Genomic DNA, 55,819 nt, shown 5'->3' with positions numbered 1-55,819 from the left:
GCCTGGACGACTACATCGCCTACATCGAGCAGTTCATCCGCCACATCGGCGCCGGGAAGCTGCACGTGATCAGCGTCTGCCAGCCGACCGTGCCGGTGCTGGCCGCGGTGTCGCTGATGGCCGCGCGCGGCGAAGCGACGCCGCGTTCGCTGGTGATGATGGGCGGGCCGATCGACGCGCGCAGCAGCCCGACCGCGGTCAACGGCCTGGCCACGCGCAACTCGCTGGCATGGTTCGAAAGCAACGTCATCCACACCGTGCCCGCACCCTACCCGGGCGAAGGCCGCCGGGTCTATCCGGGCTTCCTGCAGCACGCCGGGTTCATCGCGATGAACCCCAGCCGCCACGTCATGTCGCACTGGGATTACTACTCCGACCTGGTCAAGGGCGACCTGCAGGACGCCGAGGCGCACCGCCGGTTCTACGACGAATACAACGCCGTGCTGGACATGCCGGCGAAGTACTACCTGGACACCATCCGCACGGTGTTCCAGGAGTTCCTGCTGCCGCGCGGCAAGTGGAAGGTGAAGGGCGAGCCGGTGGCTCCGGCTGCGATAAAGAAGACCGCGCTGATGAGCATCGAGGGCGAGCTGGACGACATCTCCGGCCCCGGCCAGACCGCCGCCGCGCACGGACTGTGCACCGGCATCCCGAAGGCGAGGCACGCACACCTGACCGTGCAGGGTGCCGGCCACTACGGCATCTTCAGCGGCCGCCGCTGGCGCGAAGTGGTCTACCCGCAGGTGCGGGATTTCATCGCCAAATACGCCTGACCGGGTGCCGCAGGGGGCGCGCCGCGCCCCTGCAGCAGATGCATCACACCACCGGGTCGCGCACCAGCAGGTGCTTGGCCAGCCAGGCATGGAAGTGGCCGACCGCGCGCGCCAGGTGCAGCGTGGCGAACAGCATCAGCACGCCGATGGCGGAAACCAGCGGCAGCAGCCAGGGCCCGGCCGTCGAGACCGTCCAGTGCGCGATGGTCACGTCGAACACGCCCGGGATCATCACGCTCAGCGGTGCCGCCGCCAGCATCACGGCCGTGCTCAGCAGGGTCACGAAGATCGAAAAGTACGCGGTGCCCAGCGGCATCATCAGCAGGAAGTACAGCATCGCCGTCCACGTGCGCAGGTCGGTGAACAACTCCTTGATCCGTTCCAGCCACGGCTTGTCGCGCTGCGTGTACAGCGGCCGCCGCGGCATGCGCTCGCCGAGCAGGGCCTCGACGATGCGGCCCTCGACCAGCGACAGCAGCCGCACCGACATCAGGAACAGCAACAGCAGCGGCACGCCGATGACCAGCACCAGCAGGCCCGCCGACAGGCTGGCGCCGGTGACCACCCAGGTGAAGTAGAAGATGCCGGTGGCCAGCGCCAGGAACATGTAGAACAGCGCGCCGTAGGTGCGCGGGTCGGCGGCGACGCCGAAGAACTTGCCGAGCGGCGACTCGCGCTTCTTCGGCGGCGGCGGGCGCAGCGCGCGGGTCACGGTGACCTCGGTGTCGCGGTAGATCCCGGCGACCTCCTCCGGCGCGCCGTAGCTGCCGGCGACCGAGGCGATCACTTCGGCCTCGGATTTCCCGGACTGCTCGGCGAGCTCGGAACGCAGGTATTCCTCGGCGTCGTACAGCGCGTCCTGGACCATTGCCGGGTCGGCGCCCTTCAGCGCCGCGCGCAGCTGTTCCAAGTATTCGGGAATCGTAGTCGGCAAACCTTCGGCGTTCATTGTTCTATTCCCCTCAGGACGGTATCGACGGAGTCGCGGGTCGCGCACCAGGCGGCGGCCCATTCGCGCAGGGCGGCGCGCCCCGCATCGGTAATGCGGTAGTAGCGGCGCGGCGGGCCGGACATCGACGGCTCGACGAAGCTGTCCAGCAACCCGGCCCCCTCCAGATTGCGCAGCACCGGGTACAGCGCGCTCTGCTTGCCGCTGAGCACGCCGTCCAGCCCTTCCATGCGCTTGGCGATCAGATAGCCGTACAGCGGCTCCTCGGCCTGCGCCAGCACCGCGAGCAGCACCAGCGACACGGTGCCGGCGCTCAGTTCCTTCTGAAACTTCTTCAACTGGATGTCGGCTTCGGTCATCGCCCCGCCTTGCGGCCGGTCCGCTAGTCCGAGGGGGATACTACTACTTAGTTCGATATAGCGAATATGCCATTAGTCACCGGACGGCCTCGCGGCGTCCGTTCGGCATGATCTGTGCGGGCGATGGCCTCGAACAGGCCTGCCCGGCGTGCTGCCGTCAGGGATTTGAGGCCGCAGCGGCGATTCCCCCCCAGCGCGGGGGAACAGCGCCTTGTCTAGGAAACGGACGAACGGTGGCCGGAGCAGACCCGCCATGCGATGTAGCCGAGCGTCACGGCCACCGACGCGCCAACCACGACCAGAGAGCCGACCAGCGCCACGTCGCGCGACGCGAACGCCCACAACCCCGCATAGGCGAGGCCCGCCAGCGTCATCGCCCAGCCGCCTACGCGCTGCACGGCCTGCCTCGTCGCGGCGAGGCCGGGCGACGGGGGCGGCGGCCCCTCCAGCGATTTCGGCATCCGGTTGCCATAGGCGGCAAGGCCGAGGCCGATCAGCACCATGACGCCACGCGTCGTGGTCTCTCCGTCGATCACTCCCTGCTTCCGCAGGAAGGTCAGCAGCAAGGCACCGCCGATCTGCACGCCGGCGATGACGAGGGCGGCGCGGATGTTTTTCCAGGCATCGCGGGAGACGGGATTGGCGTTCATTTGACGGCTCCTTCCTGAATCTGTCTGGGTTCGGTGTTTTCGGCGGCATCCGCCGGCGCCTTCGTTTCGGCGCGGACGCCGAACAACTGGGCAAAGCCCAGCAGCGCGTCTTCCAGCACCGACAACCGGAGTTGGTAGGTGATCGTCGTGCCGATCTTGCAGGCCTCGATCAGGTCCGCTTCGCGCAGTACGGCGAAATGCGCCGACATGGTCGGTCGCGACACCGGGAAATGGTCGGCCAGTTCCCCGGCCGTCATCGGCCGCTGGCGCAGCAATTCCAGCACCTTGCGGCGGGTCGGATCGGCCAGGGCCTTGAAGACGGCGTTCATGATGTCGGTATTTAGCTAAACATCTAAATAAAAGTCAAGTCCCGTTCCATTGGACGTCCGATCAGGCTGGGCAAATGGCCTGAGATCGCGTACTTGCGCAGGTTCGACCGCCCCATCGCAGTGGACCGGTCGCTGGCCCCGGCGCACTTGGTCGGGGAGAATTGGGATCTTCCTTCACCGAGGCTCATCCATGACCCTGCGCCTGCTGCCCGTCGCCTGCCTGCTCGCCCTTGGCTTCCCGGCATCCGCCGACGAACCCGCCAGGACCCAATACCGCAGCGCCAAGGAAATCGTCGACGCGGCCCCGGACAGCGACTGGCGCACCCCGGACCCGGCCAACCTGCTGTACATGGACCTGGAGGCCGGCCGGGTGGTCATCGAACTGGCCCCGGACTTCGCCCCCGAGCACGCCGGCAACATCCGCACGCTGGCGAAGGAACACTTCTGGGACGGCACCAGCATCTACCGTTCGCAGGACAACTTCGTCGTGCAGTTCGGCGACGTCGACGGCGAGGATCCGGCCAAGGCCAAGTCGCTGGGCAGCGCCAGGACGCCCCTGCCGGCCGAATTCCATCGCGCCGCCAACGGGTTGAAGTTCGACCGCCTGCCGGACAGCGACGGCTGGGCGCCGGAAGTCGGCTTCGTCGGCGGTTTCCCGGTCGGCCGCGACCCGGAGAAGGGCACCGCCTGGCTGGCGCACTGCTACGGCACGCTCGGCGCCGGGCGCAACAACGCCGACGACAGCAGCATCGGCGCCGAACTGTACGTGACCATCGGCCAGTCGCCGCGGCAACTCGACGACAACATCACCGTGGTCGGCCGCGTGCTGCAGGGCATGGAATTGCTGAGCACGATCCGCCGCGGCCCGCCGCCGATGGGCTTCTACGAAAACGCCGCCGAGCGCACGCCGATCAAGTCGATCCGGCTGGCGAGCGACGTGCCGGAAGCGGAGCGCACGCCGATCCAGGTGCTGCGCACCGACAGCAGGACCTTCGCCGACGCGACCGAGGCGCGGCGCAACCGCGTCGACGATTTCTACAAGCGCCCGGCCGGGCACATCGACCTGTGCAACGTGCCGGTGCCGGTGCGCGAGCCGAAGCACTGAACCCACCCCGCACCGGGAAGACCCCATGAACCGCCGCCTGCCCGCCCTTGCCCTGACCGCCGCCCTCGCCGCCTGCCAGCCGATGCCGGCACCCGATACCGCGCAAACCGCGGCCGCCACGCCCGATGCCGCCGCCGACGCGGCCTTCGCCGAACTGTCGAAGCGCACGCTCGACGGCTGGCTGGCGCTGTCGCCGGTCGGCGCCACGCAGATCGGCGAACACCGTTACGACGACCAGATCGACGACCTCAGCGCCGCGGGCCGACAGAAGTCACTCGACTTCGCGAAGAACGCGCTGGTCGAACTCGGCAAGCTGGACACCGCGAAGCTGTCGCGCGACAACCAGGTCGACGCCGCGCTCCTGCGCAACCAGCTGGAATCGATGGTGTGGAATACCGAAACCCTGCAGGACTGGGCTTGGGACCCGCAGGTCTACAACGGCCTGGCCGGCGGCGCGCTGTACAACGTGATGGCGCGCGAATTCGCCCCGCTGCCGCAGCGCCTGCAGTCGGCGATCGCGCGCATGGAAAAGATCCCGGCATTGCTGGCGCAGGCACGCGAGAACCTTGATCCGGCACGCGTGCCGAAAATCCATGCCGAAACCGTGGCCAAGCAGAACCCCGGCATCCTCAGCATCGTTGAGCAGTTCATCACGCCGCATGCGAAGGAACTGTCCGACGCCGACCAGACGCGCCTGGCGATGGCGACCGCCACGCTGAAGGAAGCGGTGCAGGAACACCAGCAGTGGCTGGACAAGACCCTGGTGCCGACCGCGCATGGCGACTTCCGCCTTGGCGCCGACAAGTACGACCGGAAACTCAAGTTCAACCTGCTTTCGTCGCTGTCGCGCGCCGAGATCAAGCAGCGCGCCGAAGCCGAACTCGTCCGCGTTCGCGAAGAGATGTACGAAATTGCCCGTGCAGAGTTATTACACGATTACGCTCATCAGATCACGAAGAACCCACTCGAACTTCCAAACGATCCCACGCCGGAACAGCAACAGGCCGCGATCGAGGCCGCGCTGGAGCTGGCCTATGCGGAGAAGCCCGCGCGCGACAAGGTGGTCGAGGAAGCCACCGCATCGCTGAAATCGGCCACCGACTTCGTCAGGCAGAAGGACCTGGTCACCCTGCCCGACGCGCCGGTGAAGATCATCCTGATGCCGGAATTCCAGCGCGGCGTCGCCGTCGCCTACTGCGATTCGCCCGGCCCGCTGGACAAGGGGCTGGAAACCTTCTACGCGATCTCGCCGATTCCCGATGACTGGAGCGCACAGCAGACGGATTCGTTCCTGCGCGAATACAACGACCGCATGATCCACCTGCTCAGCATCCACGAAGGCACGCCGGGCCATTACCTGGAAGGCTGGCATTCGGCCAAGTACCCGTCGGTGCTGCGCGGGGTGCTGCGCTCGGGCCTGTTCGCCGAAGGCTGGGCGGTCTACACCGAGCGGATGATGCAGCAGCAGGGCTACCTGGACGGCGATCCGCTGTTCCACCTGGTGCAGCTGAAGTTCTACCTGCGCACGATCGCGAACGCCATCCTCGACCAGGGCGTGCACGTCGACGGCTGGAGCCGCGAACAGGCGATGGACCTGATGGTGCGGCAGGCCTTCCAGCAGGAACGCGAGGCCGCCGGCAAGTGGGTGCGCGCGCAGCTGACCTCGGCGCAACTGCCGACCTACTTCGTCGGCGCGCAGGAGCACTTCGACCTGCGCGAGGCGGTGCAGGAGAAGGAAGGCGAAAAGTTCGACCTCAAGGCCTACCACGACCGCGTGCTGTCCTACGGCGCGCCGCCGGTGCGCTTCGTCCGCGAGCTGATGCTGGACCAGCCGATCGGGTAGCGATTCCGCTGCGGCCGCCCCGCCCGTCGGGCGGCCGGAGGTTCACTGCGGGTTTCCGTGTGCCGGCACGGCGCCGGCGCCGTGCGGCTTCCCCGGCTGTCTGCATCAACGCAGCCAGGTTGCCGGGGCACGACCTTGGGCGAATGTCGGCCGTCGTCTCCACGGCCTAGCATTGGCATCCGAGAGGAGGAGCCGTTCCCGATGCGCATCGCCCTGCTGGCCGACCTGCACGCCAACCGCGAGGCGACCGAAGCCTGCCTGTCGGCGTTGCGCGGACTCGGCTGCACGCGCTTCGTGTTCCTCGGCGACCTGGTCGGCTACGGCGCCGATCCGGCGTGGGTGGTCGACACGGTGCGCGGCTTCGTCGCCGAAGGCGGTGCCTGCGTGCTCGGCAACCACGACCAGGCGGTGGCCGCGGCGCCGTCGGAGCGCATGGCGCCGCATGCCCGGGCGGCGATCCACTGGACCCGCGGGCAGCTCGACGACGCGCAACTCGATTTCCTGGGGAACCTGCCGCTGCAGGTCGAGGACGACTGGCGCCTGTACGTGCACGCCAACGCCTGGAACCCGGCGGGCTGGGCCTACGTGACCGGCCGTTCCACCGCCACCATGAGCCTGGAAGCCACGCGGCAGCGGCTGACCTGCTGCGGCCACGTGCACGAACCCGCGCTGTACTTCAGCCAGCACGGTTACCCGCAGCCCGGGCAGGCCGGGCATTTCGCGCCGGTGCCGGGCACGCCGGTGTCGCTGTCGCCGGGGCGGCGCTGGCTGGCGTCCCCGGGTTCGTGCGGGCAGCCGCGCGACGGCAACCCCGCCGCCGCCTGCGCGATGCTGGATACCGACGACGCAACGATCCCCTTCCTGCGCGTGCCCTACGACCACGAACGCGCCGCGGCGAAGATCCGCGCCGCCGGCCTGCCCGAATCGTTCGCCGAACGCCTTTCGACGGGAACCTGAAGGATGGCGCCGAAACCGCAACCCGGAATGCGCATCGGCGGCTACGAGCTGCTGGCGCCGCTGCACGAAGGCGGCATGGCGACGCTGTGGCGGGGTGCGCATCCGCAGCAGCAGTTCCCGTTGCTGATGAAGCTGCCGCACCTCGGCTACGGCGAAACCGTGACCCAGGTGGTCGGCTTCGAGGTCGAGCGCATGCTGATGCCGGCGCTCTCCGGCCCGCACGTGCCGCGCTTCGTCGCCAGCGGCGGCGACGACGACCAGCCGTGGCTGGTGATGGCGCACGTGCCCGGCAAGACCCTGCGCCCGCTGCTCGAGCATGCGCCGCTGCCGGCCGAACGCGTGGCGAAGCTCGGCGCCCGGGCCGCGACCGCGCTCGACGACCTGCACCGCCAGCACGTCGTGCACCTCGACATCAAGCCCAGCAACCTGCTGCTGCAGGCGGATGCGGATGGCGGCGAGGAGCGCATCGTGCTGATCGACTTCGGCCTGTCGCACCATGCGCAGTTGCCGGACCTGCTGAGCGAGCAGTTCGACGTGCCGATCGGCACCGCGCCGTACATTTCCCCGGAACAGGTGCTCGGCATCCGCGACGACCCGCGCAGCGACCTGTTCGCGCTCGGCGTGACCCTGTACCACCTCGCCACCGGCGAACGCCCGTTCGGCTTCCCGACCAGCAGGCGCGGCCTGCGCCGCCGCCTGTACCGCGACCCGCAACCGCCGCGCGCGCTGCGCCCGGAGATCCCGCGCTGGTTCCAGGAAATCGTGCTGCGCTGCCTGGAGGTGGACCCGGACGCGCGCTATCCGACCGCCGCGCAACTGGCCTTCGACCTGCAGCACCCCGAACATGTGCCGCTGACCGAACGCGCCGAACGCTCGCAGCGCGACGGCCGCCTAGCGGTGACCCGGCGCTGGCTGCGCTCGCTGGGCCGCGAAGCGGAACCCGCGGCGACCACGCCGGCGACCGCGCCGCTGGTGATGGTCGCGATCGACACCAGGCAGCAGGACCAGGGCCTGGACGCAGCCCTCAACGACGTGGTGCAGCGGTTGATGCAGACCCTGCCGGGCGCGCGCCTGGCCTGCGTCACGGTGATGCGCACCGCGCGGATCGGGCTGGACAGCAACATCGACGACGAGGGCCGCAACCGCCACGTCAAGCGGCTACTGGCGATGCGCCACTGGGCGCGCTCGCTGCAGTTGCCCGACCATCGCATCACCTTCCATGTGCTCGAATCCAGCGACATCGCCGAGGCGCTGGTCGAATTCGCCCGCGACAACGGCATCGACCACCTGGTCATGGGCGCGCGCGGCGTGACCGGGATGAACCGCCTGCTCGGCAGCGTGTCGGCGCGGGTCGTCGCCGAGGCCGGCTGCACCGCGACCGTGGTGCGCTCGCATTCGTCCGCGCGGCGCTGACGGACCGGCCGATCCGCGCCGACCGCGCCGACCGCGCCGGGGCAAGCGTCGCCTACAGCGAACGGCTGATGGTGAAGCTGCCGAACACCGGCGGTTCCTTCTGCCCGTCGAACTCGCGGCTGCTCTGGTAGCGCGCCAGCGCGAACTTCCAGCGCCCCTTCATCGCCGCCAGGCCGAAACCGACGTAGCCGACCAGCGGCTTCTTGTCGACGCCGTGGCTGTCCTTCCAGGTGTTGCCGTCGAGGGTGATGTCGCGCAGCACCCAGCGCGCGTCGGCGGTCAGGAACAGGTGGAAGCGGAAGATCGATCCGGCCGCGGTCTCGACCCGGGGTGCGGTATTTTCGCCGGCCGGGCGCAGCGGCGTGCTGCCGAAGTCGTTGGGCAGGTAGCGGCCGAAACGCAGCTCGCCGCCGACATTGGCGAACGTGGCGAAGTTGCCGACCGCGCCGCCGTAGTGGCTGATCGCGTCCCAGTTCCACTCGCCGTAGTCGTAGGCGCCGGCGAAACGGTTCATGCGCTCGTGCTGCAGCATGAACACCGGTTCGTCGCCGATCTGGTTGTCCCAGCCTTCGAACGGATCGCTGCCGGTGAGCTTGTGCACGGCGTTCTGCACCTGCTCGCCCCGCGCCGCCGGGCCGACGATGCCCAGCTTCAGCTGGGTGGTGACCAGCCGGTCGCCGGTGCGCGCGTTGTAGCCGAAACCGACCAGGAAGGCGCCGGCGTAGGGGCGGTCGTCCTCGATCAGGTCGCTGCGACTGAAATCGGTGGGCGTGAAGATGGCGTGGGTGAAGCTGACCACCATGTTCTGCTGTTCGTAACCCTGCGGCGCCAGCCAGTCGAGGTAGCCGTTGAGCCAGCGCGCCAGCCGCGGCAGGCACGGGTCGTCGGTGTAGTCTTTCAGGTTCGGCGACACCAGGGTCAGCTGCGCGCCGTTGCTGTAACCCTGGTCCTGGCCGCCGAACAGGTCGTTGTCAACGCGGAAGTTCACCGTCGGCGGCAGTTCGGTGCGGATCGGGCACGCGGCGTCGGTGGCGGCGTACGCGCCGCCGCTGAACGCCAGCGCGGCGAGCAGCCATGCTGTCCTGATCGACATGGGGAAGGGTCCTTGCCCGTGATTTCGCGAAAATTTTAAACCGCCCGGTTCTGGAATCATCCCGCCCAGTGCAACGCTTCATGCCAGCGCTGGCACCAGCCGGCCGCGGCATCGGCGACAATGCGCGGATGCCGACCCACCCGCACCGCACCGCCCTGCTGCAAATCCACTTCTGCGTATTGCTGTGGGGCTTCACCGCCATCTTCGGCAAGTTGATTTCGCTGCCGGCGCTGCCGCTGGTGTGGTGGCGCATGCTGATCGTCGTCGTCGCGCTGGCGCTGCTGCCGCGCGCGTGGCGCGGGTTGCGCGCGCTGCCGGTGCGCAGCGTGCTGGCCTACGCCGGCATCGGCGTGCTGGTGGCGCTGCATTGGCTGACCTTCTACGGCTCGATCAAGCTGGCCAACGCCTCGGTCGGCGCCACCTGCATGGCGCTGGCGCCGGTGTTCATCGCCGTGGTCGAACCTTGGCTGGCGCGGCGGCCGTTCTCGTGGCGCGAACTGGCCCTCGGCGTGGCGATGCTGCCCGGCGTGGCCCTGGTGGTCGGCGGCGTGCCGCACGGCATGCGCGCCGGCGTCGCGGTCGGCGCGCTGTCGGCGCTGCTGGTGTCGTTCTTCGCCTCGCTGAACAAGCGCCTGGCCGGGCACGGCGACCCGCTGACCGTCACCGGCATCGAACTCGGCGCCGGCACCCTGCTGCTGACCGCGCTGGCGCCGCTGATGCCGCACGTGTTCCCCGCCTTCGCCGGCGATGTCTTCGCCATGCCCGCGCCACGCGACGCGCTGTATCTGCTGGCGCTGGCGCTGCTGTGCACGCTGCTGCCGTTCGCGCTGTCGCTTGTCGCGTTGCGCCAGCTGAGCGCCTACACGGTGCAACTGGCGATCAACCTGGAGCCGGTCTACGCGATCCTGCTGGCGATCCCGCTGCTCGGCGAGCAGCGCGAACTCGCCCCGCTGTTCTACCTCGGCGTGGCGATCCTGCTCGGCGCGGTGTTCCTGCACCCGCTGCTGCAGAAGCCCGGCAAGATCGAGCACGCGGAAACGCTGTGCGCCTCCGAATCGAAGATGGTCGACCCGTAGGGGCACGGCGCGCCGTGCCCCTGCGTCACCATTCGGTCTGCTCGGGAAGCAGGCCGCGCAATTCGGCGTCGGTCAGGTTGCGCCAGCGTCCCGGCTTCAACTCGCCGAGCTTGAGGTTGTCGATGCGTATGCGGCGCAGCTGCTTCACGCGGTAGCCGAATTGCGCCGCCATCAGGCGGATCTGCCGGTTCAGGCCCTGCGTGAGGACGATGCGGAAGCCGTACGGGCCATGCTTGTACGCGCGGCACGGCAAGGTCTGCTGGCCGTGGATCCACATCCCGCCCCTGGCCATGCCGCGCAGGAATTCCTCGGTGACCGGCTTGTTCACCGCGACCAGGTATTCCTTCTCGTGCCTGTTTTCCTTGCGCAGGACCTGGTTGACGATGTCGCCGTTGCTGGTCAGCAGGATCAGGCCTTCCGAATCCTTGTCGAGGCGGCCGATCGGGAAGATGCGCTGTTCGTGGCCGACGAAATCGACGATGTTGCCCTTGACCGATTCCTCGGTGGTGCAGGTGATGCCGACCGGCTTGTTCAGCGCGATGTAGACGTGCCGGCGCTTGCCCGGCTTGACCTTGCGCACGCGCAGCACGTCGCCGTCGATCCGGACCTCGTCGCCCTCTTCGACCTGCGTGCCGATGCCGGCGACTTCGCCGTTGACGGTGACGCGGCGTTCCGCGACCAGGCGATCAGCTTCGCGGCGCGAGCAGAAACCGGTCTCGGCGATGTACTTGTTCAGCCGCTTCGCCGGCGGCGCGTCGATCAGCGAATCCGGATCAGCCACGTTCCCCGCCCTGCCCCTTGCGGTGCGGCTTCTTCGGGCCGCCCGGCTTGAAGCCCGGGCGCGCGTCCTTCGGCCGGAACGCGCGCTTGCGCGGCGGCGCATCGCCGCCGTCGTGCGCGTCCTCGCCGACCTTGCGGATGCGCAACTGCTGGCCCGCGACCCAGACCTTCTTCAGGTGCATCAGGGTTTCGCGCGGCATGCCTTCGGGCAAGTCCAGCACGCTGTGGTCGTCGTGGATGTCGATGCGGCCGATGTAGCGGCTCTCCAGCCCCGCCTCGTTGGCGATGGCGCCGACGATGTTGGCCGGCTTCACGCCGTGCGCGTGGCCGACCTCGATCCGGTAGGTTTCCATGCCGACTTCCGGCTCGCCGCGCGGCTGCTTCTCGCGCCTCGGCTTCTCGACGAAGTTCGATTCGAACGGGCCGGTCTCGTCGAAATCGCGCGACCTGGCCACGCGCGGGCCGCGCTCGAATTTCTTTTCGCCACGTTGCGGACGCTCCCGACTCCGATCATCCTGAGCGTAGGCGCGTAGCGCCGGAGTCGAAGGACCCTTCGCCTTCGCTTCGCTACGCTCAGGGCGAACGGTTCTTTGTTTTTCCGGCGGCAGCAGCAGCGGCTCGTCGCCCTGCAGCAGCCGCGCCAGTGCTGCGGCGATCTCGATCGCCGGGACGTCGTGCTCGCGCTCGTAGTTCTCGATCAGCGGGCGGAATTCCTCGGCGCCGCCGGCCTCCAGCGCGCCGCCGATCTTCTGCAGGAAGCGCGCCACGCGCTTGTCGTTCACCGCCTCGACGCTGGGCAGCTGCATCTCCTCGATCGGCTGCCGCGTGGCGCGCTCGATCGCGCGCAGCATGCCCTTCTCGCGCGGGGTGACGAACAGGATCGCCTCGCCCTTGCGCCCGGCGCGGCCGGTGCGGCCGATGCGGTGCACGTAGCTTTCGGTGTCGTAGGGGATGTCGTAGTTCAGCACGTGGGTGATGCGGTCCACGTCCAGGCCGCGCGCGGCCACGTCGGTGGCGACCAGCACGTCGAGCTTGCCGTCCTTCAGCTGCTGGATGGTCTTCTCGCGCTGCGCCTGCTGGATGTCGCCGTTGATCGCGGCGGCGGCCAGGCCGCGCGCCTGCAGCTTCTCGGCCAATTCGTCGGTGCCGGCCTTGGTGCGGGCGAAGACGATCATCGCGTCGAACGGCTCGGCCTCGATGATCCGGGTCAGCGCGTCGAGCTTGTGCATGCCGCTGACGAACCAGTAGCGCTGGTGGATGTTCGCCGCAGTGGTGGTCTTCGCCGCGATCTGCACCTCGACCGGATCGTTGAGGTAGGTCTGGGCGATGCGCTTGATCTGCGCCGGCATGGTCGCCGAGAACAGCGCGACCTGGCGCGATTCCGGGGTCTTCTTCAGCACCGTCTCGACGTCGTCGATGAAGCCCATGCGCAGCATTTCGTCGGCTTCGTCCAGCACCAGCGTGGTCAGCCCCGACAGGTCGAGCGAGCCGCGCTCCAGATGGTCGATGACGCGGCCGGGCGTGCCGACCACGACGTGCACGCCGCGCTTGAGCGCCTGCAGCTGCGGGAAGTAGCTCTGCCCGCCGTAGATCGGCAGCACGTGGAAGCCGGGGATCTTCGAGGCATATTTCTGGAAGGCCTCGGCGACCTGGATCGCCAGTTCGCGGGTCGGCGCCAGCACCAGCGCCTGCGGCTTCTTCGCGTCCAGGTCCAGCGTCGACAGCACCGGCAGCGCGAACGCCGCGGTCTTGCCGGTGCCGGTCTGGGCCTGGCCCAGCACGTCCTTGCCGGCCAGCAGCGCGGGGATGGTCGCGGCCTGGATCGGCGACGGCGATTCGTAGCCGACCTCGGCCAGCGCCGCCTGCACGGCGGCGGACAGGCCCAGTTCGGAGAACAGCGGGGTCGCGGTGGGATCGGGGGAAGACATGGCGGCTGGCCGGGCGATGCGGCCGCGTATTGTGCGCCCTGTGGCGATTTTTTGCCCGGTTTCCGCGAAAACCGGGCAACCCGGCTCAGTCGAAATCCACCACGACCGGGAAATGGTCGGAGGGATAGCGGCCGCCGTCGTTCACGTCCAGCGTGTGCACGGCGCGCGGCCGCAGCCCGCGGTACAGCACCCAGTCGATCCGCTTGTCGCCCTTGCCGGTGAACCCGTGGAAGGTGAAACCGGGGCCGTCGTGCGACGGCGCCTCGACCCGGGCGTCGTGCAGCTTGCGGGTCAACGCCCGGTAGGCGCCGCTGGCGGGTACGTCGTTGAAGTCGCCGGTCACGATCACCGGCACGCCCTTCGGCAGCTGCTTCAGCCGGCGCACGATCAGCTTCGCGGCGCGCGTGCGCGCCGGGCCGTCCTCGTCGCGGTACGGGAAATGGGTGTTGAACAGGTAGAAGCGGCGGCCTTCGGCCTTGCGTTCGAACAGCCCCCACGTGACCATCCGCGGCAGCGGGTGGCCCCAGCTGATGCTGCCGGGCACGTCCGGGGTATCCGACAGCCAGAAATCGCCGGATTCGAGCAGGGTGAAGGCGTCCTTGCGATAGAACACGCCCATGTGTTCGTCGCTGTCGTCGCCGCGCCGGCCGACGCCGAACCAGGCGTATTCGGGAAGCCGTTCGGCCAGGAAGTCGCCCTGCGCCTTGACCAGTTCCTGGGTGCCGATCAGGTCCGGCCGCGCGTCGCGGATCGTCCGCGCCATCAGCTCGCGGCGCGCTTCCCAGCGGTCCGGACCGTCGGCGTCCACCGGCACGCGCACGTTGAAGCTCATCACCCGCAGCGGCGGCGCGGCTTCCGCGGCGGATGCGGGCATGGCCGCCAGCCCCGCCAGCAATCCAAGGCACAGGGCGATTCCACGGAATATCGGCATGGGTCGGGTCTCCGGACGGCGGGAACGGCGAATCCGTTCCCCTGCGGCCCGATTCTATCGATCCTGCCGTGAACCACCGTCATGGCGCCGTCCGGACGCGAACGAACGCCGCACGCTAGACTACGCCGGTGCGAACCCTCGACTTCGAACTCGACCGCGACCACGTGGAACTGAATCAGTTGCTCAAGCTGGCCGGGCTGGCCGGCAGCGGCGGCGAAGGCAAGCAGATCGTCGCCAGCGGCGCGGTGCGGGTGGACGGCGTGGTCGAACTGCGCAAGACCGCAAAGATCCGCGCGGGGCAGGAAGTCGAACTCGACGGTTGCCGCATCCGCGTCGTCGCGGCTTGATCACGCCGCCGCCATTTCCGCGAGTTTCGCGACGGTGTTGAGGTTGCGCCCGGTGCCGTGCTTCGCCGCGGGAAGCTGCAGCTTCGACTGGCCCATGCCGCCGCAGTCGCTGTAGTCGACGTAGATTTCGCGCTTGCCCAGCGCGATGCGTTCGCCGTTCCGGTGCTTCGCCGTCCGCGCCGCGTCCGCGGCCGGCGCCTCGTCGAGGAACAGCACGACGACGCGGTTCGGTGCCGCGTCGGCGAATGGGTTTGCCGCGAGCACTTCAACCAGCTCCGCGCCGCTGCGCACCATCACCCCGACCGGCTTGCCGGCGTAAACGGCCAGCGCGGCCTCGAGTTTCGCCTTCACCTGCTTCTCGTCCGCTCTACTGCGCAGCACCACGTTGCCGCTGGCGATGTAGGTGCGCACGTCGGCGAAACCGGCCCGCTCGCACAACACGCGCAGGTCGGCCATCGGCAGCTTGCCGGTGCCACCCACGTTCACCGCGCGCAACAGGACGACCCAGGTTTTCATGCGCGCAGCATACTGCGCCGGTTAACATCGCGCCCACTCGAACCCGAGAACAGGAACATGACCAGAACCGGCGGATGCATCTGCGGCGCGATCCGTTACACCCTGAGCGAAGAACCCGTCACCGTGCGCCTGTGCTGGTGCCGCGACTGCCAGTACTGGGCCGGCGGCAACGCGCCGCTGAACCTGCGGATGCGCCGGTCCGCAGTGCAGGTGGAAGGCACGCCGAGAAGCTGGGCCAGCCAGGCCGACAGCGGCAACCACATGCTGCGTTCGTTCTGCGGCGAATGCGGCACGCAGATGTTCAGCCAGTCGCTCGAACACCCCGAGTTCATGGTCGTCCGCGCCGGCACCCTGGACGACGCCAGCGGCATCCGCCCGCTGGCCACGATCTGGACCGATTCGGCGCCGGTCTGGGCGGCGATCGACCCGGCCATTCCCTCGTTCCCGCGGCAGCCGGGCTGACCGCCCGGATCACTTGCCTTCGCCGGCCGGCGCCGCGGTTTCCTCGGTTACCGGCAACGCGATCGGCGGCACGCCGGCCGCGAGCCGTGGCGTGGCGGCGCTGTCGAATTCGGACAGCGGGCTTTCATCCGGGCATTTCGCGTCGGGGAAGCCGAACCGGGGGCGCAGTTCCAGGCCGCAGTCGTTCATCGCCTCCAGCGCCGCCTGTTCCGGCCGGCAACGCGCGTCGAAGGCGCGCACGAAGGCGTCGCGGCGCACCAGGAAGTCCTCGCCGCACTTGCGCATCACCCGCAGCCGGTCGAGGTCGTCCTGGATCGGGTTGACCCCGTCCAGGCCGTACTGGCGCAGTTCGTCCGCGGTCAGCAGGCGCAGGTTGCGGTTAGGCACCGCCATCATCATGTCGGCCACCGCCACCGCCGCGCCGTTGCGCTCCAGGTACTCCAGCACGCTCTGGTAGACCACGCGCAGTTCGCTGTTGAGTTCGGCGCGCGTGGTCGCGGTGGAACTCATGCGGATGATGCGGTGGATGCCGACCCGTCCGCTGACCAGGCGCACGTCGCCGGCGGCCAGGATCAGCACGCAGGCGCTGTGGCACACCGCGCCGTCGCGCACCCATTCGGTCCAGCCGGTCCCGGCGATCAGGTCGCCGGCCTTGATCGCCTCCTCGACGATGCCGCCGCTGGAATCGATGTCGAGCACGCGCTTGCCGATACCGATCTCGCCGGCGACCGCGGAAACGCGCTGCATCAGCGCGGTGAAGTCGGGGTTGATCTTGCCGACGTAGCGCAGGCGCAGCACGCCCTTTTCCTTGCACGGCGCCAGCGCGGCGTAGATGCGCTCCTCGTCCAGGCGCTGCAACGGCTCGCCATCGCCGATCGCGGCGTAATCCAGGCTGCAGCTGATCGATGCGATGCCGGGTTCCAGTTCGCGCGGCGACCAGTCCACCGCCTGGGCGGCGTCCTTCGCCTGCCGCTTCTCCTTTTCGCGCCTGGCCGCTTCTTCCTTCTTCAGCGGCACCGGCGCGGTGCTGACCGCGCCGCCTTCCTCGGGACTGGCGACGGGCACGGTCTGGCCGACCTCCGTGCCGCCGCCTTGCGGCCGGCAGGCCAGCAGCGAAAGGCACAGGAGGACGGGCAGCACGCGGAATCCGGACATACGCCGCCAGTGTAGTGAATGCGGGCGGCGCTGCCCTAATGCCGGGTGAATCCGCGGCTTTCAGCCGGGGCGCGACAGCGACCAGAAACCGATGTCGCGGCGCAGGCGGTAGCCCATGAATTCGTACAGGGCCTTGGCCCGCGGGTTGTCGTGGCTGACGTGCAGGAACGGCACGCTGCCGCGCGCCAGCGTGTCGTTGCCCAGCCATGCGGTCAGCCGTTGCGCGTAGCCGCGGCCGGTGAAGTCCGGATGCGTGCAGATCGCGCTCATCTCGCGGAACTCGTGCGTGCCGAGGCGCTCGCCGATCATCGCCGCCAGCCGGCCATCGACGTAGATCCCGAAATAGCGCCCCATTTCCATCGTGCGCCGGCGGAAGTAATGCGGGTACACCAGCGCGGTCAGCTCCAGCGCGTCGTCGCGCTGCGCCTGCGTCGTCAGCTCGACGATCTCCGGCCCGTCGGCCACATCGATAGGCGCATCGCGGACCATCTGCGCGAGCGGGCGGAAGGCGTCGAGTTTCCATCCCGGTGGCGGCTCCGGCACCACGCCGAGCAGGTAGACCGATTCGCCGGGCGCGACCAGCTTCCCGAGCGCATCGCCGACATCCGCGCCGGCGTCGGCGACGCCGAGGAACGGGGCGAATTCGGCCGGGTAGCGCAGCACCGTCCCGGATTCGAGCGCGATGTTCCTGTGCAGGGTGCGCAGGGCGGAATGGAAGGGGGCGTCGAGGTCGGTGGCCGGCATGCCGCCATGTTAGGCCGAAGGACGATGGATGGACATCCGGCCCTTGCGTGGACGGTGCCGGAACCGGCCGCCGCTACACCTTCACCGTCTTCCACTTGCCCCGCGTGAACAGCCACAGCGTGAACGCGCCGACCGCGGTCTCGGAAACGAACACGGCCCAGAACACGCCCGCATGCCCCCGATCCAGGCGCAACGCCAGCAGCCAGGCCAGCGGGATCTGGATCAGCCAGAAGAACACCAGGTTGATCCGGGTCGGCGTCATGGTGTCGCCCGCGCCGTTGAACGCCTGCACGCTGACCATCCACCAGCCGTACACGAACAGCGAATACGACAGGATGCGCAGCCACTCCGCGCCGACGGCGACCACCTGCGCATCGCCGGTGAAGAAGCCGACCAGCCCGCGCGGGAACAGGAAGAACAGCGCCGCCACCGCCAGCAGGTAGGCCATGTTGTACCAGCCGATGCGCCACACCGCGGCCTCGGCGCGACCGGGCTGGCCGGCGCCGAGGTTCTGGCCGACCAGCGTCGCCGCCGCGTTCGACATGCCCCAGGCCGGCATCATCGTGAACATCATGATGCGGATGGCGATGGTGGCGCCGGCCACCGCATCGCTGCCGATGCTGGCGAGGATGCGCATCAGGAAGATCCACGAGGTCATCGCCACGATCATCTGCCCCACCCCGCCCAGCGAGGTGCGCACGATCTGCCACAGCACCGCGCCGCGCCAGGCCAGTTGCGATGCGGCCACGCGGATGTGCTGGCCGCCGCGGAACAGCACCCACAACTGGAACAGCACGCCGATGCCGCGGCCGATGTTGGTGGCCAAGCCCGCGCCCTCGATGCCCAGCGCGGGCACCGGCCCGAGGCCGAAGATCAGCAGCGGGCACAGCAGGATGTTCAGGCCGTTCGACAGCCACAGCACGCGCATCGCGATGGCCGCGTCGCCGGCGCCGCGGAAGATCGCGTTGATCACGAACAGCAGCATGATCACCGCGTTGCCGCCGAGCATCCACTGCGTGTAGCGATAGCCATGCGCGATGCTCCACGCATCGCCGCCCATCAGCCGGAGCAAATCCTGCGCCCAGGTGATGCCGACCACCGCGGGCACGACGGATGCCAGCAGCGCGACGAAGATCGCCTGCACCGCGGTGACCGCGGCCTCCTCGCGCTTGCCCTCGCCGACCCGGCGCGCCACCAGCGCGGTCACGCCCATCGCCAGGCCCATCGCCACCGAATACAGCAGGAACAGATAGCTCTCGGTCAGGCCCACCGTCGCCACCGCCGACGGCCCCAGCTTGGCGACGAAGAAGATGTCGACCACCGCGAAGGTCGACTCCAGCACCAGCTCCAGCACCATCGGCACCGCCAGCAGGAACACCGCGCGGCGCATGGGGATGCGGGTGTAATCCGCGCCGGTGCCGCGGATCGCCTCGCGCAGCTCCGCCCACAGCGACTGCCGGGCGGCGGCGCCGGCATGGGGCGGCGTGTTCTCGATCGGTTGTCCGGACTGCATCGCGAGGCTCCGTCGGTCGAATGGCGATGCTACCTGCGACGAACGGCAGCCCTCCGGATCGACATCGCCCCGGACCCGGCTGCGACGCGTTGCGGAATCAGGAGACCATCGGCAGCTTCAGGCCCTGCTCTTTCGCGCACTGTTTCGCGATCTCGTAGCCCGCATCGGCATGCCGCATCACCCCGGTACCGGGGTCGTTCCACAGCACGCGGGCGATGCGCTTGTCGGCGGCTTCGCTGCCGTCGCAGACGATGACCACGCCGCTGTGCTGCGAATAGCCCATGCCGACGCCGCCGCCATGGTGCAGCGACACCCAGGTGGCGCCGCCGGCGACGTTGAGCATGGCATTGAGCAGCGGCCAGTCGCTGACCGCGTCGCTGCCGTCCTGCATCGCCTCGGTCTCGCGATTGGGCGATGCCACCGAGCCGCTGTCGAGATGGTCGCGGCCGATCACCACCGGCGCCTTCAACTCGCCGTTGCGCACCATCTCGTTGAACGCCAGGCCCAGCTTGTGGCGCTGGCCCAGGCCGACCCAGCAGATGCGCGCCGGCAGGCCCTGGAAGGAAATGCGTTCCTTCGCCATGTCCAGCCAGTTGTGCAGGTGCGGATCGTCGGGGATCAGTTCCTTGACCTTGGCATCGGTCCTGTAGATGTCCTCCGGGTCGCCGCTCAGCGCGACCCAGCGGAACGGGCCGATGCCGCGGCAGAACAGCGGGCGCACGTAGGCCGGGACGAAGCCGGGGAAGTCGAACGCGTTCGCGCAGCCTTCGTCGAACGCCATCTGCCGGATGTTGTTGCCGTAATCGACGGTGGGAATGCCTTGCGCGTGGAAGGCGAGCATCGCTTCGACATGCACGCGCATCGACCGCTTCGCCGCGTCGCGGACCTTGTCCGGGTTCGCCTTCTGTTCGTCGAGCCACCGCTCGACCGTCCAGCCGATCGGCAGGTAGCCGTGCACCGGGTCGTGCGCGGAGGTCTGGTCGGTCACGCAATCCGGGCGCACGCCGCGGCGGACGAGCTCAGGAAGGACCTCCGCCGCGTTGCCGAGCAGCGCGATCGATTTCGCTTCGCCGGCGGCGGTGTACTTGGCGATGCGGGCGAGCGCGTCGTCGAGATCGGTCGCCTGCTCGTCGACGTAGCGCGTCTTCAGGCGGAAATCGATGCGGCTCTGCTGGCATTCGATGTTCAGCGAGCACGCGCCGGCCAGCGACGCCGCCAGCGGCTGCGCGCCGCCCATGCCGCCGAGGCCGGCGGTGAGGATCCACTTGCCGCGCAGGTTGCCGCCGTAATGCTGGCGGCCCATCTCGACGAAGGTTTCGTAGGTGCCCTGCACGATGCCCTGCGAGCCGATGTAGATCCACGAGCCCGCGGTCATCTGCCCGTACATCATCAGGCCCTTGCGGTCGAGTTCGTTGAAGTGCTCCCACGTCGCCCAGTGCGGTACCAGGTTGGAATTGGCGATCAGCACGCGCGGCGCGTCGGCGTGCGACGGGAACACGCCGACCGGCTTGCCCGACTGCACCAGCAGGGTTTCGTCGTCGCCGAGCGTCTTCAGCGTCGCGAGGATTCTGTCGAAGCAGTCCCAGTCGCGCGCGGCGCGGCCGATGCCGCCATAGACGACGAGGTCCTCGGGACGTTCGGCGACCTCGGCATCGAGGTTGTTCTGCAGCATGCGGAACGGCGCCTCGGTCAGCCACGAGCGGCAGTTGAGCGCGGTGCCGCGCGGCGCGCGGACGTGGCGGGACGGGTCGTGGCGATTGGACATGGCGGTTCGCGGTTCGGTGGATGCGTTGCGCCGATTATCGCAGCACGGCCGGGGCTGGCATACTCGGCGCATGCGTTCCGCACGCTTCCTCCGCCATAGCTGCCTGTTGCTGCTGATGACCTTCGCTGGCATCGCCCACGCCGCCGAACCCGGCCGCGTCCTGCTCTTCAGCAAGACGCTGGGCTGGCGCCACGACTCCATCCCGGCCGGTATTGCCGCACTGCAAAAACTCGCCGCGGACGCGGGACTGCGGGCCGACGCCACCGAGGACGCCGCGCAGTTCACCGCCGACAACCTGAAGCGCTACCGCGCGGTGGTGTTCGTCAACACCACCGGCAGCGTGCTCGATGCCGCGCAGCAACGGGCCTTCGAGGGTTACATCCGCGGCGGCGGCGGCTTCATGGGCGTGCATTCGGCCGCCGACACGCACTACGACTGGCCGTGGTACGGGCGGCTGGTCGGGGCCTGGTTCCTGGGCCATCCACCGGGCTTGCAGGACACGCGGGTGGAATTCGCGCACGACGGCATCGCCGACGGCGGGCGCGCATGGCGCGTCGCCGACGAGCTGTACAACTACCGCGACAACCCGCGCGGACGCGTCGACGTCATCGCCGGCATCGACGAATCGACCTACGAAGGCGGCACGATGGGCGACGACCATCCGATCGCGTGGTGCCACGCCTTCGACGGTGGCCGCGCCTGGTACACCGGCCTGGGCCACCGCATCGGGATGTATTCCGAACCGGTGTTCCTGCGCCACCTGGCGCGCGGCCTGCGCTACGCCAGCGGACTGGCCGACGCGTGCTGAGTCATTCGGACGGGCAGTCCGTCCGCCGCGCGGCCTCGAAGGTTTCCGCCGCGGCCGCGTCGGCGGGCGTCGGCGGCCCCAGGCCGCCGTCGAAGACCACCCGCCAGCGGCCGTCTTCGTCCTGCTGCCAGACCGAACCGAAGCGCCCCAGCCGGTAACTGCCGTCCCGCGGGTTGCGATACAGCGCCGGACCGCTGGAATAGGCGGTGCGGCCGTCGCCGGCCCCCGAGACCTGGTCCGGATACCAGCGCAGTCCCAGCGCGCTGCCGTCGACGATGCCCCGCCAGTCGGCGACGATGGCCGCGCGCCCGCGGGTGGTCCGGCCGCCGACGCCGAACACCGCGTCGGCGTGCACGTGCTCGGCGAACGCGGCCATGTCGTGTTCGGCCACGGAACGGGCGAAGCCGAGCTCGCGCGCCCATACCGCGCAGCGCGCCGGCTCGTCCGCACCCGCGGCCGGGGCTTCCGCGCCGTGCGCCGGTCCGCCCGTGGCTGCGGCCGCCAGCGCGACGGCCAAGACCGGTAGCCTTGTCATGCAATAATCCCCCGGATTCCGCCAATTCCGCGCCATTCCATCCGGTTCCGCCCACCCATGTACCTGCCATTGGTCAGGGTCGCGTGGCTTGCCGCCCTGTCGTTCCTTGCAGGCTGCGCCAGCGCGCCCCGCTCCGCCGTTCCCGCCACCGATGTCGCTCCGCTGTTGCTGGTTTCGATCGACGGCCTGCGCGCCGATGCGGTGGGCCGGGGCGAAATGCCGAACCTCGACCGCCTGGCTGCGGAGGGCGTGCGCGCGGCGTGGATGAACCCGTCGTACCCGACGCTGACCTTCCCCAACCATTACACGCTGGTCACCGGCCTGCGCCCCGACCACCACGGCGTGGTCCACAACACCATGCGCGTGCAGTCGCTGGGCAGTTTCCGCTCCAAGGACAAGCAGGCGGTCGGCGACAGCCGCTGGTGGAGCGGCGCCGCGCCGCTGTGGGTCAGCGCGGAAAAGGCCGGCCTGCGCACGGCGACGATGTACTGGCCGGGCAGCGAGGCCGAGATCGACGGCATCCGCCCCAGCCACTGGCGTCTCTACGACGGCAGCGTGACCGCGAACCAGCGCGTCGAACAGGTGCTGGCCTGGCTGGATCTGCCCGCCGCCGAGCGCCCGCGCCTGGTCACGCTGTACTTCAACCAGGTCGACGAGGCCTCGCACGAGTTCGGCCCCGGCTCGGCGCAGGCGCATGCCGGCCGCGTGCTGGTCGACGATGCGCTGGGCGCGTTGCGGCAGGGGCTCGCCGCGCGCGGGCTGCTCGATGCGGTCAACCTGGTCGTGGTCTCCGACCACGGCTTCGCCGAGGCGCCGCCCGCGCAGTACATCGCCATCGAGGACATGGTCGACCCCGGGCTGGCCGACAACATCGCCGCCGGGCAGGTGATCGGTTTCGACCCGCGCCAGGGCTACAAGCTGCAGGCCGAGCACCGGTTGCTCGGACGCCACGACCATTACCAATGCTGGCGCAAGGGCGAGATGCCCAAGCGCTGGCGCTACGGCAGCAGCCTGCGCATCCCGCCGATCGTCTGCCAGATGGACGAAGGCTGGAACGCGATACCGCGCGAGCACCTGCTCAAGGCCAGGCCGGAACAACTGAACCACGGCGCGCACGGCTACGACCCGGCGCTGCCGTCGATGCGCGCCAGCTTCGTCGCCCACGGTCCCGCGTTCCGCAGCGGCACGACGATCCCGGCATTCGACAACGTCGACGTCTACCCGTTGCTGGCGCGGCTGCTCGGCCTGCGCGTGCGCCGCGGCGACGGCGACATCGCGCCGCTGCTGCCGGCATTGAAGGACGCGCGCGCGGCGAAATGAACGCGACGCCGTCCCTGCTCGCGCTGCGCATGCCGAGCCCGGTCGGCACGCTGACCCTGGTCGCCGACGCGGCTTGCCTGCGCGAGATCCACTTCCCGAAGGAACGCCATCCGTCGAAACGGCCGTTGCCGCGCGAAGGCGAGAACGGCCCGCTGCGCGAGGCGCGGCGGCAACTCGATGCGTACTTCGATGGCGGGTTGCGCGCGTTCGACCTGCCGCTGAACCCGATCGGCACCGATTTCCAGCGCGAAGTCTGGGCGATGCTGGCGGCGATTCCGTATGGCGCGACCTGGAGCTACGGCGAACTGGCCCGGCGCATCGGCAAGCCGGACGCGGTGCGCGCGGTCGGCGCGGCCAACGGCCGCAACCCGTTGCCGATCGTGCTGCCCTGCCATCGCGTGATCGGCGCCGACGGTTCGCTCACCGGCTTCGGCGGCGGCCTGCCGACCAAGCAGTTCCTGCTGCGCCTGGAAGGCGCGCTGCCGCCGGAAACCGATCTGTTCGCCTGAACTCCCCGCCCGGGCGCGTCGCGCGCGGGTCAGGCGAGCAGCGCCCGCATCGCCGTGCGGAAGCGCGCCGCGATGGCTTCGCGTTCGCGGTGGCGGCCGCCGCGGACGACCAGCGAGCCGGCAACCGAGACTTCCTTCACCAGCGGGCGGTTGCCGCCGAAGATCCAGCGGTCGGCCACGTCTTCGTCGCGCGCACCGGCAAGCTGCGGCGCGTCGGCGTCGAGCACGACGATGTCGTCCGCCGCATCGAAGCCGGACGCGTTCGCCGCGCTGGCGTACGCGCCGCGCAGCAGGGTTTCGCCGACGCTCGGCGAGCCGGCGCGCACGGCGATGTTGCGGTGGCGGGTGGCGAGGCGCTGCCCGTACTCGAGCCAGCGCAGTTCCTCGACCGGCGAGACCGAGATGTGTGAATCCGAACCGATGCCCCACGCGCCGTTCGCGTCGAGGAAGGCGCGCAGCGGGAACAGGCCATCGCCGAGGTTGGCCTCGGTGGTCGGGCACAGCGCCACGGTCGCGCCGCTGCGGGCGATGCCGGCGACTTCCCCGTCGGTGAGATGCGTCGCATGCACCAGCGTCCAGCGCGCGTCGGCCGGGAAATTCTCCAGCAGCCATTCCACCGGCCGCGCGCCGCGCAACGCGACGCAGTCCTGCACTTCGCCGATCTGCTCGGCGATGTGCAGGTGGATGCGCGCGTCCCGCGGCAGCGCGGCCAGCACCTCGCGCATCGCCGCTTCCGGCACCGCGCGCAGGCTGTGGAAGGCGCAGCCGAGGTTCACGGTCGCGTCGATCCCGCGCGACAGCTCGTCGAACAGCCGGAGGTAGCCTTCGACGCCGAAACCGAAGCGCTTCTGCCGCCCGCCCAGCGCGCGGCCGTCGAAACCGCCGGTCATGTACAGCACCGGCAACAGCGTGAGGCGAATGCCGGTGTCGCGCGCGGCGGCGATCAGCGCCCGCGACATCGCCGCCGGGTCGGCGTAGGGCGTCCCGTCGGGCGCGTGGTGCAGGTAGTGGAATTCGCAGACCGAGGTGTAGCCGGCTTCCAGCATTTCCGCGTACAGCTGCGCGGCCACCGCATGCAGCGATTCGGGATCGAAGCGCGCGGCCATGCGGTACATGGTCTCGCGCCAGGTCCAGAACGAATCCTCCGGATTCGTCTGCCGCTCGGCGAGGCCGGCCATCGCGCGCTGGAACGCGTGCGAATGCAGGTTGGCGATGCCCCGCAGGCGCCAGCCGGCGGGGGTTCGGGTGACCGGTGGCGTGGCGCGTCCGCTCATGCCGGCATTGTCGCCCGCGCCCGCCTTCCGCGCCACGCCGCTTACAATCGGCCGATGAGTACGACCCGCCCCCCCTGGGATGGACTGATCGTCGGCCCCTCGCTGGCGACGCTGGATGGCGAAGGCTATAGCGCGATCGGCGACGGCGCGCTGGGCTGGAAGGACGGGCGCATCGCCTTCGTCGGCCCGGCCGCCGCCCTGCCCGCGGATCCCGGCGAACTGGCCGACGAAACGATCGAAGCCGAAGGCTGGATCACCCCCGGCCTGATCGACTGCCACACCCACCTGGTCTTCGCCGGCGATCGTTCCGGCGAGTTCGAGCAGCGCCTGCAGGGCGCCAGTTACGAGGAAATCGCGCGCGGCGGCGGCGGCATCGTGTCGACGGTGCGGGCGACGCGCGAAGCGGGCGAGGACGCGCTGCTGGCGCAATCGCTGCCGCGCGCGAAGGCGCTGCTTGGCGACGGCGCGACCACGCTCGAGATCAAGTCCGGCTACGGCCTCGACTTCGCCAACGAGCGCAAGATGCTGCGCGTGGCCAAACGCGTCGGCGAAACGCTGGGCGTCGAGGTTCGCACCAGCTTCCTTGGCGCGCATGCGCTGCCGCCGGAGTTCGCCGGTCGTGCCGATGCCTACATCGACGAAGTCGTCGCGTGGCTGCCGCGGTTGCATGCCGAAGGCCTGGTCGACGCGGTCGACGCCTTCGCCGAACGCATCGGCTTCGACATCGCGCAGACCCGGCGCGTGTTCGAGGCCGCGCGTGCGCTCGGCCTGCCGGTCAAGCTGCACGCCGACCAGCTGAGCGACGGCGGCGGCGCGGCACTGGTCGCGGAATTCGGCGGGTTGTCGGCCGACCACGTCGAATACACGTCGACCGACGGCGTGCGTGCGATGGCTGCGCACGGCACGGTCGCGGTGCTGCTGCCCGGCGCGTTCCACTGCCTGCGCGAGACGAAACTGCCACCGCTGGACGCATTCCGCGAGCACAGCGTACCGATGGCGGTGGCCACCGACTGCAACCCGGGCACTTCGCCGCTGCAGTCGTTGCGGCTGGCGATGTCGCTGGCCTGCACGCACTTCCGGCTGACTCCGGCCGAGGCGCTGCGCGGCACGACGGTCAACGCGGCAAGGGCGCTGGGCCTGGGCGACCGCGGCACGTTGAAGGCGGGCATGCGCGCCGACTTCGCGCTGTGGAACGTCGCGCGGCCGGCGGAGCTGGCCTACTGGCTGGGCGGCAATCCGCTGCTCGCCGCGTATTCCGGCGGACGCCGGATCGCCTGACCGGGGAAGCGGATCCCGGAAACGGAAAACGCGGCGCAAGCGCCGCGTTTCTCGCCCCGCCGAAAACCGGAGATCAGCCGGCCTTGACGGCGGTCTTCTTCGCCACGGCCTTCTTGGCCGGGGCCTTGGTCACGGTCTTCTTCGCCACCGGCGCGGCGGCGCCCACGGCGACCTTGGAAACCTGCTTGCGCGCATTGCCGTAGCTGCTGTTGTAGCGCTTGCCCTTGGCGGTCTTGCGATCACCCTTGCCCATCTGGAACTCCTCGTAGTGAAAGACGCTGCGCAAGCCGGAAACCCGCTGCGCAAGGGCGCGAATGCTACCACAACGGCCGACCCGCCGGCCCCGGAAACCGCAGGCAGGACGCTGGAAAAGCCCGGTTAGTGCGCGCAGCTGGCGTCGTGCACGTGGCCGTGGTTCAGGCGCAGGTTGATCACGTGCGCCACCCCGACCAGGGTGCCGCCGAAGGTCATCGCCACCGCGTGCGGCACCAGCGTCGCGTGCAGCGGCGCGTACAGCACCGCGGCCCATAACGCGGCCAGGCCCAGGGCCAGCAGCCCCAGCGCGCGCACCGCGCGATGGCGGCGCCAACCCCAGACCAGGCTGAAGGCGCCCAGCAGGGTGGCGAAGGCCACGAAAGCGCGCTCGAAACCATCGCCCAGCCAGGCCGACACGCCCAGCGCCGGCAGCAGCGCGATCAGCAGCGGCAACACGGCGCAGTGCACGGCGCACAACAGCGAGCCGGTCGCGCCGAGTCGGTCCAGCCATTTTCGGAAGTCGGAGGCCATGATCGGAAGTATGACTTTCGGGAGAGGGGCCCGAGCCAGTTTCGATATATTATAACATCAATAATCGAATTTCTCCCTCCTCCCCTTCAAGGCTGCAGATGAAGCTGAACCGACTTGCCCTGGCCCTCGTCGCCGCATTGGCGGCCGCCCCGGCCTTCGCCCAGAGCACCCCCGATGCCGGGCAGACGCCCCCACCCGCCGATCCCCGGCACGGATCCGCCTCGGGCGACCGCCATACCAAGGACCTGGACAAGATCGTGGTCACCGCCGGCGCGCTGCGCAGCACCGCGGAGGAACTGAGCAAGCCGGCCGAGGTGCTGGCCGGCGAGCGCCTCGACGAGAGCCGCGCCGCCAGCCTCGGCGAAACCATCTCCGGCCTGACCGGCGTGCAGAGCTCCAACTTCGGCCCCGGCGTCGGCCGGCCGATCGTGCGCGGCATGGACGGCCCGCGCGTGGCCGTGCTCGACAACGGCCTGTCCGGGCAGGACGCGTCCACGGTCAGCCAGGACCACGCGCCGGCGGTGGAACCCTTCCTCGCCGACCAGATCGAGGTGCTGAAGGGCCCGTCCACCCTGCTCTACGGCAGCGGCGCGATCGGCGGCGTGGTCAACGTGGTCGACGGCCGCATCGCCGAGGACGCGGTCGAAGGCATCAGCGGGCGCGCCGGGGCGCGCCTCGACGCCGGCGACAAGGACGGCGAGACCGCGATGTTCCGCGTCGATGCCGGCAACGGCGGGCTGTCGGTGCATGCCGACGGCGTCTACCGCAACGCGAAGGACTACGACACGCCGCGGGGCCGGCAGGCCAATACCTTCATCGATGCGAAGTCCGGCGCGCTGGGCGCGTCGCTGGCCGGCGACTGGGGCTTCGTCGGCGTGTCGGTGGCGCGCTTCGACGACGAATACGGCAACCCCGGCAACCCCGGCGAACCCGGCGAACCCGGCGAACCCGGCGAACCCGGCGAACCCGGCGACCCGGCCGCGGGCGAGCGCGGCGTATGGCTGAAGCTGCGGCAGGACCGCTACCAACTGAAGGGCGGCCTGACCGATCCCTGGGGCGAAGGCAGCGGCCTGCGCTGGAGTTTCGGCCATACCGGTTACGAGCACACCGAGTTCGAGGGCGACGAGACCGGCACCGTATTCGACAAGCGCGCCAACGAGGGCCGCGTCGAGGCCAGCTTCGCCTACGGCGGCTGGAAGACCGCGGTCGGCCTGCAGGGCGCCGATTCCACCTTCGCCGCGATCGGCGAAGAGGCCTTCGTACCCACGACCGGCAACAAATCGCTGGGCCTGTTCGCGGTCGCGCAGCATTCGTGGGGCGCGTTCGACGCCGAATTCGGCGCGCGCCTGGACCGGATCGAATACGAAACCGACGGCGGCCTGTCCGCCGACTTCAAGCCGGCCAGCGCATCGCTGGGCGGCGGCTACCGCTTCAACGACGACTGGCGCCTGACCGCCAGCCTCGACCACGCCGAACGCGCGCCGGCCGAGGAGGAACTGTTCGCCGACGGCCCGCACATCGCCACCCTCGCCTACGAGGTCGGCGATGCCGGATTGAAGAAGGAAGCCGCCAACCAGGCCGAACTCGGCCTGCAGTACCGCAACGACTTCGTCGACGCCAAGGTTTCGGCCTACTACAACCGCTACGACGACTTCATCTACCTCGCCGACACCGGCGACACCTGGTATTTCGACGAAGAGGACGAGGAACTGCCGATCCGCCAATGGTCGCAGGCCGACGCGGTCTTCCGCGGCTTCGAAGGCGAAGCGACCATGCACCTGGCCGACGACGAGACCCTCGGCGCCTGGGACCTGCGCGTGTTCGGCGACACGGTGCGCGCGCGGCTCAGGGACGGTGGCAACCTGCCGCGCATTGCGCCGGCGCGCTTCGGTGCGCAATTGCGCTGGGAAGGCCAGGCCTGGCGCGCCTCGCTGGGCGCGACCCGCTACCGGAAGCAGGACCGGGTCGCCGTGAACGAAACCCCGACTGCCGGCTACACGCTGGTCGACGCTCACGTCGCCTGGCACATCGACCGCGACGACACCGCCTGGGAAGTGTTCCTGGACGGCAACAACCTGGCCGACCAGGATGCACGCGTGCACACCTCGTTCCTGAAGGACGACGTGATGCTGCCGGGCCGCAACTGGTCGTTCGGCGTGCGCGCGTTCTTCTGACCCCGGGCCAGTCGGGCCGCGTGCCCGGCCGCAATTCGCGGCCGGCCGCGCACAACCGCAGGCCGGTGGTGTCCGGTTCCGGTACCGGCCTGCGTTCCTCCGGGTACGACTTCATTCATGCGGTACGACGGGCGTCGGAGGCGGAAGTCGGTCTGACAGGGGAGAACCCGATGAATGCGATTTCCCGCTCGTTGATTCCGAAGCTTCGCGTTACCGCCGCAACCCTGGCCCTTACCCTGGCCGCCGCAGGGACCGCCTCCGCCACCGGCTACCCGATCGGTACCAAGACGCCGGTGGATCCCAGCTTCAGCTGCCGCGACTTCGATACCGCCGGATTGCTCTCGGAACTGGTGATCAGCCCGATTCCGGAAGACGTGACCCTGCACTCGGACGGCACGCTGGACGTCGCCACCGCCTACTACTTCTCCAGCGATGGCTGGGTGCTGGACTGGTACCAGCTGAGCAGCGGGCAGGCCATCCACCACGTGCTGGTGCAGGGCCCGAACGGCGCCTACGACTACAGCTACGACCCGCCGGTCACCGAGGATCGCAACCTGGCCGGCACCGCGGTGCCCACGCCGCCCTACGTCAATCCGAAGTACGAAGGCCTGGACAAGGCCAGCTTCTGCTATTCGACCCCGCACGAGGGCGTCGAAGGTTGCACCCTCGGCTACTGGAAGGTGCCGAAGCACCACGATTCCTGGCCGTGGCCGTACACGACCGGTTCGAGCCTGCAATCCGCATTCGGCGCGAATGCGTTCAACGACACCTTCCTCACCGCGCTCAACTACAAGGGCGGTCCGGGCATCGACGGTGCCAAGCGCATCCTGCTGAAGCAGGCGGTGGCCTCGCTGCTGAACGCGGCATCGGGCGGCGTCGAATTCCCGCTCACCACCCAGCAGGTGATCGACATGACCACGTTCGCGCTGGGCAGCAACGACCGCGACGTGATGATCTCGCTGTCGGCCACGTTGGACGCCTACAACAACATGGGCTGCCCGCTGAACTGAAGCCCTGCGAGGCCCGCACCCGCGAAGCCGCCCCTCGGGGCGGCTTTTTTTTTGGCGCAGGCCCGCGATCCGGGACTAGCCGCCCGCCATCGCCTGCAGTGTCAGGCCGGTCAGGTAGGCGCAATAGGTGCCCAGCGCATAACCGAGCACGGAGATCAACACGCCCACCGGCGCCAGCACCGGGTGGAAGGCGCTGGCCACCACCGGCGCGCTGGCCGCGCCGCCGATGTTCGCCTGCGATCCCACCGCCATGAAGAATAGCGGCGCGCGCAACAGCTTCGCCGCCAGCAGCATCAAGGCGCCGTGCGTGCCGATCCAGATCAGTCCGAGCAGCAGCAGCAACGGCCTTTCGGCCAGCATCTTCAGGTCCATCTGCATGCCGATGGTGGCGATCAGCACGTACAGCATCACCGAACCGATCTTCGACGCACCGGCGCCTTCCAGGCTGCGGGCGCGCGTGAAGCTGGCCAGCACGCCGAGGGTGGTGGCGAAGATCGCGATCCAGAAGAAGCGCGAATCCAGGCTGTAGTCGGCCAGCTTCCATTCCGCCGGCAGGGTCTTGATCCACGCCACCATCGGACCGGCCAGCAGGTGCGACAGGCCCATGCCGCCGATGCCGATGGCAAGGATCGACATCAGGTCGGCCGTCGACGGATTGCGCTCGTGTTCCGCCTGATAGGCGGTGATACGCCGCTTCAGGTCCTCGATGGCCGAAGTATCGGCGCCGATCCAGCGATCGATGGCCGCGGCGCGCGACGCCATGAACAGCAGTACCGCCATCCACGCGTAGGCCACGATCACGTCGACCGCGGCGAACTGCCCGAACAGGTCGGCATCGACGCCGAACACCTCCTTCATCGCCGCCTGATTGGCGCCGCCGCCGATCCAGCTGCCGGCGATGGTGGTCATGCCCCGCCAGGTTTCGCCGGCGACGGTTTGCGGATGGATCACGCCCATTGCCGCGAACGCCACGACCGCGCCCAGCATCACGCCGAGCGTACCGACCAGGAACATCGCCAGCATCTTCGGGCCCAGCCGCAATACCGCGCCGAGGTCCATCGCCACGCAGAACAGCACCAACGATGCCGGCAGCAGGTAGTCGCGCGCCATCGGGTACAGTCCCGACGCGGTACCGTCGAACAGGCCCATGCTGTTGCAGATCGCCGGCAACAGGTAGCAGGGCAGGATCGCCGGCACCACGGCGTAGAACCTTTTCCAGGGTCCGTCCGTGCGGGAACTGCCCCAGAACACGAAGCCGAGGATGGCCATCAGGATGCCGAGGATCACGGCATCGTTGCCGATCAGCACGCTGCGTGCGGATTCATCCATGCGCGGACTCCGCTGCGACGAACCGCGTCACTGGCCGATGTGCTGCTTCAACCACGCGTTGACCGTGTCGTGCCACAGGATGCTGTTCTGCGGCTTCAGCACCCAGTGGTTCTCGTCCGGGAAGTACAGGAACTTCGATTCCACGCCCTTGCGCTGCAGCGCGGTGAACAGCGCGATGCCCTGCTCGACCGGGATGCGGAAGTCCTGCTGGCCGTGGATGATCAGCATCGGCACCCTGAAGTCCTTCACGTGGTTGGCCGGGTTGAACTTCTGGTAGCCATCGGGGTTGTCGTACGGCGTGCCGCCGTTCTCCCACTCGCTGAACCACAGTTCCTCGGTGGCGTAGCCCATCGCGTGGTTCTCGAACACGCCGTCGTGGCTGACCAGGCACTTCCACGGCTGGTTCCAGTTGCCGGCGATCCAGTTGACCATGAAGCCGCCGTAGCTGGCGCCGAGCGCGCAGGCCTTGTCGCCGTCGAGGAAGTCGTACTTCTTCAGCGCCGCGGCCCAGCCCTTCTGCAGGTCTTCCAGCGGGCGGTCGCCCCAGTGCTGGCTGATCGCGTCGGTGAACTTCTGCCCGTAGCCGGTGCTGCCGTGGAAATCGATCATCACCACCGCGTAGCCCTGGCCGGCATAGGTCTGCGGGTTCCAGCGGTAGCTCCAGCCATCGCCGAAGCTGCCCTGCGGGCCGCCGTGGATCAGGAACGCGACCGGATATTTCCTGCCGGCGACGTAATTCCACGGCTTGACCACGTAGCCGTGCACGACATCGTTGTTCCAGCCGGCGAACTGGAACTGCTCGTAGTCGCCGAACTTCACTTCCGGCAGCATTTCGCCGGCGCTCTGCGTGATCGCGCGCGGCATGCTGCCGTCGGCGCGGGCGACGAACAGCTGGTCGCCGCTCTTCATCGAGTTGCGGGTGAAGGCCAGCGTGTCGCCGGCGAGGGCGAACGCCGAAATCGAGCCGTCGCCCGCCACGGGCTCCACCTCGCCGTTGTCCAGCCGCACCGCGAACAATGGATGCCTGCCGAGCTCCTGCGCGGTGGTGTAGATCCGGCTGCCGTCGGCCGACAGCGCGATGCCGTCGGCGGAGGCGTCCCAGCGTGGCGCGATTTCCTTCGTCTGGCCGGACGCCAGATCCATCGCCATCAGCGCGAAGCGGTCGGCCTCGAAGCCGGGGCGCGCCATCGCCCGGTAGTACAGGGTCTTGCCGTCGGCGGAGAACACCGGGCCGGCGTCCCAGGCCTTGTTGGCGGCGGTCAGGTTGCGCGCGCCGCTGCCGTCCGCGTTCACCAGCCAGATGTCGAAGTTGGTGCCCCACGGCTCCTCGCGGTTGGCCTGGCGCACGCTCATCGCCACCTGTCTGCCGTCGGCCGACCAGGCGAAGTCGGACAGGTCGCCGAATGGCTTGGACGGAATGTCGCCATCGATGTCGCCGCTGAGCAGGGTCGCCGCCTTGATCATCCCCTCGCCGTCCAGCTTCGCCGCGAACACGCGGTTCAGGCGGCCGTCGGCCCACGTGTCCCAGTGGCGGATGAACATGCGGTCGAACACCTTGCCGGTCGCCTTCGCCGCTTCGGCGTCGTCGAGCTTCTTCTTCGTGCAGTCGAGGTCGCCCTTGCAGTCGGGGAACACCGCGAACGCCAGCGCGACCTGCGTACCGTCCAGCGACAGCTTGTACGCGTCCACGTCCAGCGCGAAGTCGGTCAGGCGCCTCGGCTCGCCGCCGGCCAGCGGGATCGAATACAGCTGCTGCGGGCCGGATTTCGCACTGAGGAAATAGACCGACTTGCCGTCCTTCGAGAACGCCGGCGAATTGACGCTCCAGCCTTCCGGGGTCAGCCGCTTCGGCGGCGCCATGTCGCGCGTGCGCAGGTTGCGCACGTACAGCGCGGTCGAAGCCTTGGTCACTTCCGCATTGACCTGGCGCTTGGCGAACACCACGGTGCCGCCGTCGGGCGACAGGGCCGGCGCGGACACGCGGTCCAGCGCGGCCAGGTCGCGCACTTCGAAGCCGCGCGTGGCGGCGGAAGCGGCCGTCGGAAGCGCGACGAGCAGGCACAGGGAAAGGATGGCGAGCTTCGGCTTCATGCGGGACTCCCGGAATTCGGCAAAGCGCCGATGTTAGGCCGCAACCGCGGTCCGGCGCAAAGGCATGAAGTCATCCCCCTTGCGCCATCCGCCGCCACGGGGACTTACGCCGCTTTCTTGCTGCTGCGGTACAGCAGCCAGCCGACCACGGCCAGCACCGCCAGGCCCGCCCACTTGTTGAATTGCCAGGCTTCCGGCAGGGCCAGCACGTCGGCGCGCGCCGACGCGACGATCGGGATCGCGATGGCGATGCCCATCAGCGCTTCGCCGGTGATCAACCCCGCGGCGAACAGCGTGCCGGGACGATGGATGCGGTCGCGCGCCTCCTCGTCGTCGCCGATCTTGTGCGCGCGCTCGACGAAATGCGCGAGCAGGCCGCCGAGGAAGATCGGCACCATCAGCTCCAGCGGCAGGTAGATGCCGATCGCCGCGGCCAGCACCGGCACGCGGAACTTGCTGCCGCGCGCCTTCAGCCACTCGTCCAGCGCGATCGTCAGCGCGCCGATGACGCCGCCGATGGCGATCATGTCCCACGGCAGCTTGCCGCCGAACAGGCCCTTCGCCACCGAGGCCATCAGCGTCGCCTGCGGCGCCGACAGCGGGTTCGGGTGCTCCGGCGTCGGCGCGCCGATGCCGTAGGCCTGCGACAACAGGTTCAGCACCGGCGCCATGATCAGCGCGCAGGAGAACGCGCCGATGCCCAGCATCAGCTGCTGTTTCCACGGCGTGGCGCCGACGATGTAGCCGGCTTTCAGGTCCTGCAGGTTGTCGCCGCCGACCGCCGCCGCGCAGCACACCACCGCACCGATCATGATCGCGGCCACCGCGCCGATCGGCGAATCGCGGCCGAGCAGGAACATCAGCACCACGGACGCAAACAGGATGGTCGCGATGGTGATGCCGGAGACCGGGTTGTTCGACGAACCGACCAGGCCGGCCAGGTAGGCCGACACCGAGACGAACAGGAAGCCGGCGACGATCATGATGACGGTCATCGGTATGCTGACATGCCACTGCTGCACGACGGCCTGGTACAGGCCGAGCAACGGCAGCGTGAACGCCACCAGCGCGACCAGCATCCACTTCATCGGCAGGTCGCGCTCGGTCTCGGCGACGACCGCACCCGCGCCCTTGCGCGCGGCATGGAAGCCGCTGCGGATGCCCGACACCAGCGACTTGCGCAGCGAGAACAACGTCCAGATGCCGCCGACCAGCATGGTGCCGACGCCGAGGTAGCGGACCTTCGCCGACCAGATCGCGAACGCCGCATCCTCCGCACCCGCGCCGGCGATCGACGACGCAAGGGCCGGATCGCTGCCCAGGAAGAACGCGTGGTAGATCGGAATCGCGAACTGCCACGACAGGATGCTGCCCGAAACGACCACGATGCCGACGTTGAGGCCGACGATGTAGCCCACGCCCAGCAGCGCCGGCGACAGGTTGGTGCCCATGTAGGCCAGGTACTTGCCCAGGAAGCCGGAGCCGGCAGCGGTATCGGGGATCATGCGCAGGCCGCTCTGTGCGGCCAGCTTGACCACCGCGCCGATCGCGCCGGCCAGGCCGAGGATCTTCAGCCCGGGGCCGGGGTTCTCGCCGGCCTTCAGCACTTCCGCCGCGGCCTTGCCTTCGGGGAACGGCAGCGGTTCCTCGACGATCATCGAACGCCGCAGCGGCACCGAGAACAGCACGCCGAGCAGGCCGCCGAGGCCGGCGATGGCCAGCACCCACGAGTATTCGAAGGTATTCCAGTGCCCCAGGATGATCAGCGCCGGGATGGTGAAGATGACGCCGGCGGCGATCGAGGAACCGGCCGAGGCACCGGTCTGCACGATGTTGTTCTCGAGGATCGAACCGCCGCCGAGCAGGCGCAGCACGCCCATCGACACCACCGCCGCCGGGATCGCAGTGGCGATGGTCAGGCCGGCGAACAGGCCGAGGTAGGCATTGGCCGCGGACAGCACCACCGCCAGCACGATGGCGAGGATGACGGCGCGGAATGTGAGCTGCGGCTGGGTCTTTTCGTTCATGCCCGGTCCCCGGATGGCAAAGTGGGCGACAAACTACCGGATGGCACGCGTTCCGGGAAGCCTTGCGGCGGAATCGGCGCGCTCAGCGGCTTGCCGCGATCTCGTCCAGCACCCGGGCCATGCCCTCGCGCCAATCCGGCAATTCGATGCCGAAATCGGCTTGCAACCGGGACGTATCCAGCCGCGAATATGCCGGTCGTCGTGCGGGCGTCGGGTAGTCGGCGGTCGCGATCGGGATCACCTTCGGCGCCTTCGCCAGCAATCCACGCTGCACCGCCGCATCGACGATGGCCCGGGCGAAACCGTGCCAGCTGGTTTCGCCGGACGCGGTCAGGTGCCAGATACCGGACCGCCCCGGCGACTGCGCCAGTACCTGCGCAGTGACGTCGGCGATCAGCGCGGCCGGAGTCGGCGTGCCGATCTGGTCGGCGACCACGCGCAATTCGTCGCGTTCCGCGGCAAGCCGCAACATCGTGCGCAGGAAGTTCTTGCCGTGCGCGGCGTAAACCCATGCGGTGCGGAAGATCAGGTATCGGCAGCCCGAAGCCTGGATCGCCCGCTCGCCCGCCAGCTTGCTGGCGCCGTACACGCCCAGCGGCGCGGTCGGGTCGTCCTCGCGGTACGGCCGCGCGCCGCCGCCATCGAAGACGTAATCGGTCGAATAATGCGCCAGCGGGATGCCGCGCTTCGCACAGGCCTGCGCGAGCTGGCGCGGCGCCTCGGCGTTGGCGCGGAACGCGGCCTCGACTTCTTCCTCGGCTCTGTCCACCGCAGTGTAGGCGGCGGCGTTGACGACGACATCCGGCACAATGCGCTCGACCAGTGCGGGCAGCGAATCCGGCGCGTCGAAATCGGCGGCCTCGCACTCCGTGCCGTCCTCCAGCCTGCCGCCGCGCGTGGCGCACACCACGTCGCCCAGCGAGGCGAGGCTGCGCCGCGACTCGCGGCCGACCTGGCCGTTCGCGCCGAGCAACAGGATCTTCATGCGGCGTAGGCCGGCAGCCGTTCCCGCGCGATTTCGGACAGGAACGGCGCCTTCGCATCCTTGTCGGACAGTTGCGGCTCGCCGACCGGCCAGTCGATGCCGATGTCGGCATCGTTCCAGCGCACGCCGGCATCGTGTTCGCGGTAGTAGACGTCGGTGCACAGGTAGCTGAACAGCGCGCGATCCGAAAGCACCGCGAAGCCGTGCGCGAAACCCTCCGGTATCCAGAACTGGCGCCTGTTCTCCGCGCTCAGCACCGCCGCCGCCCACTTGCCGAAGGTCGGCGAGCCGCGACGGATGTCGACGGCGACGTCGTAGACCTCGCCTTCGAGCACGCTGACCAGCTTGCCCTGCGGGTTCGGCCACTGGTAATGCAAACCGCGCAGGACGCCCCTCGACGACGACGAAACGTTGCTCTGCACGAACCGCGACGGCAGCCCGAGTTCGCCGTAACGCTGCGCGTTCCAGGTCTCGAAGAAGAAGCCGCGCGCATCGCCGAACACCGCCGGTTCGATCACCACGCAACCCGGCAAGTCGGTTTCGACGACCTTCACTTGACCGCCCCGCGCTTCAGCAGCGTCAACAGGTACTGGCCGTAGCCGTTCTTGGCCAGCGGCGCGGCGAGCTCTTCCACCTGCGCGGCATCGATCCAGCCCTGCGCATAGGCGATTTCCTCGGGGCAAGCGACCTTCAGGCCCTGCCGGGTTTCGATCGTCTCGATGTAGTTCGAGGCTTCGAGCAACGACTGGTGGGTGCCGGTATCCAGCCAGGCGAAACCGCGGCCCATCTGCTCCAAATGCAGCGAACCGTCCTCCAGGTAACGGCGATTGAGGTCGGTGATCTCCAGCTCGCCCCGCGGCGACGGCTTCAGCGCGGCGGCGTAATCGCTGGCGCGGCCGTCGTAGAAATACAGGCCGGTGACCGCGTAATTGGAACGCGGCTGCTTCGGCTTCTCCTCCAGCCCGACCACCTTGCCCTGCGCGTCGAATTCGGCCACGCCGTAGCGTTCCGGATCGCTGACCCAATAGCCGAACACGGTGGCGCCGTCGGCGCGCTCGTCGGCGCGCTTCAGCATCTCGGTCAATCCATGGCCGTAGAAGATGTTGTCGCCCAGCACCAGGCAGCTTGGCTGGCCGGCGACGAAGTCGCGGCCGATCAGGTAGGCCTGCGCCAGACCGTCCGGGCTCGGCTGCACCGCGTACTCGATGCGCATGCCCCACTGCGAGCCGTCGCCGAGCAATGCCTGGAACAACGCCTGCTCGTGCGGCGTGTTGATCACCAGCACTTCGCGGATGCCCGCCAGCATCAGCACGCTCAGCGGGTAATAGATCATCGGCTTGTCGTACACCGGCAGCAGTTGCTTGCTGATGCCGCGGGTGATCGGGTACAGGCGCGTGCCGGAGCCGCCGGCCAGGATGATGCCTTTGCGCTGGGTCATTTCCGGTTTCCCTTACGAGGCGGTGCCGATGCGCTCGAGGCGGTAGCTGCCGTCGAGCACGCGTTTCACCCAGTCCTGGTTGTCGAGGTACCAGTCGACCGTCTCGGCGATGCCGCGCTCGAAGGTGTATTGCGGCTCCCAGCCCAGTTCGTCCTTCAGCTTGCCGGCGTCGATCGCGTAGCGGCGGTCGTGGCCGGGGCGGTCGGCGACGAAGGCGATCTGGCTTTCGCGCGGTTTGCCGTCGGCACGCGGGCGGCGCTGGTCGAGCAGCGAGCAGATCGCCTTCACCACCTCGATGTTCTGCTTTTCGGAATTGCCGCCGACGTTGTAGGTCTCGCCGACCCGGCCGCGCTCGAGCACGGCGCGGATCGCCGCGCAGTGGTCGCGCACGAACAGCCAGTCGCGCACCTGCTTGCCGTCGCCGTACACCGGCAGCGGCTCGCCGGCCAGCGCCTTGGCGATCACCAGCGGGATGAGTTTCTCGGGGAAGGGGTACGGCCCGTAGTTGTTCGAGCAGTTGGTGGTCAGCGTCGGCAGGCCGTAGGTGTGGTGGAACGCGCGCACCAGGTGGTCCGAGGCCGCCTTCGAAGCCGAATACGGCGAGTTCGGCGCGTACGGCGTGGTCTCGGTGAACTTCCCGGTTTCGCCCAGGGTGCCGTAGACCTCGTCGGTGGAGACGTGCAGGAAGCGGAACCCGTCCTTCGCTTCGCCTGGCAGGTTCTTCCAGTAGTCACGCACGGATTCCAGCAAGCCGAGCGTGCCGACCACGTTGGTCTGCACGAAGGCGGCCGGGCCATCGATCGAGCGGTCGACGTGGCTCTCGGCGGCGAAATTCACCACCGCATCGGGCCGGTATTCGGCCAGCAGACGCTCGACCAGCGCACGGTCGCCGATGTCGCCGTGCACGAAGACGTGGTCGGGATTGCCTTCCAGCGAAGCCAGCGTGTCGAGATTGCCGGCGTAGGTCAACGCGTCCAGGTTGACGATGCGGACGCCGCGCGGCACCGCTTCCAGCACGAAATTACCGCCAATAAACCCGGCTCCGCCGGTGACCAGCCATGTCGGCACACTGTTCTCCGTAGTGTTTCCTGGGGGTTCGATGGGAAAGGCGCGGCCGCCGGCTCAGAACGGGATGTCGTCGTCGTCGAAGCCCGCGTCCGCTGCCGGTTGTGCGGCCGCCGGCGCCGGCCGGCGCGACGCGCCGGAACCGCCCGAGCCGTATTCCTGGCGTTGCGGGCGCGAAGCGCGTTCGGCCGAGCCGCCGCCTTCGCCGCGGCCGCCGAGCATCTGCATCTCGTCGGCGACGATCTCGGTGATGTAGCGCTCCTGGCCGTCGTTGCCGGTGAACTTGTCGTAGCGGATGCTGCCCTCGACGTAGACCTGCGAGCCCTTGCGCAGGTATTCGCCGGCGATCTCGCCGAGCTTGCCGAAGAACTTCACCCGGTGCCACTCGGTGCGTTCCTGCTGGTTGCCGTCGCGGTCCTTGCGCACGCTGGTGGTGGCCAGGCTGATGGTGGTGACGGCCATGCCGCTCTGGGTGTACTTGGTGTCGGGGTCGTTGCCCAGGTTGCCGACCAGGATGACCTTGTTGATGCCGCGTGCCATGTCTTCGTTCCGTCCTTAGCCCCGCCGATTGCGGAGCGCCATTCCAGTATACCCGCCGATGTGAACGCCATCGGAAGACCGGCCGCGACAGGGTAGGAATCCGCCCTGTCGCCCTTCACATCCGCGCCCTTATAATTCAGCGACTTCCATACGCCATCGCCCATGTCCGCCGTCGTCCACCCCAATTCGAAGCCGGCCCGGCCCGCCCTGCCCCTGCCGCAGATCCAGGCCCTCGCCGCACCGGACATGGCCGCGATCGACGCCCTGATCCGGCGCCGGCTGGCTTCGGACGTGGTGCTGATCAACCAGATCGCCGAGCACATCGTCTCCGCCGGCGGCAAGCGCCTGCGGCCGATGCTGGTGGCGCTGGCCGGCCGCGCCTGCGGCGGCGACGCCGGCGCCGAGCACCACCAGCTGGCGGCGATCATCGAGTTCATCCACACCTCGACCCTGCTGCACGACGACGTGGTCGACGAATCCGACCTGCGCCGCGGCCGCAGCACCGCCAATGCGCTGTGGGGCAACGCGCCGAGCGTGCTGGTCGGCGACTTCCTGTATTCGCGCAGCTTCCAGCTGATGGTGGAACTGGACCGCATGGAAGTGATGCGGATCCTCGCCGACACCACCAACCGCATCGCCGAAGGCGAAGTGCTGCAACTGCTGCACGTGCACAACCCCGATACCGACGAGGCCGCCTACCTGCGCGTGATCGAGCGCAAGACCGCGGTGCTGTTCGCCGCCGGCACGCAACTGGGCGCGCTGGCGTCCGGGGTCGACGCAGCGACCCAGCGCAAGCTGTACGACTACGGCATGTACCTGGGCTATGCCTTCCAGATCGCCGACGACGTGCTCGACTACGCGGCCGATGCCGCCGACCTGGGCAAGAACCTCGGCGACGACCTCGCCGAAGGCAAGGCCACGCTGCCGCTGATCCACGCGATGGCGCACTCGGACGAAGCGGTGCGCGCGCGGCTGCGCGGGATCGTCGAGAACGGCGACGCCGGCGCGATGCCGGAAGTGCTGGCGGCGATCAGGGCCACCGGCGGCCTCGACTACAGCCGCCGCCGCGCCTTCGAATACGCTGCCGCGGCCGAAGGCGCGCTCGACGGCCTGCCGGACAGCGAAGCGCTGGCCGCGCTGCGCGGACTGGCGCGCTACGCGGTCGAACGCACGCATTGACCGCTCAGTCGGCGAAGACCTCGTCGAGGAAATCGTCCATCATCCTGTACGCGCGCCGGGCTGCGCGCTCGTTGTAGACGCAGCCCGGCGGGCGGTTGGCGTTCTCCAGCGCGAAGCAGTGCACCGCGCCGCTGAAGTTGACGAACTGCCAGTCGGCGCCGGCTTCGTTCATTTCCTGCTCGAAACCGGCGATGTCGCCGGCCGTGCCCTTGTCGTCGGCGCCGTTGAGGACCAGCAGCGGCGCCTTCACCGCGCCCTTCCGCGCCGGCAGCGCCGTCGAAAGCCCGCCGTGGAAACTCACCACGCCGGCCACGTCGGCCCCGCTGCGCGCCAGTTCCAGCACCGACGAGCCGCCGAAGCAATAGCCGAAGGCGGCGATCTTCGTCGCGTCCAATGGCACCTTGCCGGCTTGCGCCTTCAGCGCATCCAGCCCGGCGTTGATCCGCGCGCGCATCGCCGCCGGGTCCGGGTAGAGCTTCGTCACCTGCGCGCTGGCCTCGCTCGGGTTCTTCGGCCGGATCCCCTTGCCGTACATGTCCACGACCAGCACGACGTAATCGTCGCCGGCGATCTGCCGGGCCTTGGCCACCGCGTCGTCGGTCACGCCCAGCCAGTCCGGCACCATCACCAGCCCGGGGCGCCTGTCGCTGCCGGCATCGTCGTAGACCACGAAACCGCTGAAGACCTGCCCGCCGACCTTCCATTCCACCGGCTTGGCCTGCTGGGTGGCGAAGGCGGCCGGAGTGGCGACGGCGAGCGTCGCGAGCAACAACCACGGGAGCTTGCGCATGGCGGTTCTCCGTCGGGAAAGTGCGCGCAGTTTACCGCCACGGCACGGCCGCGGAGCGCTATGATCGGCGCCCTTTCGACCCCGGCGCCCTGCCGCGGGGGACCCCGCCCCCATGACCGCCCGCCTGCTGCCGATCCTGTTGCTGCTCGGCTCCAACATCTTCATGACCTTCGCCTGGTACGGGCACCTGAAATACCGCGCCGCGCCGCTGCTGGTCGCGATCCTGGCCAGCTGGAGCATCGCCTTCTTCGAATACACGCTGATGGTGCCGGCCAACCGCATCGGCAACGCGGCGTACTCGGTGGTGCAGCTGAAGACGATCCAGGAAATCCTCACCCTGGTCGTGTTCGCCGGCTTCTCGGCGTGGTTCCTCGGCCAGCCGCTGAAGTGGAACCACTACGCCGCGTTCGCGCTGATCGTCGGCGCGGCGTTCCTGATGTTCAAGGAGTGACCGAACCGCCGGCGCAGCGCTTTCTCAGAACTTGATCTTCCCGGCCAGGATGTCCTTGAACATCACCCAGTCGCCGGCGAAGGAATAGAACGGGTGCCTGAACGTCGCCGGCCGGTTCTTCTCGAAGAAGAAATGCCCCACCCAGGCGAAGCCGTAGCCGCAGAACAGCGCGGCCAGCAGCCACCACGCGTTGCCGCTGAAGATCGCGCCGGCGACGAAGCCCAATGCGCCGCAGCTGCCGGCGAAATGCAGCCGGCGCGAAGTGCGGTTCCGGTGTTCGCTGAGGTAGAACGGATAGAACTCGCGGAAACTGGCGAAGCGGCTCATTTCCCCTCCCGGAAGCGGCGTCGCGACGGCGCCATGATGCGCCGGGCGCGATGCGGAGACAACGCCGCCGCTCAGCCTTCCCCGCGCTCGATGCGCTTGGCCCGCGTCCAGTAGGCCTCCTGCGCTTCCAGCGGTTGTCCGGCAAGCGGCCTGCCGTCGGCTTCGGCGAGCCTTTCCATCGCGCGGAAGCGCCGCTCGAACTTCGCGTTGGCGTGGCGCAGCGCCGCGCCGACGTCGACCTTCGCGTGCCGCGCCAGGTTGGCGCAGACGAACAGCACGTCGCCGATCTCGTCCTCCAGCCGCGCGCGGTTCGCCTCCACGTCGCCCCGGGCGAATTCGGCGCGCACTTCGTCGATTTCCTCGTGCAGCTTGGCGATCACCGGCTCCGGACCGGGCCAGTCGAAGCCGGTCTTCGCCGCGCGCGCCTGCAGCTTCACCGCGCGCTGCCATTCCGGCAGGCCGCGGGCGATGCCGGCCAGCGCGGATGCATCCTCGTCGCCGGCCGCGGCGCGTTCGGCCCGCTTGATCGCATGCCAGCTCTCCTCGACCGCCGCCGCGTCGTCGCGCGAGGCCTCGCCGAACACGTGCGGATGCCGCCGCAGCATCTTGTCGCTGATCGAACGCACCACGTCGTCGAAGCCGAACGCGCCCCGCTCCTTCGCCATCTGCGCGTGGAACACCACCTGCAGCAGCAGGTCGCCGAGTTCGCCCTTCAGGTCGTCCAGGTCGTTGCGGTCGATCGCATCGGCGACTTCGTAGGCCTCCTCGATCGTGTACGGCGCGATGGTCGAGAAATCCTGCTGCAGGTCCCACGGGCAACCGCCTTGCGGATCGCGCAGCCGGGCCATGATTTCGAGGAGTTCGTCGATGGGGGCTTTCGGCCTGTCCATGCCGTTTACAGCCAATCCTGCCAAGGCAGGGTCGGATCGCCCAGCGCGATGAAGTCGCCGTTCAACAGCGACTCGCGCCGGTTGTAGCGGAACGACCGCCCGTCCGGCGCCAGCAACGCCCCGCCGGCCGATTCCAGGATGCACTGCGCCGCCGCCGTGTCCCACTCCGAGGTCGGCCCGAAACGCGGGTACACGTCCAGCGCGCCCTCGGCGATGCGGCAGAATTTCAGCGAGGAACCCAGCGCCAGCGTCTCCGCCGCATCGCCGCTCCACGCCGCGATCCGCTCCAGCAGCGCATCGGTGCGCGCATCGCGGTGCGAGCGGCTCGCGGCCACGCGCAACGGCGGCCGCGCCGGGCGCCGCGTGCGCAGCAGCGTGTCGCTGTCGCCGTCGCGGCGGAACGCGTCACGGCCCTGCATCGCATGCCACGCGGTGCCGGTGACCGGCGCCACCACCACGCCGAACACCGGCTGGTTCTCTTCGACCAGCGCGATGTTGACGGTGAACTCGCCATTGCGCTTGACGAACTCGCGGGTGCCGTCGAGCGGATCGACCAGCCAGTAGGTCGGCCACTCCGCGCGCACCGACCACGGGATGTCGGAGGCCTCCTCCGACAGCACCGGCCAGTCCGGCGTCAAACGCTGCAGGCCTTCGGCGATGATGTGGTGCGCAGCCATGTCGGCGCGGGTCAGCGGCGTGTCGTCGGCCTTGCTCTCGACTTCGAACGTCTGCGCGTACACCGCCATGATCGCGGCGGCGGCCTCGTGCGCGATGGCGATCACCGCTTCGTAATGGTCGGGGGAGATTCGCATTCAGGACAACCGTTGCAGCCATTCCCTGGCAATGAACAGGGCCGCCAGCGAGCGGCCTTCGGAAAAATCTTCGCGCAGCATCAGCTCGTCGAGCCGCTCCAGCTTCCACGGCACCACTTCCAGCTCCTCCGGCTCGTCGCCGGGCAGCTTTTCCGGGTACAGGTCGCGCGCCAGCACCAGCCACGACTGGTGGCTCATGTAGGTCGGCGCCAGGCTCAGCGGCCGCAGCACGTCGATGCGGTGCGCGCCGTAGCCGGCTTCCTCCTTCAATTCGCGGTCGGCCGCCTGCTCCGGCGTTTCGCCGGCATCGATGCGGCCCTTGACCAGGCCCAGTTCGTAGCGGTGCACGCCGGCGGCGTATTCGCGCACCAGCAGCACGGTTTCGTCGTCGAGCATCGGCACCACCACCACCGCGCCGTGGCCGCGCGTGACCAGGCGGTCGAAACGGCGGCGCTCGCCGTTGGCGAATTCCAGGTCCAGCCGCTCCATCCGGTAGGGTCCGGCTTCCTGCTCGGTCACGCCATGGATCGTGGGGAGCCGGCGGCTCATGGCGCGTGCCCAGCCATGCACGGTCTGGTCGCGGCCGATATGATGGCGGGATGCAGTCGATGGAACATGTCCCGCGAATGGTAGCAGAGCCGGCGACTATTGACGGTGGGAATCCGGAGGCGGCGCGCTGGCGCGAGCGCGACCTGGCCGTGTTGTGGCATCCCTGCACGCAGATGCGCGAGCATCCGCACGCGTTGCCGCTGGTGCCGATCGCGCGCGGCGAAGGCGCATGGCTGGTCGGCCACGACGGCCGCCGCTACCTGGACGCGGTCGGCAGCTGGTGGACCAACCTGTTCGGCCACGCCGAGCCGCGCATCGCCGCCGCCATCGCGAAACAGGCGGGCACGCTGGAGCAGGTGCTGCTGGCCGGCTTCGGCCACGAACCGGCGATCGAACTGGCGGAGAAGCTGCTGGCCATCGCGCCGAAGCAGGCGGGGCGCGAGCCGCCGGCCAAGGTGTTCTACGCCGACAACGGCTCGGCCGGCGTCGAAGTGGCGTTGAAGATGGCCTTCCACTTCTTCCGCAACCTCGGCGAGGAACGGCGGAGCAAATTCGTTGCGCTGGAAAACGGCTACCACGGCGAGACCATCGGCGCGCTGTCGGTCGGCGACATCCCGCTGTACCGCCGCACCTACGCGCCGCTGCTGGCCGAAGCGCTGTTCGCGCCGTCGCCGGACGCCTACGCGGCGCGCGGCGGCGAATCGGCCGAGCAGTGCGCCGGGCGCGCCGCCGACGCGCTGGCGGCGCTGTTCGATCGCCATCCCGGCGAGATCTGCGCGCTGATCGTCGAACCGCTGGTGCAGTGCGCCGGCGGCATGCGCATGCACCACCCCGCCTACCTGCGCCGCGCGCGCCAGCTGTGCGACGCCAACGGCGCGTTCCTGATCGCCGACGAGATCGCCACCGGCTTCGGCCGCACCGGCACGATGTTCGCGTTCGAGCAGGCCGGCGCGATGCCCGACCTGATGTGCGTGTCCAAGGGCCTGACCGGCGGCTTCCTGCCGCTGGCGGCGGTGCTGGCCACGCAGCAGGTCTACGACGCCTTCCTCGACGATTCGCGCGAACGCGCCTTCCTGCATTCGCACAGCTACACCGGCAACCCGCTGGCCTGCGCGGCGGCGCTGGCGTCGCTGCGCATCTTCGAAAGCGACGGCATCCTCGAACGCAACCGCGCCACCGCGGCGAAGATGGCGCGGCTGGCGGACGCGTTCCGCGGCCACCCGCATGTCGCCGACGTGCGCCAGACCGGGATGATCGTCGCCTTCGAACTGACCCGCGACGGGAACCGGGCCACGCCCTTCCCGGCCGAAGCGCGCGTCGGCTTGCGCGCCTACCGCGCCGCGCTGGCCCGCGGCGTGGTGCTGCGCCCGCTCGGCGACGTCCTGTACTGGATGCCGCCGTATTGCATCGACGACGCGCAACTCGCGCTGCTCGCGGAAACCACGCGCGCGGCGATCGACGAGGCCACCGCATGCGCCTGACCCGCTGCTTCGTCGCGACGCCGCTGTCGACCGGCGCGGAAATCGCCCTGCCCGACTCGGCCGCCGCGCACCTGGTGCGCGTGCTGCGCCTGCGCGAAGGCGACGAGTGCGTGCTGTTCAACGGCGATGGCCACGACTACGCCGCGCGCATCGTCGCGGCGGGCAAGCGCGAGGTCCGCGCCGCGGTCGCCTCGAAGTCGGAGGCCCGCAACGAATCGCCGCTGCGCATCGTGCTGCTGCAGGGCATCGCCCGCGGCGAGAAGATGGACCTGATCCTGCAGAAGGCGACCGAGCTCGGCGTCGCCGCGGTCGTGCCGGTGAATTCCGAGCGCAGCGAAGTGAAGCTCGACGCCGAGCGCGCGGCCAGGCGTGTCGAGCACTGGCGCAACGTGATCGTCGCCGCCTGCGAACAGAGCGGCCGCGCGACGATCCCGGAACTGTCCGCGCCGGCTTCGCTGGCCGACGCCGCGCGCTCGGTGCAGGCGACGCTGAAACTCACGCTGGACCCGGAAGGCGAACACGCGCTGTCGTCGCTGCCGGCGCCGTCGCCTCCGTCGGTCGCCGTCGCCATCGGCCCCGAAGGCGGCTGGTCGCCGCGCGACCGCGAAACATTGAAGTCGGCCGGTTTCGGCGGCCTGCGCCTGGGCCCGCGGATCCTGCGCACGGAAACCGCGGGGCTGGCCGCGATCGCGGCGCTGCAATCCAGATTTGGCGACTTGTAGGGGCGGCGCCAGGCCTCACGCCGCCTGCTTCAACGCCTCGCCGACCATCGATTCGACCTTGTCCAGGTCGGGCAGCAGCGCCACTTCGTCGCCGATCAGCACGCGCACCAGCACGCCTTCCGGCAACGACTCCTCGCTGGCGTCGGCCAGCAGGCCGTCGCGCGGCACCGACACCAGGCGCGGGAACGACGGCGTCAACAGCGCCACGTACGGCATGTCCGCGTCGCCGCCCAGCGCCTTCAGCACCACGATCTTGCTGTTCGCGGTCAGGCCTTCGTCGCTCAGGTTGGCCAGGCGCGCGAACGACACCAGCGGCACCTGCCAGCCGTGCCAGTGGATCCGTCCCGCCAGCCACTGCGGCGCGTTGGCGATCGGTTCCACCGGCACCTTCGCCAGCACTTCGCCGATCGTCGCGTTCGGCAGCAGCACGCGCTCGCCGGCGACCTGCACCAGTACGCCGCGGATTTCGTCGTTGGAATGGGCCATGCTCTACTCCGGGAATCGTTTCAGCCGTGCCTGGCCACGCCGGCGGCCAGTTCGGATGGCGTACCGACGCTGCCGCCGCGGATTTGCAGCGCCTTCGACGCCGCCGGGTCGTAGCAGCCCTGCAGCGACTGGCCGGCGACGTAGGCGCCCTGCGCCGCCAGCGCCACCGCCGCGTCGACGCAGGCCGGATCGCTGCCGCTGAGCAGCAGCACCGAGCTCTGTGCCGCCGGCAGCGCCGCGATCAGGTCCCTGGCGACGGTCGCGCCGGCCACGAAACGGACGCTGCCCTCCTCGACGCCGGCGGTGACGTCGTTCGGCAGCACGTGGACCTGCGCGCGCTTGGCCATGTCGCCGGCGCCGGCCAACACCACCGGCATCGGCGAGACGCGCTCGAGCTGCTTGACCAAGTTGTCGTAGCGGCCGCCGTCGAGGCGCAGGTGCACCAGCACCGGGCGCGGGAAACCCGCCGGCAGTTCGGCCAGCACGCGACGCCCCGCGTCCGGACCGCCGATCCCGGCGAACAGCACCACTGCGCCCTGCGCCGGCGGCTCCGCTTGCGGTTGCACCGGCGGCGGCGGCGAAGGCGCCGACGCGGCAGGCGCGCCGTCCAGCGATTCCAGCTCCAGCGACAGGCCGCCGAACGGCGGCGGCACTGCGGCCGGCTCCGCCGGTTGCGGCCGTGCCGGCGTGGCCGGTGCAGCATCCAGTTCCTCCAGTTCCAGCTTCAGGCCGCTGGGCAGCGGCTTGGACGCGACGGGCGGAAGCTCGGGCGGCAACGGCGGCGGTTCGGCCCTGCGCGGCGGTTCCGGCACGGGGTCGGGGTCGGGTTCGGGGTCGAGGCGCGGTCCGCCGAAGCCATCGACCAGTTCGTTGTCCAGCGTGCGCGTCGGCGGCTGCCAGGCCTCGGGTTCGTCGCTCAGCGACAACGGCTCGTCCGACAGCGACAGGAGACCGCTGTCCGCATCCGGGCCATCGCCATCGCCTTCGCCGGGCAACAGGCCGTCCTGCGGCAGCGCCGGCGCGGTATCGCGCGCTTCGCGCACATGCGGATCGAAGGTGTCGCCGGCGTGCAGCTGCGCCGGCGTCGCCGGGCGGCCGGGACGCAGTTGCGCGACCTTGTCGGCTTCGTCTTCCTCGTGCCCGGGCGGCAGCACGTCCTGGTGGCCGTGCAGCTTGGCCGCCAGGTGCCGCGCCCAGCGCTGCGCGCTCCAGCCTTCGCGCTGCGCGGCCAGTTCGGCGTCGTCGAAGATCACGCTGATCTCCGGGTCGTGCAGCACTTCGCCCAGCCGTTGCAGGCTGTCCTCGATCACCGGCTCCAGCGCGACCAGCAGCACCTGCGGTGCGGCCGCCCTCAGCGCGACGGCGTCGACGCCGGCCGGGTCGGCCTCGATCACGACGTCGGCGCCGACTTCGCGCAGGGTCTGGCGCAGCTTTTCGCGCGCCGCGCCCTCGCGCGCCAGCAGGGCTACGCGCCTGGATTCATTCGCGGACACGGGCGATTCCCAGCAGGTCGTAGACGTTGCGCATCAGGTCCAGCTCCTGGTACGGCTTGCCCATGTAGCGCTGCACGCCGATCTCGAACGCGCGCTGGCGGTGCTTGTCGCCGGTACGCGAGGTGATCATGACGATGGGCACGTTGCGGAAGCGCTGGTCGGCGCGCATCGCGGTGGCCAGCTCGTAGCCGTCCATGCGCGGCATTTCGATGTCCAGCAGCATCAGGTCGGGGATGCGTTCCTCGAGCCGCTCCAGCGCCTCGACGCCGTCGCGCGCGGCGACGACCTCGAAGTTGTGGCGTTCCAGCACGCGGCCGGTGACCTTGCGCATGGTCAGCGAGTCGTCGACCACCATCACCAGCGGCACGCGCCGCTGTTCCGGCAACTGCGCGGCGGAAGCGTGCGCGAGCGCCGGCTGCGACAGGTGGCGGCGCACCAGCGGCGCGGCGTCGAGGATCACCACGATGCTGCCGTCGCCGGTGATCGTGGCGCCGTAGATGCCGGGGATCGAGGCCAGCTGCGGGCCGACCGGCTTGACCACGATTTCGCGGTTGCCGAGCACTTCGTCGACCGCCACCGCGGCGTGCAGGTCGCCGGCGTTGACCAGCAACAGCGGGATCTGCGCCTCGCCCTCGGCCTTGGCCGGGTCGTGGCCGGTCAAGGCGCCGAGGTCGTGCAACGCGTATTCCTGGCCGCCGTACAGGTACTTGCCGCCGGCGACGTCGTAGCGCTCGCGGGCGATGCGGCCGATGCCGCCGACCGCGGCGACCGGCACCGCGAACTGGGTTTCGCCGATCCGCACGAACACGGCCTGGGTGACCGCCAGGGTCTGCGGCAGGCGCAGGGTGAAGGTGGTGCCCCGGCCCGCTTCCGAACCGATGTCCAGCGAACCGCCGAGCTGGCGCACTTCGCTGTAGACCACGTCCATGCCGACGCCGCGGCCGGCCAGCTGGCTGACGCTTTCGGCGGTGCTGAAGCCGGATTCGAGGATCAGGCGCTCCAGCTCGGCGGGGCTCGGGGTCGCGCCCGGCGCGATCAGGCCGCGCGCCTCGGCGCGCTTGCGGATCGCCTCGTGGTTGATGCCGGCGCCGTCGTCGGAAATCTGCAGCACCATTTCCGAGCCTTCGCGGCGCAGCCTGATGCGCACCGTGCCCTCGGCGTCCTTGCCCGCCTTGCGGCGCACGTCGGGCGTTTCCAGGCCGTGGGCGACCGCGTTGCGCATCAGGTGTTCCAGCGGCGCGGTCATGTGTTCGAGCACGTTGCGGTCGAGTTCGCCGTGCGCGCCGTCCAGCTCCATGCGCACCTGCTTGCCGGTTTCCGCGGCGGCCTGGCGCAGCACGCGGCGCAGGCGCGGCACCAGGCCGTCGAACGGCACCATGCGCGCGCGCATCAGGCCGTCCTGCAGTTCCGAGCTCACGCGCGACTGCTGTTGCAACAGGCTGTCGTACTGGCGCGACAGGTCGTCGAGCACGCCCTGCAGGCCGGTCAAGTCGGCCGCGGATTCGGCCAGCGCGCGGCTGAGCTGCTGCAGCGTGGAGAAGCGGTCCAGTTCCAGCGGGTCGAACGCGGGGTCGCCACGGTCCTGCTCGCGCTGGTAGCGCGCGACGATCTGCGCTTCGGTCTCGAGGTCGAGGCGGCGCAGCTGGTCGTGCAGGCGGGTGTTGGTGCGGTCGAGTTCGGCCATCGCGCCGCGGAACGCGCCCAGCTGCTGCTCGAGGCGCGCGCGGTAGATCGCGACTTCGCCGGCGTAGTTGACCAGGCGGTCGAGCAGGTCGGCGCGGATGCGCACCTGCTCCTGCGAGGCCTGCGGGAAGAACTCGGTGTCGGCCGCGACGGCCGGCGTGGCGGCCTGCTCCGTGGCGACGGGTTCGGCGACCGCTTCGCCGATCTCCACCGGCGCCGACAGCGGCGCCAGTTCCGGCGCGTGCGCCGGTCCGGCGTCGGCGGCACCGGGAACCGGCAGCGACCGGCCTTCGGAACGCGCGTTGAATTCGGCGATCAGCTCGGCCGGTATCTTCACCGCGCGGTGCGCGCTGGTCTTGGCCAGCAGCGCGTGCAGGCGGTCGAAGCCGCGTTCCAGCGCGCGGACGCCGTCCAGCCCCAGGTCGACGCGCTGCGCGGCCACCTGCTCGAGCAGCGACTCGATCGAGTGGCCGAGGTCGCCGATGGCGTTGATGCCGGCCATGCGCGCGCCGCCCTTGAGCGTGTGCAGGTCGCGCTGCAGTTCGAGGACCAGGTTGCGGTCGTCCGGGGCCTCGCGCAGCTTGGCGAGCACGCCGTCGGAATGGTCGAGCAGGTCGGCGCCTTCCTCGGCGAAGATGTCGACGAGGTCGAGATCGAGTTCGGCGGCGTCGAGTTCGCCGGCATCGATGTCGGCCATCACCGCCGGCTGCGGCGCCGGCTCGGGCGCCAGCACCGGCGCCTTCAGCGGCGGCAGCTCGACCGCCGGTTCCGCGGCGACGGGCTCCGCTTCGGCTGCAGCTTCCTCGACGGCCATTCCTTCGGTGGCCGCTTCTTCGGTAGCCGCTTCTTCGGTAGCCGCTTCTTCGGTAGCCGCTTCTTCGGCAGCCGCTTCTTCAGCAGCCGCTTCTTCGGCCGCGGCTTGTTCGGAAACCGGTTCCTGGATCGCCGTTTCTTCCGTCGCCCCGGCTTCGATGGCTTCCGCTTCGACAGCTTCCGCCTCGACGATTCCGGTTTCGACAGCCGGCTCCGGCGTCGCGGCGTCTTCCAGCACGACCTCCTCGACCTGCAGGTCGTCCGGCGCCAGCGGCGGCACGACGTCGTGCGCTTCCGGGGACGGTTCCGCTTCCGCGACCGGTTCGGCCGACGCCAGCGAGATCTCCTCGATCTGCAGTTCCGCCCCGGCCGGTTCGAGCGCGATTTCCTCGATCCCCACGCCCGGTTGGCCGTCCGCGTCTTCGAGGCTGATCTCCTCGACTTCGAACGAAGCGGCGTCGTAGCCGATGTCGGCGATTCCGGCCGCTTCGTCGCTGAACGGCTCGACCGCTTCCGGCTGCCGGTCCTGCGTCGGCGCGGCTGCGCCGGCCGGAGCGCCGGGTTCCGGCGCGGCGAGGTAGGCCGACAGATCGTTGTCGACCAGTTCCGCGAGTTCCAGCGCATCCGGCGCCAGCGGCGGCGCGATCGGCGGCAGCGCCTCCACGTAGGCGCCCGCCGGCGGTTCCGCCGCGACCGGCGCCGGCGGCAGGCTGTCGCGCAGCGCGGACAGGCGCGCGGCAAGCTCGGCGAACACCGGCACGCGCGGCGCCGGCGTGCGCAGCGCGGCCATCGTGCCGCTGATCGCCTGCGCGCTTTCGGCCAGCGCGACCACGCCGGCGTCGGACACCGGCACGTTGGCCGGCAGCAGGCGCTTGAGGTATTGCTCGGCCGCGCCGGTGACCTCGGGGATTTCCGGCACGTCGGCCATCGCGAACGCGCCGTTCATGGTGTGGAACGCGCGCAGCAGCGCCTCGCTGGCCGGCTGCGGCGCGGATTCGGCGCGCGCCAGCCAGTCGTGCACGGTTTCCAGATGGTTGGCGACCTCGGTCTCGAGGATCTCGCGCAGCACGCCGTCGACCTGCGCCGGGGTGCCGTCCAGCGGCGGCGCGGCGGCCACCGGGGCCGCGGCTGGCGCCGGCGCGGGTTCGTCGAAGCGCGGCAGGCCGACCGGCGCGGTATAGAACGCGTCCTCGCCGGCGGCGATGCGGTCGGCGACTTCCTTGATGCCTTCGATGTCGGCCCACACCGCCTTGCGCCCGTGCAGCGCGGCGTTGAGCTGCGGCAACGTGTCGCTGGCCTGCCCGAGCAGCGCGAGCACCGCTTCCGACGGCGGCCGCGAGCCGTCGAGCACGCGGTTGAGCATGTTCTCGATCTTCCAGCTGAACTCGCCGAGCATGCCGGCGCCGACCAGGCGGCCGCTGCCCTTCAGCGTGTGGAAGACGCGGCGGATCGGCCGCAGCTTCTCCAGGTCGTCCGGCGCGGCGCGCCATGTCGGCAGCAGACGCTCGAGGTTGGCGATTTCCTCGTCGAATTCCTCGAGGAAGACCTCGCGGATCTCGTCGTCGATGTCGCCGCTGCGGGTGTCGAAACCGCCCTGCTCGGGACCGATCGCGGTCGCCGGCACCGCATCCGCCGTTTCCGGCGGTTGCGTGACCAGGGTGGGCGCGGGCGCGGCCCTGGCGACCACCGCATCGACCAGCGCGGCGGTGCTCGGCTCGATCAGCCCGGCCGCGACCGCCGGCGGCTCCATGGCCGCCGCGGGCACCGGCGCCGGCGCTTCTTCCGCTGCCGCCGGTTCCGGTTCTTCTTCCGCGGCGACGGTTTCCTCGACCGCCAGCTCGGGCGGCAGCGGCCAGTAGCGCAGGGCTTCGAGGCTGCTGCGGGTGATGTCGAGGATGTCGCCCTGGTTCGGGCGCTTGTCGCGCAGCGCCTCCAGGTAGTACTCGAGGCTGGCCATCGCGTCGGCCAGCGTGTCCAGCTGCTGGCCGCCGGGCACGCGGCGCCTGCCGATCAGTTCGTTGCCGACGTAGCGGCGCACGCCTTCGACGTAGTCGGCCGCCTGCGCCAGGTCGAGGATGCGCAACGCGCCGGCGACTTCGGCCAGCAGGCGCGGCACTTCGGCCAGTTCGGCATGGTCCCAGCCGGTTTCGATGAAGGCGACGAAGCCTTCGCGCGCGGCGGCGAAGTTGGCGATCGCCTCCTGCGCCAGCGCGCCGATCGTGTGCTGCGCGTCGGTGGCGTGCGCGCCTTCCTCGTGGCTGCCGGCGGCACCGAGGTTGGCGACCTGGCTGTCGAGCGAGGCGTCGACGTAGAGCAATGCGCCGGCGATGTTGAGCAGCGCGCCTTCGTCGGCCCGGCGCTGGCCCGCGACCAGCGCGGACAGCGCGTCGCGCTGCTGCAGCACCACGTCGCGTGCGGCGCCGAGGCCGAGCATGCCGAGGGTGTCGGCGACGCTGGACAATTCGCCGACCTGCGGCTGCAGCGCGGCGATGTCGGCGCCGGTGCGCATGTGCAGGTCGAGCGCGTCCTTGACCCGCATCAGCTCTTCCTTGACCACGCCGCCGACGGTGTCGAACAGCGCGCGGTTGCGGCCGCTGATGCTGCTGCGGGCGTGGTCGACCTCGGCCTCGCTGGGCGCGGCCGCGTCGAGCTGGAAGGTGGCGCGCAGCTCGTCCAGCGCCGGGTGTCGCGACGACGATTGCGCCACCGCGTACAACAGCTGGCGGGTGGGTTCCTGGCCCGGCGGCAGGTCGACGTCGGCGCCGTCCTGCTGCCAATGCTGCAGCGCGCGGCCGAGGCCGGCGAAGCCCTGGCGCAACGCATCCGACGCCGCCAGCGCGCCGTCGCGCAGGGCTTCGGCGACCGAGGCGGCGACCCACAGCGAGCGCCGCGCCACGGTCTTCTCGACGCTGCCCGACAATTCCTTCAGCGCGGCGGCCAGCCCGACCGGGTCGCGCGGCGCGCCGCCCTCCGGCCAGCCCGCCAGCGCCTGTTCGAAGCTTTGCCGCGCCGCATCGATGCGACCGCGCCGCGCCTGCCACGGCATCGGCTCCGGCAGCGGCACGCTGGTCGGCAGCGGACGGTCCAGGTCGGGGGCGAACAGCACGCTTTCGCTGAGCCCGGGCGCGCCGCGCGCCGCGCGGATGTCGTTGAGCAGCGGCAGCAGCACGATCGGGATGTCGCGGTGCCCGCCCTGCAGGCGCTCCAGGTAGTCCGGCAGCAGCACGGTGCCGCGCATCAGCGTGGCGCAGGCCTCGTCGCGGTCGGCCGCCTTGCCGTCGTGCAGCGACTGCGCCAGCAGCTCCAGTTCCTCGGCAACCATCGCCGGCGCGTACAACTCGACCATCTGCAGCGTGCCCTGCACCTGGTGCAGGTAGCCGGCGCACAGGTGCATGCGCGCGGTGTCGTTCGGATCCTCGGCGAAGAATTCGACCTCGGCCCGCGCCAGGCGCAGGGTCTCGTCGAGCTCCGGCTTGACCCAGCCGAGCGCCGCCTGGCTCATCGCGTCGCGCAGCGCGTTCACCGGCGCACCCCCGCCGCGGCCGCGAACCGGCCCGCGCTGTGGATCATGTTGTCACGTCCGCTGTTCATTCCTTGCTTGGCCCTCGTCCTCAGCCCGGCAGCTTGAAGTCGGCGACCGAGCGGCGCAGGTCCGCGGCCAGTTGCGCGAGGTGTCCGATCGACTCGGCGGTCTGGTTGGCGCCGAGCGACGTCTGCGAGGTGATCTGGCGGATCACGCCCATGGTCTGGGTGATGTCCGACGCCGCGGCGGACTGCTGCTGCGCCGCGCCGGAGATGTTCTGGATGAGCTGGTTCAGGTCGCTCGACACGCGTTCGATCTCGCCCAGCGCGGTGCCGGCGTCCTCGGCCAGGCGCGCGCCCGACACCACTTCCGCGGTGGTCTGCTCCATCGAGCTGACCGCCTCGTTGGTGTCGGACTGAATGGCCTGGACCAGCGATTCGATGCGCCGGGTCGCGTTCGAGGTGCGTTCGGCGAGGCGCTGCACTTCGTCGGCCACGACCGCGAAACCGCGGCCCGCTTCGCCGGCCGAAGCCGCCTGCACCGCCGCGTTCAACGCGAGGATGTTGGTCTGTTCGGAAATGTCGTTGATCAGTTCCACCACCGAGCCGATTTCCTGCGACGACTCGCCCAGGCGCTTGATGCGCTTCGAGGTCTCCTGGATCTGGTCGCGGATCTGGTCCATGCCGCGGATCGTCTCGCGCACCACGCCGGCGCCCTCGGTCGCGATCTGCACCGAGCGCTGCGCCACGTCGGCCGATTCGGT

52 protein-coding genes (2 of these 52 running past the window's edge) are annotated in these 55,819 nt (G+C 69.7%); 18 read left to right on the top strand and 34 right to left on the bottom strand.

Annotation, left to right across the window (positions count from 1 at the left end):
* A protein-coding gene (locus CSC71_RS03585; protein WP_162372978.1) for a polyhydroxyalkanoate depolymerase crosses the window boundary here: on the top strand, positions 1–773 show its 3' portion. It extends 472 nt beyond the left edge of the window; the window shows 773 of its 1,245 coding nt (coding positions 473–1,245); the start codon falls outside the window, past its left edge; the stop codon is at positions 771–773.
* Between the two features lie 43 nt (positions 774–816).
* On the opposite strand, the gene CSC71_RS03580 is transcribed toward CSC71_RS03585, so the two are convergent.
* The 4 genes from CSC71_RS03580 to CSC71_RS03565 form a co-directional block, all read right to left on the bottom strand.
* On the bottom strand, positions 817–1,722 hold the full coding sequence (locus CSC71_RS03580) for a sensor domain-containing protein (RefSeq protein WP_162372977.1): 906 nt from the start codon (positions 1,720–1,722) through the stop codon (positions 817–819).
* Positions 1,719–2,081 (bottom strand): PadR family transcriptional regulator, encoded by a 363-nt coding sequence (locus CSC71_RS03575; protein ID WP_162372976.1) that lies wholly within the window; start codon positions 2,079–2,081, stop codon positions 1,719–1,721. Before CSC71_RS03575 ends, CSC71_RS03580 begins: the two co-directional genes overlap by 4 nt.
* A gap of 215 nt (positions 2,082–2,296) precedes the next feature.
* Positions 2,297–2,731, bottom strand: coding sequence for an ammonium transporter (locus tag CSC71_RS03570; RefSeq protein WP_162372975.1), 435 nt, complete (start codon positions 2,729–2,731; stop codon positions 2,297–2,299).
* Positions 2,728–3,060: an autorepressor SdpR family transcription factor gene (locus CSC71_RS03565; RefSeq protein WP_162372974.1), complete on the bottom strand. Its 333-nt coding sequence runs from the start codon at positions 3,058–3,060 to the stop codon at positions 2,728–2,730. The genes CSC71_RS03570 and CSC71_RS03565 overlap by 4 nt, the downstream gene beginning before the upstream one ends.
* Positions 3,061–3,250: 190 nt before the next feature.
* Between CSC71_RS03565 and CSC71_RS03560 the strand changes: the two genes are divergently transcribed.
* The 4 genes from CSC71_RS03560 to CSC71_RS03545 all read left to right on the top strand — a co-directional run bounded on the left by CSC71_RS03560 (position 3,251) and on the right by CSC71_RS03545 (position 8,378).
* Complete coding sequence (locus CSC71_RS03560; protein ID WP_162372973.1) at positions 3,251–4,165, top strand: peptidylprolyl isomerase; 915 nt, start codon at positions 3,251–3,253, stop codon at positions 4,163–4,165.
* Positions 4,166–4,190: 25 nt separating this feature from the next.
* Positions 4,191–6,008, top strand: a complete 1,818-nt coding sequence (locus CSC71_RS03555; protein ID WP_162372972.1) for a DUF885 domain-containing protein — start codon at positions 4,191–4,193, stop codon at positions 6,006–6,008.
* Positions 6,009–6,209: 201 nt separating this feature from the next.
* Positions 6,210–6,965, top strand: a complete 756-nt coding sequence (locus tag CSC71_RS03550; RefSeq protein ID WP_162372971.1) for a metallophosphoesterase family protein — start codon at positions 6,210–6,212, stop codon at positions 6,963–6,965.
* Between the two features lie 3 nt (positions 6,966–6,968).
* Complete coding sequence (locus tag CSC71_RS03545) at positions 6,969–8,378, top strand: bifunctional serine/threonine-protein kinase/universal stress protein (protein ID WP_162372970.1); 1,410 nt, start codon at positions 6,969–6,971, stop codon at positions 8,376–8,378.
* 52 nt (positions 8,379–8,430) lie between these two features.
* Here the strand turns inward: CSC71_RS03545 and CSC71_RS03540 are convergent, their stop codons facing one another.
* Positions 8,431–9,471: a lipid A deacylase LpxR family protein gene (locus CSC71_RS03540; RefSeq protein WP_162372969.1), complete on the bottom strand. Its 1,041-nt coding sequence runs from the start codon at positions 9,469–9,471 to the stop codon at positions 8,431–8,433.
* A gap of 128 nt (positions 9,472–9,599) precedes the next feature.
* Here CSC71_RS03540 and CSC71_RS03535 point away from each other — a divergent pair, with 128 nt between their 5' ends.
* Positions 9,600–10,547 (top strand): DMT family transporter, encoded by a 948-nt coding sequence (locus CSC71_RS03535; protein ID WP_162372968.1) that lies wholly within the window; start codon positions 9,600–9,602, stop codon positions 10,545–10,547.
* 25 nt (positions 10,548–10,572) lie between these two features.
* Here CSC71_RS03535 and CSC71_RS03530 read toward each other — a convergent pair whose 3' ends face one another.
* The 3 genes from CSC71_RS03530 to CSC71_RS03520 all read right to left on the bottom strand — a co-directional run bounded on the left by CSC71_RS03530 (position 10,573) and on the right by CSC71_RS03520 (position 14,186).
* Positions 10,573–11,328: a pseudouridine synthase gene (locus tag CSC71_RS03530; protein ID WP_246191942.1), complete on the bottom strand. Its 756-nt coding sequence runs from the start codon at positions 11,326–11,328 to the stop codon at positions 10,573–10,575.
* Positions 11,321–13,255, bottom strand: coding sequence for a DEAD/DEAH box helicase (locus CSC71_RS03525; RefSeq protein WP_162372966.1), 1,935 nt, complete (start codon positions 13,253–13,255; stop codon positions 11,321–11,323). Before CSC71_RS03525 ends, CSC71_RS03530 begins: the two co-directional genes overlap by 8 nt.
* 85 nt (positions 13,256–13,340) lie before the next feature.
* A complete protein-coding gene (locus tag CSC71_RS03520) occupies positions 13,341–14,186 on the bottom strand; it encodes an endonuclease/exonuclease/phosphatase family protein (RefSeq protein ID WP_162372965.1) in 846 nt (281 codons plus the stop codon).
* A gap of 128 nt (positions 14,187–14,314) precedes the next feature.
* Here CSC71_RS03520 and CSC71_RS03515 point away from each other — a divergent pair, with 128 nt between their 5' ends.
* Entirely contained in the window at positions 14,315–14,533 is a 219-nt protein-coding gene (locus CSC71_RS03515; RefSeq protein ID WP_162372964.1) for an RNA-binding S4 domain-containing protein, read from the top strand.
* On the opposite strand, the gene CSC71_RS03510 is transcribed toward CSC71_RS03515, so the two are convergent.
* A complete protein-coding gene (locus CSC71_RS03510; protein WP_162372963.1) occupies positions 14,534–15,049 on the bottom strand; it encodes a DUF1697 domain-containing protein in 516 nt (171 codons plus the stop codon).
* Positions 15,050–15,106: 57 nt separating this feature from the next.
* Between CSC71_RS03510 and CSC71_RS03505 the strand changes: the two genes are divergently transcribed.
* On the top strand, positions 15,107–15,511 hold the full coding sequence (locus CSC71_RS03505) for a GFA family protein (protein WP_162372962.1): 405 nt from the start codon (positions 15,107–15,109) through the stop codon (positions 15,509–15,511).
* A gap of 9 nt (positions 15,512–15,520) precedes the next feature.
* On the opposite strand, the gene CSC71_RS03500 is transcribed toward CSC71_RS03505, so the two are convergent.
* The 4 genes from CSC71_RS03500 to hutU form a co-directional block, all read right to left on the bottom strand.
* Complete coding sequence (locus tag CSC71_RS03500; RefSeq protein WP_425501912.1) at positions 15,521–16,666, bottom strand: COG3904 family protein; 1,146 nt, start codon at positions 16,664–16,666, stop codon at positions 15,521–15,523.
* Between the two features lie 60 nt (positions 16,667–16,726).
* A complete protein-coding gene (locus tag CSC71_RS03495) occupies positions 16,727–17,410 on the bottom strand; it encodes a GNAT family N-acetyltransferase (RefSeq protein ID WP_162372960.1) in 684 nt (227 codons plus the stop codon).
* Positions 17,411–17,483: 73 nt separating this feature from the next.
* A complete protein-coding gene (locus tag CSC71_RS03490; RefSeq protein WP_162372959.1) occupies positions 17,484–18,923 on the bottom strand; it encodes an MATE family efflux transporter in 1,440 nt (479 codons plus the stop codon).
* A 97-nt stretch (positions 18,924–19,020) separates the two neighbouring features.
* A complete protein-coding gene (hutU, locus tag CSC71_RS03485; RefSeq protein WP_162372958.1) occupies positions 19,021–20,688 on the bottom strand; it encodes a urocanate hydratase in 1,668 nt (555 codons plus the stop codon).
* Between the two features lie 70 nt (positions 20,689–20,758).
* Between hutU and CSC71_RS03480 the strand changes: the two genes are divergently transcribed.
* Positions 20,759–21,496 (top strand): ThuA domain-containing protein, encoded by a 738-nt coding sequence (locus tag CSC71_RS03480; protein WP_162372957.1) that lies wholly within the window; start codon positions 20,759–20,761, stop codon positions 21,494–21,496.
* Between the two features lies 1 nt (position 21,497).
* On the opposite strand, the gene CSC71_RS03475 is transcribed toward CSC71_RS03480, so the two are convergent.
* Positions 21,498–22,031: a YybH family protein gene (locus CSC71_RS03475; RefSeq protein ID WP_162372956.1), complete on the bottom strand. Its 534-nt coding sequence runs from the start codon at positions 22,029–22,031 to the stop codon at positions 21,498–21,500.
* A 57-nt stretch (positions 22,032–22,088) separates the two neighbouring features.
* Here CSC71_RS03475 and CSC71_RS03470 point away from each other — a divergent pair, with 57 nt between their 5' ends.
* On the top strand, positions 22,089–23,351 hold the full coding sequence (locus tag CSC71_RS03470; protein ID WP_162372955.1) for an alkaline phosphatase family protein: 1,263 nt from the start codon (positions 22,089–22,091) through the stop codon (positions 23,349–23,351).
* Positions 23,348–23,860 (top strand): methylated-DNA--[protein]-cysteine S-methyltransferase, encoded by a 513-nt coding sequence (locus CSC71_RS03465; protein WP_162372954.1) that lies wholly within the window; start codon positions 23,348–23,350, stop codon positions 23,858–23,860. The genes CSC71_RS03470 and CSC71_RS03465 overlap by 4 nt, the downstream gene beginning before the upstream one ends.
* A 29-nt stretch (positions 23,861–23,889) precedes the next feature.
* Here the strand turns inward: CSC71_RS03465 and CSC71_RS03460 are convergent, their stop codons facing one another.
* Positions 23,890–25,134, bottom strand: a complete 1,245-nt coding sequence (locus tag CSC71_RS03460) for a formimidoylglutamate deiminase (RefSeq protein ID WP_162372953.1) — start codon at positions 25,132–25,134, stop codon at positions 23,890–23,892.
* 54 nt (positions 25,135–25,188) lie between these two features.
* On the opposite strand from CSC71_RS03460, the gene hutI reads away from it, so the two are divergent.
* Positions 25,189–26,412 carry an imidazolonepropionase gene (gene hutI, locus CSC71_RS03455; protein WP_162372952.1) on the top strand — a complete coding sequence of 408 codons (1,224 nt, stop codon included), beginning with the start codon at positions 25,189–25,191 and terminating at the stop codon, positions 26,410–26,412.
* Positions 26,413–26,485: 73 nt separating this feature from the next.
* On the opposite strand, the gene CSC71_RS03450 is transcribed toward hutI, so the two are convergent.
* Both CSC71_RS03450 and CSC71_RS03445 read right to left on the bottom strand, forming a co-directional pair.
* Positions 26,486–26,665, bottom strand: a complete 180-nt coding sequence (locus CSC71_RS03450; protein WP_162372951.1) for a 30S ribosomal protein THX — start codon at positions 26,663–26,665, stop codon at positions 26,486–26,488.
* A 125-nt stretch (positions 26,666–26,790) separates the two neighbouring features.
* On the bottom strand, positions 26,791–27,198 hold the full coding sequence (locus tag CSC71_RS03445; RefSeq protein WP_162372950.1) for a MerC domain-containing protein: 408 nt from the start codon (positions 27,196–27,198) through the stop codon (positions 26,791–26,793).
* A 68-nt stretch (positions 27,199–27,266) separates the two neighbouring features.
* Between CSC71_RS03445 and CSC71_RS03440 the strand changes: the two genes are divergently transcribed.
* Together CSC71_RS03440 and CSC71_RS03435 are read left to right on the top strand one after the other, a co-directional pair.
* On the top strand, positions 27,267–29,372 hold the full coding sequence (locus CSC71_RS03440; protein ID WP_211367840.1) for a TonB-dependent receptor: 2,106 nt from the start codon (positions 27,267–27,269) through the stop codon (positions 29,370–29,372).
* Positions 29,373–29,542: 170 nt separating this feature from the next.
* On the top strand, positions 29,543–30,382 hold the full coding sequence (locus CSC71_RS03435; RefSeq protein ID WP_162372948.1) for a hypothetical protein: 840 nt from the start codon (positions 29,543–29,545) through the stop codon (positions 30,380–30,382).
* Positions 30,383–30,457: 75 nt separating this feature from the next.
* On the opposite strand, the gene CSC71_RS03430 is transcribed toward CSC71_RS03435, so the two are convergent.
* The 8 genes from CSC71_RS03430 to ssb all read right to left on the bottom strand — a co-directional run bounded on the left by CSC71_RS03430 (position 30,458) and on the right by ssb (position 39,857).
* The gene (locus CSC71_RS03430; protein WP_162372947.1) at positions 30,458–31,711 is read right to left on the bottom strand and encodes a DUF819 family protein; all 1,254 of its coding nucleotides are present in this window, start codon (positions 31,709–31,711) and stop codon (positions 30,458–30,460) included.
* A 27-nt stretch (positions 31,712–31,738) separates the two neighbouring features.
* Entirely contained in the window at positions 31,739–33,802 is a 2,064-nt protein-coding gene (locus CSC71_RS03425) for a S9 family peptidase (RefSeq protein ID WP_162372946.1), read from the bottom strand.
* A 104-nt stretch (positions 33,803–33,906) separates the two neighbouring features.
* On the bottom strand, positions 33,907–35,829 hold the full coding sequence (locus CSC71_RS03420) for an OPT family oligopeptide transporter (RefSeq protein WP_162372945.1): 1,923 nt from the start codon (positions 35,827–35,829) through the stop codon (positions 33,907–33,909).
* A gap of 82 nt (positions 35,830–35,911) precedes the next feature.
* A complete protein-coding gene (rfbD, locus tag CSC71_RS03415) occupies positions 35,912–36,814 on the bottom strand; it encodes a dTDP-4-dehydrorhamnose reductase (protein WP_162372944.1) in 903 nt (300 codons plus the stop codon).
* Positions 36,811–37,368 (bottom strand): dTDP-4-dehydrorhamnose 3,5-epimerase, encoded by a 558-nt coding sequence (gene rfbC / locus CSC71_RS03410; protein ID WP_162372943.1) that lies wholly within the window; start codon positions 37,366–37,368, stop codon positions 36,811–36,813. The genes rfbD and rfbC overlap by 4 nt, the downstream gene beginning before the upstream one ends.
* The gene (rfbA, locus tag CSC71_RS03405; protein ID WP_162372942.1) at positions 37,365–38,252 is read right to left on the bottom strand and encodes a glucose-1-phosphate thymidylyltransferase RfbA; all 888 of its coding nucleotides are present in this window, start codon (positions 38,250–38,252) and stop codon (positions 37,365–37,367) included. The genes rfbC and rfbA overlap by 4 nt, the downstream gene beginning before the upstream one ends.
* A 12-nt stretch (positions 38,253–38,264) precedes the next feature.
* On the bottom strand, positions 38,265–39,320 hold the full coding sequence (gene rfbB, locus CSC71_RS03400) for a dTDP-glucose 4,6-dehydratase (RefSeq protein WP_162372941.1): 1,056 nt from the start codon (positions 39,318–39,320) through the stop codon (positions 38,265–38,267).
* Positions 39,321–39,374: 54 nt separating this feature from the next.
* Positions 39,375–39,857 carry a single-stranded DNA-binding protein gene (gene ssb, locus CSC71_RS03395; protein WP_162372940.1) on the bottom strand — a complete coding sequence of 161 codons (483 nt, stop codon included), beginning with the start codon at positions 39,855–39,857 and terminating at the stop codon, positions 39,375–39,377.
* Positions 39,858–40,019: 162 nt separating this feature from the next.
* Here ssb and CSC71_RS03390 point away from each other — a divergent pair, with 162 nt between their 5' ends.
* Entirely contained in the window at positions 40,020–41,036 is a 1,017-nt protein-coding gene (locus CSC71_RS03390) for a polyprenyl synthetase family protein (RefSeq protein WP_162372939.1), read from the top strand.
* 4 nt (positions 41,037–41,040) lie between these two features.
* Here CSC71_RS03390 and CSC71_RS03385 read toward each other — a convergent pair whose 3' ends face one another.
* Positions 41,041–41,826: a dienelactone hydrolase family protein gene (locus tag CSC71_RS03385; protein WP_162372938.1), complete on the bottom strand. Its 786-nt coding sequence runs from the start codon at positions 41,824–41,826 to the stop codon at positions 41,041–41,043.
* 112 nt (positions 41,827–41,938) lie between these two features.
* On the opposite strand from CSC71_RS03385, the gene CSC71_RS03380 reads away from it, so the two are divergent.
* Positions 41,939–42,277 carry a DMT family protein gene (locus tag CSC71_RS03380; protein ID WP_162372937.1) on the top strand — a complete coding sequence of 113 codons (339 nt, stop codon included), beginning with the start codon at positions 41,939–41,941 and terminating at the stop codon, positions 42,275–42,277.
* Positions 42,278–42,301: 24 nt separating this feature from the next.
* Here the strand turns inward: CSC71_RS03380 and CSC71_RS03375 are convergent, their stop codons facing one another.
* The 4 genes from CSC71_RS03375 to nudE all read right to left on the bottom strand — a co-directional run bounded on the left by CSC71_RS03375 (position 42,302) and on the right by nudE (position 44,855).
* Complete coding sequence (locus tag CSC71_RS03375) at positions 42,302–42,604, bottom strand: Mpo1-like protein (protein WP_162372936.1); 303 nt, start codon at positions 42,602–42,604, stop codon at positions 42,302–42,304.
* 71 nt (positions 42,605–42,675) lie between these two features.
* Positions 42,676–43,494: a nucleoside triphosphate pyrophosphohydrolase gene (gene mazG / locus CSC71_RS03370; protein WP_162372935.1), complete on the bottom strand. Its 819-nt coding sequence runs from the start codon at positions 43,492–43,494 to the stop codon at positions 42,676–42,678.
* A gap of 5 nt (positions 43,495–43,499) precedes the next feature.
* Positions 43,500–44,306 (bottom strand): 3'(2'),5'-bisphosphate nucleotidase CysQ, encoded by an 807-nt coding sequence (gene cysQ / locus CSC71_RS03365; protein ID WP_162372934.1) that lies wholly within the window; start codon positions 44,304–44,306, stop codon positions 43,500–43,502.
* Positions 44,307–44,855, bottom strand: coding sequence for an ADP compounds hydrolase NudE (gene nudE / locus CSC71_RS03360; protein ID WP_162372933.1), 549 nt, complete (start codon positions 44,853–44,855; stop codon positions 44,307–44,309).
* 50 nt (positions 44,856–44,905) lie between these two features.
* Here nudE and bioA point away from each other — a divergent pair, with 50 nt between their 5' ends.
* Entirely contained in the window at positions 44,906–46,336 is a 1,431-nt protein-coding gene (gene bioA / locus CSC71_RS03355) for an adenosylmethionine--8-amino-7-oxononanoate transaminase (protein WP_211367836.1), read from the top strand.
* Positions 46,327–47,058 carry a 16S rRNA (uracil(1498)-N(3))-methyltransferase gene (locus tag CSC71_RS03350; protein ID WP_162372931.1) on the top strand — a complete coding sequence of 244 codons (732 nt, stop codon included), beginning with the start codon at positions 46,327–46,329 and terminating at the stop codon, positions 47,056–47,058. Before bioA ends, CSC71_RS03350 begins: the two co-directional genes overlap by 10 nt.
* A gap of 15 nt (positions 47,059–47,073) precedes the next feature.
* Here the strand turns inward: CSC71_RS03350 and CSC71_RS03345 are convergent, their stop codons facing one another.
* The 4 genes from CSC71_RS03345 to CSC71_RS03325 all read right to left on the bottom strand — a co-directional run.
* On the bottom strand, positions 47,074–47,544 hold the full coding sequence (locus CSC71_RS03345; RefSeq protein ID WP_162372930.1) for a chemotaxis protein CheW: 471 nt from the start codon (positions 47,542–47,544) through the stop codon (positions 47,074–47,076).
* A gap of 20 nt (positions 47,545–47,564) precedes the next feature.
* Entirely contained in the window at positions 47,565–49,037 is a 1,473-nt protein-coding gene (locus CSC71_RS03340) for a chemotaxis protein CheB (RefSeq protein WP_162372929.1), read from the bottom strand.
* The gene (locus tag CSC71_RS03335) at positions 49,024–55,056 is read right to left on the bottom strand and encodes an Hpt domain-containing protein (protein WP_246191940.1); all 6,033 of its coding nucleotides are present in this window, start codon (positions 55,054–55,056) and stop codon (positions 49,024–49,026) included. The genes CSC71_RS03340 and CSC71_RS03335 overlap by 14 nt, the downstream gene beginning before the upstream one ends.
* An 88-nt stretch (positions 55,057–55,144) precedes the next feature.
* Positions 55,145–55,819 carry the end of a methyl-accepting chemotaxis protein gene (locus tag CSC71_RS03325; RefSeq protein ID WP_162372928.1) on the bottom strand. 1,362 nt of this gene lie beyond the right edge of the window, so the window shows 675 of its 2,037 coding nt (coding positions 1,363–2,037); the start codon falls outside the window, past its right edge — the gene reads right to left on this strand; the stop codon is at positions 55,145–55,147.

The organism is Pseudoxanthomonas sangjuensis (genome assembly GCF_010211755.1).
GTDB lineage: Bacteria > Pseudomonadota > Gammaproteobacteria > Xanthomonadales > Xanthomonadaceae > Pseudoxanthomonas_A > Pseudoxanthomonas_A sangjuensis.
The sequence above is the reverse complement of the archived record's forward strand: the minus strand, read 5'-3'. Positions and strand labels throughout refer to the sequence as shown.

What these genes read in the sequence shown, in the direction of transcription:
- CSC71_RS03580 (WP_162372977.1), bottom strand. Translation starts at nt 1,722, where the DNA reads ATGAACGCCGAAGGTTTGCCGACTACGATTCCCGAATACTTGGAACAG.
- CSC71_RS03575 (WP_162372976.1), bottom strand. Translation starts at nt 2,081, where the DNA reads ATGACCGAAGCCGACATCCAGTTGAAGAAGTTTCAGAAGGAACTGAGC.
- CSC71_RS03570 (WP_162372975.1), bottom strand. Translation starts at nt 2,731, where the DNA reads ATGAACGCCAATCCCGTCTCCCGCGATGCCTGGAAAAACATCCGCGCC.
- CSC71_RS03565 (WP_162372974.1), bottom strand. Translation starts at nt 3,060, where the DNA reads ATGAACGCCGTCTTCAAGGCCCTGGCCGATCCGACCCGCCGCAAGGTG.
- CSC71_RS03560 (WP_162372973.1), top strand. Translation starts at nt 3,251, where the DNA reads ATGACCCTGCGCCTGCTGCCCGTCGCCTGCCTGCTCGCCCTTGGCTTC.
- CSC71_RS03555 (WP_162372972.1), top strand. Translation starts at nt 4,191, where the DNA reads ATGAACCGCCGCCTGCCCGCCCTTGCCCTGACCGCCGCCCTCGCCGCC.
- CSC71_RS03550 (WP_162372971.1), top strand. Translation starts at nt 6,210, where the DNA reads ATGCGCATCGCCCTGCTGGCCGACCTGCACGCCAACCGCGAGGCGACC.
- CSC71_RS03545 (WP_162372970.1), top strand. Translation starts at nt 6,969, where the DNA reads ATGGCGCCGAAACCGCAACCCGGAATGCGCATCGGCGGCTACGAGCTG.
- CSC71_RS03540 (WP_162372969.1), bottom strand. Translation starts at nt 9,471, where the DNA reads ATGTCGATCAGGACAGCATGGCTGCTCGCCGCGCTGGCGTTCAGCGGC.
- CSC71_RS03535 (WP_162372968.1), top strand. Translation starts at nt 9,600, where the DNA reads ATGCCGACCCACCCGCACCGCACCGCCCTGCTGCAAATCCACTTCTGC.
- CSC71_RS03525 (WP_162372966.1), bottom strand. Translation starts at nt 13,255, where the DNA reads ATGTCTTCCCCCGATCCCACCGCGACCCCGCTGTTCTCCGAACTGGGC.
- CSC71_RS03520 (WP_162372965.1), bottom strand. Translation starts at nt 14,186, where the DNA reads ATGCCGATATTCCGTGGAATCGCCCTGTGCCTTGGATTGCTGGCGGGG.
- CSC71_RS03510 (WP_162372963.1), bottom strand. Translation starts at nt 15,049, where the DNA reads ATGAAAACCTGGGTCGTCCTGTTGCGCGCGGTGAACGTGGGTGGCACC.
- CSC71_RS03505 (WP_162372962.1), top strand. Translation starts at nt 15,107, where the DNA reads ATGACCAGAACCGGCGGATGCATCTGCGGCGCGATCCGTTACACCCTG.
- CSC71_RS03500 (WP_425501912.1), bottom strand. Translation starts at nt 16,666, where the DNA reads ATGTCCGGATTCCGCGTGCTGCCCGTCCTCCTGTGCCTTTCGCTGCTG.
- CSC71_RS03495 (WP_162372960.1), bottom strand. Translation starts at nt 17,410, where the DNA reads ATGCCGGCCACCGACCTCGACGCCCCCTTCCATTCCGCCCTGCGCACC.
- CSC71_RS03490 (WP_162372959.1), bottom strand. Translation starts at nt 18,923, where the DNA reads ATGCAGTCCGGACAACCGATCGAGAACACGCCGCCCCATGCCGGCGCC.
- hutU (WP_162372958.1), bottom strand. Translation starts at nt 20,688, where the DNA reads ATGTCCAATCGCCACGACCCGTCCCGCCACGTCCGCGCGCCGCGCGGC.
- CSC71_RS03480 (WP_162372957.1), top strand. Translation starts at nt 20,759, where the DNA reads ATGCGTTCCGCACGCTTCCTCCGCCATAGCTGCCTGTTGCTGCTGATG.
- CSC71_RS03475 (WP_162372956.1), bottom strand. Translation starts at nt 22,031, where the DNA reads ATGACAAGGCTACCGGTCTTGGCCGTCGCGCTGGCGGCCGCAGCCACG.
- CSC71_RS03470 (WP_162372955.1), top strand. Translation starts at nt 22,089, where the DNA reads ATGTACCTGCCATTGGTCAGGGTCGCGTGGCTTGCCGCCCTGTCGTTC.
- CSC71_RS03465 (WP_162372954.1), top strand. Translation starts at nt 23,348, where the DNA reads ATGAACGCGACGCCGTCCCTGCTCGCGCTGCGCATGCCGAGCCCGGTC.
- CSC71_RS03460 (WP_162372953.1), bottom strand. Translation starts at nt 25,134, where the DNA reads ATGAGCGGACGCGCCACGCCACCGGTCACCCGAACCCCCGCCGGCTGG.
- hutI (WP_162372952.1), top strand. Translation starts at nt 25,189, where the DNA reads ATGAGTACGACCCGCCCCCCCTGGGATGGACTGATCGTCGGCCCCTCG.
- CSC71_RS03450 (WP_162372951.1), bottom strand. Translation starts at nt 26,665, where the DNA reads ATGGGCAAGGGTGATCGCAAGACCGCCAAGGGCAAGCGCTACAACAGC.
- CSC71_RS03445 (WP_162372950.1), bottom strand. Translation starts at nt 27,198, where the DNA reads ATGGCCTCCGACTTCCGAAAATGGCTGGACCGACTCGGCGCGACCGGC.
- CSC71_RS03435 (WP_162372948.1), top strand. Translation starts at nt 29,543, where the DNA reads ATGAATGCGATTTCCCGCTCGTTGATTCCGAAGCTTCGCGTTACCGCC.
- CSC71_RS03430 (WP_162372947.1), bottom strand. Translation starts at nt 31,711, where the DNA reads ATGGATGAATCCGCACGCAGCGTGCTGATCGGCAACGATGCCGTGATC.
- CSC71_RS03425 (WP_162372946.1), bottom strand. Translation starts at nt 33,802, where the DNA reads ATGAAGCCGAAGCTCGCCATCCTTTCCCTGTGCCTGCTCGTCGCGCTT.
- CSC71_RS03420 (WP_162372945.1), bottom strand. Translation starts at nt 35,829, where the DNA reads ATGAACGAAAAGACCCAGCCGCAGCTCACATTCCGCGCCGTCATCCTC.
- rfbD (WP_162372944.1), bottom strand. Translation starts at nt 36,814, where the DNA reads ATGAAGATCCTGTTGCTCGGCGCGAACGGCCAGGTCGGCCGCGAGTCG.
- rfbA (WP_162372942.1), bottom strand. Translation starts at nt 38,252, where the DNA reads ATGACCCAGCGCAAAGGCATCATCCTGGCCGGCGGCTCCGGCACGCGC.
- ssb (WP_162372940.1), bottom strand. Translation starts at nt 39,857, where the DNA reads ATGGCACGCGGCATCAACAAGGTCATCCTGGTCGGCAACCTGGGCAAC.
- CSC71_RS03390 (WP_162372939.1), top strand. Translation starts at nt 40,020, where the DNA reads ATGTCCGCCGTCGTCCACCCCAATTCGAAGCCGGCCCGGCCCGCCCTG.
- CSC71_RS03385 (WP_162372938.1), bottom strand. Translation starts at nt 41,826, where the DNA reads ATGCGCAAGCTCCCGTGGTTGTTGCTCGCGACGCTCGCCGTCGCCACT.
- CSC71_RS03380 (WP_162372937.1), top strand. Translation starts at nt 41,939, where the DNA reads ATGACCGCCCGCCTGCTGCCGATCCTGTTGCTGCTCGGCTCCAACATC.
- CSC71_RS03375 (WP_162372936.1), bottom strand. Translation starts at nt 42,604, where the DNA reads ATGAGCCGCTTCGCCAGTTTCCGCGAGTTCTATCCGTTCTACCTCAGC.
- mazG (WP_162372935.1), bottom strand. Translation starts at nt 43,494, where the DNA reads ATGGACAGGCCGAAAGCCCCCATCGACGAACTCCTCGAAATCATGGCC.
- cysQ (WP_162372934.1), bottom strand. Translation starts at nt 44,306, where the DNA reads ATGCGAATCTCCCCCGACCATTACGAAGCGGTGATCGCCATCGCGCAC.
- nudE (WP_162372933.1), bottom strand. Translation starts at nt 44,855, where the DNA reads ATGAGCCGCCGGCTCCCCACGATCCATGGCGTGACCGAGCAGGAAGCC.
- bioA (WP_211367836.1), top strand. Translation starts at nt 44,906, where the DNA reads ATGCAGTCGATGGAACATGTCCCGCGAATGGTAGCAGAGCCGGCGACT.
- CSC71_RS03350 (WP_162372931.1), top strand. Translation starts at nt 46,327, where the DNA reads ATGCGCCTGACCCGCTGCTTCGTCGCGACGCCGCTGTCGACCGGCGCG.
- CSC71_RS03345 (WP_162372930.1), bottom strand. Translation starts at nt 47,544, where the DNA reads ATGGCCCATTCCAACGACGAAATCCGCGGCGTACTGGTGCAGGTCGCC.